Source organism: Anaerospora sp. (assembly GCF_032013335.1).
In the GTDB taxonomy this organism is placed as follows: Bacteria; Bacillota; Negativicutes; order Sporomusales; family DSM-15969; genus Anaerospora.
The window spans coordinates 382-54,136 of sequence record NZ_DALZUO010000023.1 but is presented as its reverse complement, the minus strand read 5'-3'; the positions used below and the strand labels follow the sequence as shown (position 1 = coordinate 54,136).

At 43.3% G+C, this 53,755-nt stretch carries 55 protein-coding genes; 49 read left to right on the top strand and 6 right to left on the bottom strand.

Features of this window, described 5'->3' with window-relative positions; genetic code table 11:
- Positions 1-594: 594 nt before the first annotated feature.
- Positions 595-1,908: a glutamate-1-semialdehyde 2,1-aminomutase gene (gene hemL / locus RTR76_RS16140; protein WP_312522521.1), complete on the top strand. Its 1,314-nt coding sequence runs from the start codon at positions 595-597 to the stop codon at positions 1,906-1,908.
- Positions 1,909-1,940: 32 nt separating this feature from the next.
- Positions 1,941-2,624, top strand: coding sequence for a Crp/Fnr family transcriptional regulator (locus tag RTR76_RS16135; protein ID WP_312522519.1), 684 nt, complete (start codon positions 1,941-1,943; stop codon positions 2,622-2,624).
- A 202-nt stretch (positions 2,625-2,826) separates the two neighbouring features.
- On the opposite strand, the gene pilM is transcribed toward RTR76_RS16135, so the two are convergent.
- Positions 2,827-4,971 carry a pilus assembly protein PilM gene (gene pilM / locus RTR76_RS16130; RefSeq protein WP_312522517.1) on the bottom strand — a complete coding sequence of 715 codons (2,145 nt, stop codon included), beginning with the start codon at positions 4,969-4,971 and terminating at the stop codon, positions 2,827-2,829.
- A 281-nt stretch (positions 4,972-5,252) separates the two neighbouring features.
- Between pilM and RTR76_RS16125 the strand changes: the two genes are divergently transcribed.
- The 4 genes from RTR76_RS16125 (at position 5,253) to RTR76_RS16110 (ending at position 8,786) form a co-directional block, all read left to right on the top strand.
- On the top strand, positions 5,253-5,468 hold the full coding sequence (locus tag RTR76_RS16125) for a hypothetical protein (protein ID WP_312522516.1): 216 nt from the start codon (positions 5,253-5,255) through the stop codon (positions 5,466-5,468).
- A 136-nt stretch (positions 5,469-5,604) separates the two neighbouring features.
- Positions 5,605-6,444, top strand: a complete 840-nt coding sequence (locus RTR76_RS16120) for a DegV family protein (RefSeq protein WP_312522512.1) — start codon at positions 5,605-5,607, stop codon at positions 6,442-6,444.
- 16 nt (positions 6,445-6,460) lie between these two features.
- A complete protein-coding gene (locus tag RTR76_RS16115) occupies positions 6,461-8,056 on the top strand; it encodes a DAK2 domain-containing protein (protein WP_312522510.1) in 1,596 nt (531 codons plus the stop codon).
- A gap of 70 nt (positions 8,057-8,126) precedes the next feature.
- A complete protein-coding gene (locus RTR76_RS16110) occupies positions 8,127-8,786 on the top strand; it encodes a cyclodeaminase/cyclohydrolase family protein (RefSeq protein ID WP_312522508.1) in 660 nt (219 codons plus the stop codon).
- Between the two features lie 37 nt (positions 8,787-8,823).
- Here RTR76_RS16110 and RTR76_RS16105 read toward each other — a convergent pair whose 3' ends face one another.
- On the bottom strand, positions 8,824-9,705 hold the full coding sequence (locus RTR76_RS16105; protein ID WP_312522507.1) for an SDR family oxidoreductase: 882 nt from the start codon (positions 9,703-9,705) through the stop codon (positions 8,824-8,826).
- An 84-nt stretch (positions 9,706-9,789) separates the two neighbouring features.
- Complete coding sequence (locus RTR76_RS16100) at positions 9,790-11,964, bottom strand: Tex family protein (RefSeq protein ID WP_312522589.1); 2,175 nt, start codon at positions 11,962-11,964, stop codon at positions 9,790-9,792.
- A 164-nt stretch (positions 11,965-12,128) separates the two neighbouring features.
- Here RTR76_RS16100 and RTR76_RS16095 point away from each other — a divergent pair, with 164 nt between their 5' ends.
- On the top strand, positions 12,129-12,485 hold the full coding sequence (locus RTR76_RS16095; protein WP_312522505.1) for a hypothetical protein: 357 nt from the start codon (positions 12,129-12,131) through the stop codon (positions 12,483-12,485).
- Positions 12,486-12,597: 112 nt separating this feature from the next.
- Here the strand turns inward: RTR76_RS16095 and RTR76_RS16090 are convergent, their stop codons facing one another.
- On the bottom strand, positions 12,598-13,617 hold the full coding sequence (locus RTR76_RS16090) for an HD domain-containing phosphohydrolase (RefSeq protein ID WP_312522503.1): 1,020 nt from the start codon (positions 13,615-13,617) through the stop codon (positions 12,598-12,600).
- A gap of 172 nt (positions 13,618-13,789) precedes the next feature.
- Here RTR76_RS16090 and RTR76_RS16085 point away from each other — a divergent pair, with 172 nt between their 5' ends.
- The 25 genes from RTR76_RS16085 to RTR76_RS15965 all read left to right on the top strand — a co-directional run bounded on the left by RTR76_RS16085 (position 13,790) and on the right by RTR76_RS15965 (position 37,353).
- Entirely contained in the window at positions 13,790-15,475 is a 1,686-nt protein-coding gene (locus RTR76_RS16085; RefSeq protein WP_312522578.1) for a sensor histidine kinase, read from the top strand.
- Complete coding sequence (locus tag RTR76_RS16080; RefSeq protein WP_312522502.1) at positions 15,468-16,226, top strand: LytTR family DNA-binding domain-containing protein; 759 nt, start codon at positions 15,468-15,470, stop codon at positions 16,224-16,226. The genes RTR76_RS16085 and RTR76_RS16080 overlap by 8 nt, the downstream gene beginning before the upstream one ends.
- Before the next feature lie 39 nt (positions 16,227-16,265).
- Positions 16,266-17,219 carry a UV DNA damage repair endonuclease UvsE gene (uvsE, locus tag RTR76_RS16075; protein WP_312522500.1) on the top strand — a complete coding sequence of 318 codons (954 nt, stop codon included), beginning with the start codon at positions 16,266-16,268 and terminating at the stop codon, positions 17,217-17,219.
- A gap of 158 nt (positions 17,220-17,377) precedes the next feature.
- Positions 17,378-19,168, top strand: a complete 1,791-nt coding sequence (locus RTR76_RS16070; RefSeq protein ID WP_312522562.1) for a carbon starvation protein A — start codon at positions 17,378-17,380, stop codon at positions 19,166-19,168.
- A gap of 133 nt (positions 19,169-19,301) precedes the next feature.
- Positions 19,302-19,499 carry a spore coat protein gene (locus RTR76_RS16065; protein WP_132082300.1) on the top strand — a complete coding sequence of 66 codons (198 nt, stop codon included), beginning with the start codon at positions 19,302-19,304 and terminating at the stop codon, positions 19,497-19,499.
- A gap of 13 nt (positions 19,500-19,512) precedes the next feature.
- Positions 19,513-19,848 (top strand): spore coat protein, encoded by a 336-nt coding sequence (locus tag RTR76_RS16060; RefSeq protein WP_312522498.1) that lies wholly within the window; start codon positions 19,513-19,515, stop codon positions 19,846-19,848.
- 152 nt (positions 19,849-20,000) lie between these two features.
- On the top strand, positions 20,001-20,426 hold the full coding sequence (locus RTR76_RS16055) for a Fur family transcriptional regulator (RefSeq protein WP_312522495.1): 426 nt from the start codon (positions 20,001-20,003) through the stop codon (positions 20,424-20,426).
- A 97-nt stretch (positions 20,427-20,523) separates the two neighbouring features.
- The gene (gene deoC / locus RTR76_RS16050; RefSeq protein WP_312522493.1) at positions 20,524-21,171 is read left to right on the top strand and encodes a deoxyribose-phosphate aldolase; all 648 of its coding nucleotides are present in this window, start codon (positions 20,524-20,526) and stop codon (positions 21,169-21,171) included.
- A 115-nt stretch (positions 21,172-21,286) separates the two neighbouring features.
- Positions 21,287-22,156: a peptidase MA family metallohydrolase gene (locus tag RTR76_RS16045; RefSeq protein ID WP_312522491.1), complete on the top strand. Its 870-nt coding sequence runs from the start codon at positions 21,287-21,289 to the stop codon at positions 22,154-22,156.
- Between the two features lie 197 nt (positions 22,157-22,353).
- Positions 22,354-23,700: a phosphomannomutase/phosphoglucomutase gene (locus RTR76_RS16040; protein WP_312522489.1), complete on the top strand. Its 1,347-nt coding sequence runs from the start codon at positions 22,354-22,356 to the stop codon at positions 23,698-23,700.
- Between the two features lie 74 nt (positions 23,701-23,774).
- Entirely contained in the window at positions 23,775-24,551 is a 777-nt protein-coding gene (locus RTR76_RS16035) for an MBL fold metallo-hydrolase (RefSeq protein WP_312522487.1), read from the top strand.
- Positions 24,552-24,570: 19 nt separating this feature from the next.
- Positions 24,571-25,686, top strand: coding sequence for a trypsin-like peptidase domain-containing protein (locus tag RTR76_RS16030; protein WP_312522561.1), 1,116 nt, complete (start codon positions 24,571-24,573; stop codon positions 25,684-25,686).
- Positions 25,686-26,165 (top strand): 23S rRNA (pseudouridine(1915)-N(3))-methyltransferase RlmH, encoded by a 480-nt coding sequence (rlmH, locus tag RTR76_RS16025; protein WP_312522485.1) that lies wholly within the window; start codon positions 25,686-25,688, stop codon positions 26,163-26,165. The genes RTR76_RS16030 and rlmH overlap by 1 nt, the downstream gene beginning before the upstream one ends.
- A 50-nt stretch (positions 26,166-26,215) precedes the next feature.
- A complete protein-coding gene (locus RTR76_RS16020) occupies positions 26,216-27,247 on the top strand; it encodes a DUF1016 N-terminal domain-containing protein (RefSeq protein WP_312522483.1) in 1,032 nt (343 codons plus the stop codon).
- Positions 27,248-27,448: 201 nt separating this feature from the next.
- Positions 27,449-27,976 (top strand): hypothetical protein, encoded by a 528-nt coding sequence (locus RTR76_RS16015; RefSeq protein WP_312522481.1) that lies wholly within the window; start codon positions 27,449-27,451, stop codon positions 27,974-27,976.
- A gap of 281 nt (positions 27,977-28,257) precedes the next feature.
- Complete coding sequence (locus tag RTR76_RS16010; RefSeq protein ID WP_312522479.1) at positions 28,258-28,644, top strand: hypothetical protein; 387 nt, start codon at positions 28,258-28,260, stop codon at positions 28,642-28,644.
- Positions 28,645-28,748: 104 nt separating this feature from the next.
- Entirely contained in the window at positions 28,749-30,440 is a 1,692-nt protein-coding gene (locus RTR76_RS16005; protein WP_312522477.1) for a DUF927 domain-containing protein, read from the top strand.
- Positions 30,441-30,675: 235 nt separating this feature from the next.
- Positions 30,676-31,179, top strand: a complete 504-nt coding sequence (locus RTR76_RS16000) for a hypothetical protein (RefSeq protein ID WP_312522475.1) — start codon at positions 30,676-30,678, stop codon at positions 31,177-31,179.
- Positions 31,180-31,244: 65 nt separating this feature from the next.
- Complete coding sequence (locus tag RTR76_RS15995; protein WP_312522473.1) at positions 31,245-32,318, top strand: hypothetical protein; 1,074 nt, start codon at positions 31,245-31,247, stop codon at positions 32,316-32,318.
- An 87-nt stretch (positions 32,319-32,405) separates the two neighbouring features.
- Positions 32,406-32,837 (top strand): hypothetical protein, encoded by a 432-nt coding sequence (locus RTR76_RS15990; RefSeq protein WP_312522472.1) that lies wholly within the window; start codon positions 32,406-32,408, stop codon positions 32,835-32,837.
- Complete coding sequence (gene radC, locus RTR76_RS15985; RefSeq protein WP_312522471.1) at positions 32,815-33,420, top strand: DNA repair protein RadC; 606 nt, start codon at positions 32,815-32,817, stop codon at positions 33,418-33,420. The genes RTR76_RS15990 and radC overlap by 23 nt, the downstream gene beginning before the upstream one ends.
- A complete protein-coding gene (locus RTR76_RS15980; protein WP_312522469.1) occupies positions 33,417-33,728 on the top strand; it encodes a DUF960 family protein in 312 nt (103 codons plus the stop codon). Before radC ends, RTR76_RS15980 begins: the two co-directional genes overlap by 4 nt.
- Before the next feature lie 137 nt (positions 33,729-33,865).
- Positions 33,866-34,048: a hypothetical protein gene (locus tag RTR76_RS15975; protein ID WP_312522468.1), complete on the top strand. Its 183-nt coding sequence runs from the start codon at positions 33,866-33,868 to the stop codon at positions 34,046-34,048.
- Positions 34,049-34,062: 14 nt separating this feature from the next.
- On the top strand, positions 34,063-35,610 hold the full coding sequence (locus RTR76_RS15970) for a recombinase family protein (protein ID WP_312522466.1): 1,548 nt from the start codon (positions 34,063-34,065) through the stop codon (positions 35,608-35,610).
- Positions 35,611-35,712: 102 nt separating this feature from the next.
- Entirely contained in the window at positions 35,713-37,353 is a 1,641-nt protein-coding gene (locus RTR76_RS15965; RefSeq protein WP_312522464.1) for a recombinase family protein, read from the top strand.
- A gap of 132 nt (positions 37,354-37,485) precedes the next feature.
- Here the strand turns inward: RTR76_RS15965 and RTR76_RS15960 are convergent, their stop codons facing one another.
- Positions 37,486-37,707 (bottom strand): helix-turn-helix transcriptional regulator, encoded by a 222-nt coding sequence (locus RTR76_RS15960; RefSeq protein WP_312522463.1) that lies wholly within the window; start codon positions 37,705-37,707, stop codon positions 37,486-37,488.
- Positions 37,708-37,922: 215 nt separating this feature from the next.
- On the opposite strand from RTR76_RS15960, the gene RTR76_RS15955 reads away from it, so the two are divergent.
- The 10 genes from RTR76_RS15955 to RTR76_RS15910 all read left to right on the top strand — a co-directional run bounded on the left by RTR76_RS15955 (position 37,923) and on the right by RTR76_RS15910 (position 44,090).
- Entirely contained in the window at positions 37,923-38,858 is a 936-nt protein-coding gene (locus RTR76_RS15955) for an inverse autotransporter beta domain-containing protein (protein ID WP_312522462.1), read from the top strand.
- Positions 38,859-38,882: 24 nt separating this feature from the next.
- Positions 38,883-39,572: a hypothetical protein gene (locus RTR76_RS15950; RefSeq protein WP_312522460.1), complete on the top strand. Its 690-nt coding sequence runs from the start codon at positions 38,883-38,885 to the stop codon at positions 39,570-39,572.
- Positions 39,573-39,652: 80 nt separating this feature from the next.
- Entirely contained in the window at positions 39,653-39,814 is a 162-nt protein-coding gene (locus RTR76_RS15945) for a hypothetical protein (protein WP_312522458.1), read from the top strand.
- A 36-nt stretch (positions 39,815-39,850) separates the two neighbouring features.
- On the top strand, positions 39,851-40,264 hold the full coding sequence (locus tag RTR76_RS15940) for a hypothetical protein (protein ID WP_312522456.1): 414 nt from the start codon (positions 39,851-39,853) through the stop codon (positions 40,262-40,264).
- Positions 40,265-40,378: 114 nt separating this feature from the next.
- Positions 40,379-40,753: a hypothetical protein gene (locus RTR76_RS15935; RefSeq protein ID WP_312522454.1), complete on the top strand. Its 375-nt coding sequence runs from the start codon at positions 40,379-40,381 to the stop codon at positions 40,751-40,753.
- A 5-nt stretch (positions 40,754-40,758) separates the two neighbouring features.
- Positions 40,759-41,157, top strand: a complete 399-nt coding sequence (locus RTR76_RS15930; protein ID WP_312522453.1) for a hypothetical protein — start codon at positions 40,759-40,761, stop codon at positions 41,155-41,157.
- Positions 41,158-41,183: 26 nt separating this feature from the next.
- A complete protein-coding gene (locus RTR76_RS15925) occupies positions 41,184-41,669 on the top strand; it encodes a DUF1643 domain-containing protein (RefSeq protein ID WP_312522452.1) in 486 nt (161 codons plus the stop codon).
- Between the two features lie 131 nt (positions 41,670-41,800).
- Positions 41,801-42,556, top strand: coding sequence for a Fic family protein (locus RTR76_RS15920; RefSeq protein WP_312522450.1), 756 nt, complete (start codon positions 41,801-41,803; stop codon positions 42,554-42,556).
- A gap of 114 nt (positions 42,557-42,670) precedes the next feature.
- Positions 42,671-42,874, top strand: coding sequence for a hypothetical protein (locus tag RTR76_RS15915; RefSeq protein WP_312522448.1), 204 nt, complete (start codon positions 42,671-42,673; stop codon positions 42,872-42,874).
- A 121-nt stretch (positions 42,875-42,995) separates the two neighbouring features.
- Positions 42,996-44,090, top strand: a complete 1,095-nt coding sequence (locus tag RTR76_RS15910; protein WP_312522446.1) for a DNA cytosine methyltransferase — start codon at positions 42,996-42,998, stop codon at positions 44,088-44,090.
- On the opposite strand, the gene RTR76_RS15905 is transcribed toward RTR76_RS15910, so the two are convergent.
- Complete coding sequence (locus RTR76_RS15905; protein WP_312522444.1) at positions 44,087-44,944, bottom strand: hypothetical protein; 858 nt, start codon at positions 44,942-44,944, stop codon at positions 44,087-44,089. The two genes, RTR76_RS15910 and RTR76_RS15905, sit on opposite strands and share 4 nt — an antisense overlap.
- A 170-nt stretch (positions 44,945-45,114) precedes the next feature.
- Here RTR76_RS15905 and RTR76_RS15900 point away from each other — a divergent pair, with 170 nt between their 5' ends.
- The 7 genes from RTR76_RS15900 to RTR76_RS15870 form a co-directional block, all read left to right on the top strand.
- The gene (locus tag RTR76_RS15900) at positions 45,115-45,498 is read left to right on the top strand and encodes a DNA mismatch endonuclease Vsr (RefSeq protein ID WP_312522442.1); all 384 of its coding nucleotides are present in this window, start codon (positions 45,115-45,117) and stop codon (positions 45,496-45,498) included.
- 135 nt (positions 45,499-45,633) lie between these two features.
- Positions 45,634-46,980, top strand: a complete 1,347-nt coding sequence (locus RTR76_RS15895; RefSeq protein ID WP_312522440.1) for a hypothetical protein — start codon at positions 45,634-45,636, stop codon at positions 46,978-46,980.
- 96 nt (positions 46,981-47,076) lie between these two features.
- Entirely contained in the window at positions 47,077-49,089 is a 2,013-nt protein-coding gene (locus RTR76_RS15890; protein WP_312522438.1) for an AAA family ATPase, read from the top strand.
- Positions 49,079-50,902, top strand: coding sequence for an ATP-dependent helicase (locus RTR76_RS15885; RefSeq protein ID WP_312522436.1), 1,824 nt, complete (start codon positions 49,079-49,081; stop codon positions 50,900-50,902). Before RTR76_RS15890 ends, RTR76_RS15885 begins: the two co-directional genes overlap by 11 nt.
- Positions 50,903-50,959: 57 nt before the next feature.
- On the top strand, positions 50,960-51,790 hold the full coding sequence (locus RTR76_RS15880) for a hypothetical protein (RefSeq protein WP_312522433.1): 831 nt from the start codon (positions 50,960-50,962) through the stop codon (positions 51,788-51,790).
- Positions 51,791-51,881: 91 nt separating this feature from the next.
- A complete protein-coding gene (locus RTR76_RS15875) occupies positions 51,882-53,159 on the top strand; it encodes an HNH endonuclease signature motif containing protein (protein ID WP_312522428.1) in 1,278 nt (425 codons plus the stop codon).
- Positions 53,160-53,261: 102 nt separating this feature from the next.
- Positions 53,262-53,755, top strand: a 494-nt coding sequence (locus tag RTR76_RS15870; protein ID WP_312522424.1) for a hypothetical protein, incomplete at its 3' end; no start/stop codon positions are given.

Below are 53,755 nucleotides of genomic sequence, written 5' to 3'. Positions count from 1 at the left end.
AGACACTGCTTTCTATGAAACGTGCTGGAACGGATATTATTATTACGTATCATGCCATGGACGCCGCCCGCTGGTTATCTGAGGGCGGCAGCCGATAAAGGCTCATCTGCGTTGTTGTCGCTGCGAGTCTCCGCTGCAACGTACTTCCAGTACGCCTCCGCTGCGATTCTCGCTCCGTCTAGCATCTGAACCTTTCTCGACTGCCTTGGCTTAGCGGCGGGCTGGAGCCTTCTCGGCGGCCTAAGCTTGGCGGCAAAAGGAGACGGAGGACCGGGCTTGTCACCATTGGTGGTGAATAGCTCCCCTGCGGGGTGCACAAGGCATGGTTGGGAGAGGCGCTCTGCCCCATTGTCATTGCGAGGAGCGCAGCGACGCGGCAATCTCATGTTTCGCCTCTAAGGCAGTTTAGACGGCTAATGAGAACGCGAGGATGGGGGGGCTTGTCGCCGTTGGTGGTGATAACTCCCCTTCGGGGTGCACAAGGAATGGTTGGGAGAGGCGCTCTGCCCTATTGTCATTGCGAGGAGCGTAGCGACGTGGCAATCTTATGTTTCGCCTTATTTGGTACTAAAGATACAAAGGGGGTACACATCTATGGCATTTACTTTGGAAAAATCGGCTCAGGCTTTTGCTGAGGCCAAAGAATATATTCCGGGCGGGGTGAACAGTCCTGTCCGCTCCTTCCGGGGCGTTGGCGGAACACCGCCGTTTATTGCTGCTGCTGCTGGCAGTAAGCTGTATGATATTGATGGCAATCAGTATATTGATTATGTCCAGTCCTGGGGGCCGATGATTATCGGTCATGCTCATCCTGCTGTTACCGAAGCGCTCAGGGAGGCTTTGGTGAGGGGGACCAGTTATGGGGCTCCGACAATTTTAGAGACTGAATTGGCTAAGTTGGTAAGGAAGGCTGTTCCGTCGATGGAATTGGTCCGGATGGTCAACTCCGGGACGGAGGCAACAATGAGCGTGCTCAGGCTGGCTCGTGCTTTTACCAAACGAAGCAAGATTATTAAATTCGCCGGTTGTTATCATGGTCATCATGACAGCCTGCTCGTAAAAGCGGGCTCAGGAGCAACCACGCTGGGCATTCCTGACAGTCCTGGGGTGCCTGACAGCATCGCAGGCAGTACGATCACGGTTAAGTATAATGATATACAGGACTTAGAGGCTGCCTTTGCAAGCGTGGGCGAAGACATTGCAGCGGTAATCATAGAGCCTGTGCCTGGCAATATGGGGATGGTTTTGCCTAGGGAAGGCTATCTCAAGCAGGTTAGAGAACTAACACAGAAATATGGAGCGCTGCTTATATTTGATGAGGTCATGTCCGGTTTTCGGGTGGCCTATGGCGGAGCCCAGTCCGTTTTTGGCATACAGCCTGATTTAACCTGTCTCGGTAAGGTTATTGGCGGTGGTCTGCCGGTGGGGGCCTATGGCGGACGTCAGGATATTATGGAATTGATTGCGCCGGCCGGACCAGTATATCAGGCGGGCACTCTCAGTGGTAATCCACTGGCTATGACCGCTGGGATAACCACTCTCACGATTTTATCCGAAAAAGCGGATACATATACTGAGCTTAGCAACAAAGTGGAGGCCTTATCTGCCGGGATTCGCGCTCAAGCAGAGAAGTTTGGCTTAACGTTGCAGTATCATCATATTGGCTCCATGTTCGGCATGTTTTTTTCGGATAAACCTGTGTATGATTACGATAGTGCCAAAGAATCCGATGTGGGTGCATTTAATATATTCTTCCATGCTATGCTGGAACAAGGGGTATATCTGGCTCCATCGCAGTTTGAGGCAGGATTTATGTCCACCGCTCACACTGAGGATGATATCATGCAAACGGTAGCGGCGAGTGCCTATGCTTTTGGCAAAGTCAGCGAATATTTGCAGTCAAAGTAAAACCATTAGTGCTGGTAAGCGGAGGGACAAAGATGGATGTTATTCAGCAGTTAAAGAGAATGCCTGTCTTTGCTGACTTGCCGGAGGCGCAGCTGAAAGACATCTATGCGATTACGACTGAGCGGAAATATCGCAAAGGCAGTGTCATCTTCCTGGAAGGGGAACAAGGTGAAGGCTTCCATTATCTTCAGTCAGGCAAGGTTAAAATTGTTAAAATGACAGATGATGGACGAGAGCATATTATCAATATATTGAGTCCTGGCGACTTATTTGCTGAAGTGCTGCTGTTCAACAACCGGGCTTATCCGGCTACAGCTATTGCCGTAGATGATTCTAAGGTAGGCGTTATTAAAAATAGCGATCTGGAGCGGCTGATTCTGGGGAATAACTTACTTGCCCTGCAATTAATTAAAGCCCTCAGCCAGCGACTGTTATTTGCGCAGCAGAAAATTAAAAACCTTGCACTTCATGACGTTACTGCCCGAACGGCGGAAACCTTGCTGCGGCTTGGGGCAAAGCATGGCCGTTCTCTCACGAATGGCCAGATTGAAATTACGCTGGATCTTTCCCGGCAGGATTTGGCCAGCTTGGTAGGAACAACGCGTGAAACGGTAACCCGTACATTAAGCTCGCTTAAAAAAGACCGGATGATTGATTTTGATATTCATAAAATTGTTATCCTGGAACCAGATAAGTTACAACGGTTATTTCAATAAAAAAGACGCCTTAAGGCGTCTTTTTTCAGGCCGTTGATAAAGCCCCATCTGCGTTGGGCAGGCCTGCGGGAGCTCACTCGTCGTACCTGCGCTGTACTGTCTTCGCTCGCTTCCTCGGCCTTTCTAGCATCTAGAGCTTTCTGAACGGCCTGAGAACGAAGTTTTAACAATTTTAAAAAAGACGCCTAACGGCGTCTTTTTTTCATCCTGCAGTATTGGCATTGCGGGCAGTGACAACTTCAATCCGGTCACCTTCGTTAACGGCCGCCGTATATTCAGTAGACCGGCCATTGAGCAAAATCGTGACCGGACCGGCAGACAGCAGCGGCTTATAATCAGCAGCAAGGAGGACGTCACTGATTAACGGGCTCCATTGACTGATCACATGATGTGCCAGCTTGCTGCCCGGTTGCGCAGGAGTATCCAGTGTTGCTGGTTTATCATTCATTGTAATAGTAAAACGGTGAACCGGGATATGGCAGGGCGAGCCATTGAAAAGTACGGTAATGCTGTCATCGCACCGCTGTTCTAGTCCCAGGACATCACCAATAGTCGGCAGCTGAGGTTTCACCGTAGTAATCATATCATTGTTCTTTATAAGTGAGGCAAGTGTGGCTGGTTCATTATTTACTGTGTAAACAGGGTAGATGCTGTAAGCGCGTTCGGCATTATTTACAGTATAATGCGATACGACTGGCTGAGGCTGGATTCCTGCACTAAGCAGCACATCTCCTAATATGGAGGGCAAGCGGCAGATAACAGTATCCCGGTCGGCAAGGGGCTGGCCAGTATCAGCGTGCTGACCATTAATTGTAATGATTGGAGCTATCTCTATCAAAGTGTCATTTATCAGTACTGTAATTGGGTCAGGTACCGATATTAGCTCACTCAATGCAGGTGCAGGCGTAATGCCGCTGCTGCCCTTGGTGACGGTTACCTGATCACCATCTGCCAGAGGATGGTCGAATTTGACTGGCTGTCCGTTGGTATGCAGTGTACCTGGCTGCCCTAAACTCCCAGGCAGGAAATGGGTTTCGCCGTTAACTGTCACTGTGATGCCCATGCCAGGACGGCCATGGAGAGTACGCACATCAATGCCTGCGGCTAAGAGTGAGTCAGCAACCGTCAGATTGCCAATATTAAAAAGCCGCAGCGGCTGTGCATTTACTTCTACATTGACAAAGTTGAGCGTTCTTCCACCGGCCAGATTTAGAATTCCCAGTGGAGTGACCAGGTCAGGTGTGCATAGGGAAGCAGGGATGTTTTTAATTCCTTCTATGGTGTCGGGGCGTCTGATGCCAACGCGTCCCGCGGGAATATCCAGGGCCTGAGCCAGTGCTTCCGGCAGCATGGGAGTGAGTGCGCCACCACCAACCAGGAGGACAGCCTGCGGAGTGGATGTATTTAAGGCCAAAACCTGTGAAGCAATTAATTGGGCCAATTCTGCTACCTGCATGCGAATACCGTCTAATATTTCACTTGAGGCTACTTTGTGGGTCATTCCCAATACATCAGTGAAAGATATCTTCTTGTTTTTGCCGCATAATTGGCGCTTTACTGTTTCGGCAACATTGAAGTCTAGAACATAGCGTTGTGAAATTGCTTCCGTGATTTCGTCACCGGCATAAGGCACCATACCGAAGCCAATGACTGTTCCGTCCCGGGTAATGGCAACATCGGAAGTGCCAGCACCTACATCGACCAGTACAAGGTTAAGGTGACGCATAGTAGGAGGAATCAATACATTGATAGCTGCAATGGGTTCCAGCGTCAGCGTATCCATTTCCAGGCCGGCAGCGGACAGCGCTGACTGGAGAGAGTCAATTACTTGCCTGGGTAAAAAGGTGGCAATGACTTCAATTGCTGCAGTTTTACCTCGCTGACCTACCAGGCTCTTCAATTGTATATCGTCTAGTGCAAAATGAACGACACTATAGCCTACACAGTAGTAGTTAGCGGGATGGAGAATGTTGGCAGAGGTGGCTAACTGCTGCTGGGCTGCTTGGATGGCTGTTAGCTCGAGTGCTCTCTCATCATTAGGAGTGAGGATACCGCGATTATATACATCCATATCGGCGGTGGCGCTTATCGTATGCAGAGCCCGGCCTGCAGCGGCAACGGCTACTTTATGTAACGGGCCTGTTTTTTTCTCCAGTCGTTCTTTTACTGCTTTGAGGATTCCGGCTACTTCTGTGACATCATGAATTTGACCATCAAGCATCGCTCTTGTATGGTGCTCCTGACGTTCAAAGGCAACAAGCTCAATTTGTAATTCGCCCGGGGTTCCTACTAATCCTACGACACTTCGTGTGCCAATATCTAAGGCAAAAAGGTGTTGTTGTTTCATAATGGCTCCTTTTTGACGCATATGCTGTGTTGTACTTTCTCGCTCTTTACGGTAATTTCCTCTTTCTTTGGCTTGATGTGAGCCCATTACAGGCAAATTCGTTAATTTTCCAGGTCAAATAGCAGCGGATACGGCATATACATAGAAATAGACTGTAAATTATAACCAGGTAATAATTATATTGAAGATTTGCATAACATGGTATATACTATATAAAACTGAATAAATATAGTATTAAATACTAGGACTAGATAACAAATTACTTTGAGGAGGAGTTTCCAATGAATAATCAAGTATGGTGTGAACACCTTGACAAGGCTTCAAAATATACGCTTATTAAGTATTATGTAGGTGAACGAGAGGTTGTACTTCGGGTACAAACCTGGTTTTGTTCGGAATGCGGCATTCATGGTTCACAAACGGAGATAATCAATGAGCAACCCAAACTCAAACAGCTGTTTAACTTTGACAGGCGGCTGGCTGCTTCTACACTTTAATAATCTATAAATTTTGATAAAACAAGCAGCCGTGATAATTCCGGCTGTTTTCTCTTTCCCAGGGGAAGCCTATATTTAACTTCCGAAATCTGCTACAATACTATTGACTATTATTTATTATGGGGGAGTTATTACTGTGTCACAAGTTCATGTTATCCTTGATAGTACTGCTAATGTACCACAGAAATTGCTGGAAAAATGGCCTAATCTTCATGTGGTTCCCCTTACGGTATTATTGAATAACAGGCAAATAAATGAGAATGAATTGTCTACTGCAGATTTGTTTACACTGATACAAGAAACTGGAGAGCATCCTAAAACTTCGCAGCCCGCTCCGGGGGAGTTTGTTACACTCTTTTCGGGGTTAAAAGAAAAGGGCGATTCAGCTATTGTGATTACGCTTTCCGGCAGTTTAAGTGGTACTGTGCAAAGTGCCCGAATGGCTGTCCAGATGGTTGAAAGTAAAAATATATTTGTAATTGACTCGGGTACGACGGCAATTGGCATGGTTCAAATGGCAGAACAGGCTCTGGAAATGGCGGCAGAAGGACAGGAAGCCAGCGTGATTGCTGCTTATATTGAAAAGATGGCTGCTGCTACACATACGTTGATCGTCCCCGGCACCTTAGAATATCTCCATAAAGGAGGACGTATTGGAGGAGCTGCTTCTCTTTTTGGTACTATTTTACAAATACGGCCCATCCTCTATTTGGAGAATGGACGGTTAACAGTACTGGATAAGGTACGAACCCGCATGAAAGCGATTAGCCGTATGGCGGATGAATTAAAGAGGTTCTCCGGGTTTACGTATATCAGTGTCGTTAGTATTGAGGCAAGAGAAGAAGCTCTTATATTGCAGCAGCAAATTCAGCAGCTCTATCCACATATACCTGTGCTGATTGGTGAGGGCGGATCAGTCTTAGCCAGTCACTTGGGGCCTGGTTTACTAGGGCTTATTTTTCAGGAAAAGCAATAAGGATGGTGCACGTAAAATGGTAGAAATGGTAACAGGCAAAGACTATCGCCGTATGATTGCCGGAGCATATAAAGCTTTTATGCGCGAGCATCAATATATTAACAGCTTAAATGTTTTTCCGGTGCCTGATGGCGATACGGGGACCAATATGCTGCTGACATTGGGAGCTGTTGCCCGGTCAGTTGCCGAAGCGCCGGAAGCGGGGATCGGTCCTCTTGCAAAACGAGCTGCCGATAGTGCTATAATGGGCGCGCGAGGCAATTCAGGAGTAATTTTGTCCCAGATATTTAGAGGAATTGCCAGAGGGCTAGCTGGTAAAGAACAAGCTACTTCCAGCGAAGTCGGTAAAGCGTTTCAATATGGAGTGTTATATGCTTATCGGGCGGTCTCCCGTCCTGTAGAAGGAACCATATTATCTGTTGCTAAAGGAATTGCCAAAGGGGCTCGAAGGACAGTGCGGGAAACACTTCCTTTTTCCGATATTTTGAAAGAGGCAGTTGCGGCTGGACGGGACGCTTTGAACAAAACTCCCGAGCAGCTGCCAATTTTAAAACAGGCAGGAGTAGTTGATGCCGGTGGTCAGGGACTGCTTGTTTTTCTTGCTGGCTGCCTCGAGGGACTGGAAGGAGTAGGCAGCGGCCCGGAAGCTGACTGGGACCGTACTCTGACGCTGACAATGCCTGGAGTGGAAGAGTTTGATATTGCTCATCCCTATTGTACGGAGTTCATTGTAAAAAACTGTTCCCTTGCTCGTGATGAAGCGCGGCGCTTACTAATGCCGCAAGGAGACTCTCTCGTTCTGGCTGAGGGCGATAATGTCTTAAAGGTACATATCCATAGTGCTCATCCAGGAGCTGTTCTGGAGATGGCACTTACCTGGGGCACGCTGCATGATATTAAGATCGATAATATGGCAGATCAACATCGCCAAGTCGTTATTCCCACACCTGCTAAACAACCCCTGGCTGTCATCACTGTTGCTGATGGGGAAGGCTTCGCTGCAATGATGAAAAAAATGGGTGCTCAGATGGTTATTGCCGGCGGGCAGACAATGAATCCTCCGGTCGAAGACTTTATGAGTGCTGTCCATCAGGGGCAGGCTGAACGTTATATCATTCTTCCCAATAACAAAAACATTATCTTAGCTGCCAATCAAGCTAAAAAATTGTTGGGTGATCGCGTAGAAGTGGTGCCTACTGTTAACATTCCCCAGGGATTAGCAGCATTACTGGCTTTTGATTCCAATAAAGCAATCGGTGATAATGTCTCAGCTATGACTTCCCGGATTGAAACGGTACGGGCAGCAGGAGTGACGGTTGCCGTCCGTGACAGCCTGGTAGACGGTCAGCTGGTACCGGCAGGCCGCTTTATAGGAGTCGTAAATAGCCAGGTACTGACTGACGGAGCTGATTTGCAGACTGCTTTGTTTAAGCTGGCCGAAAAGCTTCGCATTACTGAGGCCGAGGTTGTCAGCCTCTATTATGGCAGCGAATTAGCTGTTGGCGAGGCCGAAAAGCTGGCCGCGCTCCTGCAGGAGAAATATAACGGGGTGGAAGTAGAACTGTATGCCGGAGGACAGTCACTGTACCCGCTCCTTATTAGCATTGAATAATGAGGACTTTGTTATATGATGAGAGATTCTTTTTAAGATAAAATTAGCAAATTAGTCGGAGGGATTGGATATGCTTGCCGCTTTGTCTATCAATGAATATGCAGAACAGTTGGCCTCAAAGTCATCAACACCTGGTGGGGGCAGCGCTGCAGCACTGACCGGTTTGCTAGGTGCCAGCTTGATTGAAATGAGTGTTAACTTAACGCTTGGCCGCCCGCAATATGCTGAGCATGAAGATGTACTGAGGGAGAGAATTCAGCAATTAGCGCAAGTACATATGCGCTTGCAGGAATTGATTGATCGCGATGCGGTGGCCTTCGGCGAGGTAATGGCAGCGTACCGAATGCCGAAAAACTCAGAGAATGAAAAAGCTGACAGAGACGAAGGAATTCAACTGGCACTCAAGCAGGCAGCCGAGATTCCGCTTGAAATTGCCCGGTGCTCCCTCGAGGCGCTGGAGATCGGCAAGGTGTTGCTTGGCCGGATAAATCTCCAGGTCATTAGTGATTTAGCAGTGGGTGCGCAAAACAGCTATGCCGCTGTAATGGGAGCGTTGCTGAATACATCGATCAATTTGCCTCTGCTAACTGACAAAATACTTGCCAATGCATTAAAGGGCCAATTGGTGCTTGTTAAAGCAGCTGCTGATGAATTGCTGAACGAGATACAGGCTTATATTTACAGCAATGATCCTTTTACAGTGATGCAGGCAGAATCAATAGACAAGTAATGTAAAAGTCCGTATCTCCCAGGAGATACGGACTTTTTTAACCATTTATAATTGTCCCGCCGTTTATGTGTATGATCTGGCCTGTCATATAGGAAGAGTCATTAGAAGCCAGAAATACGTAGGCAGGCGCAACTTCAGCCGGTTGGCCAGCCCGCTGCATTGGCGTATCAACGCCAAATTGGGCTACATGAGCTTCATTGAAAGAAGACGGAATAAGTGGTGTCCAAATAGGACCGGGTGCAACTCCATTGACCCGGATGCCTTGTGAGACCAGCGCTTGCGACAATGAGCGGGTAAAGGCTACAATGGCGCCCTTAGTGGCAGAATAATCGATTAACTGGTCATTGCCTTTATAGGCTGTTACAGAAGTAGTATTAATAATGGTGCTGCCATTTTTCAAATAGGGCAGAGCTGCCTTAGCCAGAAAAAAGCAAGAGTACATGTTAGTCCGGAAAGTACGGTCTAATTGTTCTTCGGTTATATCTTCCAGGCGGGTTTGTACATGTTGTTCGGCAGCATTGTTAACCAATATATCAAGACTGCCGAATTGCTTGACCGTGCGCTCGACTGTCTCCCGGCAAAAGTCTTCATAACCGATGTCGCCGCTAATCGTCAGGCAGTGCCGTCCTGTGGATTCAATGAGTTGCTTGGTATACTGGGCATCGCTGTCTTCATTGAGGTAAACAATGGCAATGTCTGCACCCTCCAGGGCAAAAGCTAATGCCACTGCCCGTCCAATACCACTGTCGCCGCCACTGATCAGCGCAATTTTACCGCGCAATTTGCCGGAGGCTTGATAGCTTTCTTTGATTACCCAGGGCGGTGGATTCATTTCCGTTTCTAAGCCGGGCTGTGACGGTTGGTGCTGTGGCGGAAAGCCAAGATTGCGGGTAAGTAAGAAACTTTCTTCTGTGGGCATGAGATAGCTCCTTTCCAACAACATGTTGTTAGGATACCCGTAAGAGAAAAAAGAAATCAGCCTGACTTTGTCAGGCTGATTTTACTATTGTTTAGGTACTTGTTTCAAGCTGAGACCGATGCGGCCTCGTTCTTCATCTACAGATATTACCAATACATCGATAATATCGCCTACAGAAACAATATCCAAGGGGTGGCGGAAAGGTTTGCCGGAGAGCTCCGAACGGTGAATCAAGCCGTTAATTTTAATGCCAATATCCACAAATACACCAAAATCAATGACATTATGGACGGTGCCCCGTACTACTGTGCCGGGCTTAATATCCGAAAGTTTAACTACATTCTTGCGAGTCAACGGTGCCGGCAGATCTTCACGGGGGTCGCGACCGGGCTTGACTAGTGCCGCTAAAATATCCCGGACAGTAGGTTCACCGGCATTTGCTTCCGCGGCCAGCCTTGTGACATCAACTTGCTGAACATGTTGCTGGATACTTTTTAATTGTTCTTTATTGCTTAAACTGGTTACGGAAAAACCTAGTTTTTCAAGTAAGCTTTGAGCAAGCGTATAAGACTCAGGATGAACGGGCGTATTATCAAGAGGATTATCACTGGACTGAAGGCGTAGGAAGCCGGCGCACTGCGTGTATGCTGCCGGACCAAGCCGTGGTACCTTTAACAGCTGTTTGCGATTTTTAAAAGAGCCGTTTTCATCACGAAAAGCAACGATGTTTTTAGCAACAGCAGCATTAATGCCTGCAACGTGCTGCAAAAGTGCAGGTGAAGCTGTATTAAGCTCTACACCTACATGGTTAACGGCTGATTCTACGACAGTGGAAAGTGTGCTGGTCAGTTCCTTTTGGTTTACGTCATGCTGGTATTGACCAACACCAATTGATTTAGGATCTATTTTTACTAATTCGGCAAGTGGGTCCTGGACACGGCGGGCAATAGAAACCGCGCCCCGGATAGACACATCCAGGTCAGGCAACTCGTCTTTCGCTAGTTTAGAAGCCGAATAGACTGAGGCACCGGCTTCATTTGTTATTACATAATGAACGGGCAGTTTATGTGTATTAATAAGCTGGGCAGTAAATTCCTCGGTTTCATAGGAAGCTGTTCCATTACCAATGGCTACGAGAGTAACACCATGCTTTTGAATGGCAGCTAAAGCGGCATCAGCAGCTTTTTGTTTTTGTGCCTCACTCATGGTGAAAAACAGCGTGTTTGTTTCCAGTACAGTTCCGGTAGGGCTGACAACAGCCATTTTACAGCCGGTGCGATATCCTGGATCGAGGCCCATAACCGTATGTCCTGCCAGGGGCTGCTGCAAGAGCAGCTGGCGAAGGTTAAGACCAAAAACGCGAATGGCCTGCTTCTCAGCATTTTCGGTTAGTTGATTGCGTATTTCCCGCTCCAAAGCAGGAAGAAGAAGACGTTTGTAGCCATCGGTAACTGCGGAGCGAATCAGGTCGGAAAAAATCGAACTTTTTGTGATAAAAAGACGGACAATCCGGTCAATATTGTCTTCGTGGGAGGTAACAAGATGAACCTTGAGAAGGTCTTTTGTTTCCCCGCGATTTACGGCCAAAATCCTGTGTGACGGCATACGGTTGACAGGCTCATGGTAATCCTTATAGTTCAAGACTTCTTTAGCCTGACTTTCATCTACCGCAAATTCGGTTGCTATTTCGGAGCTGCTCCACAGGTGCCTGCGTAACAGGGCCCGTATATCGGCTTGTTCGCTTACCGTTTCGGCAATAATATCGGCAGCTCCGGCCAAGGCATCTTCAGGTGTGGCAATTTCTTTTTCTGCGTTGACAAAAGGTGTTGCCGCGTCTTGGGGGGAGCCTGTTTGGAGTTGTTGTGCCATTATAATATCAGCCAATGGCTGCAACCCCTTTTCTCTGGCAATTTGAGCGCGAGTCCGCTTTTTTGGCCGATACGGTAAATATAAGTCTTCCAGTTCCTGTAGTTTGGTACAGGCAGTAATTACAGCAGCCAGTTCAGGAGTGAGTTTACCCTGCTCCTCAATCGTGCTAAGAATTTCTTCCTGGCGTTTCACGAGATTACGTAAGTAGCTAAGCCGCTCCTGGACGGTTCGAATTTGCTCTTCGTCCAGTTCTCCTGTTGCTTCTTTACGATAACGGGCAATAAAAGGCACGGTATTACTATCATCGAGCAAACTAACAGTTGCTTCTACTTGAAAGAGTTTGACGCCCATCTCCCGGGCAATTGCTGAGGTAATATCATTTAACAGCATATTTCCACCATCTTTATTCATTTTTTACTCATTATATCATTATGCAGGACGAGCCGCAAAAACGAAAGGAAGTACCACTACAGAGAAATTTCAAAATATAGCATAAATTGGATAGGCGCCCAATATATAACAGTATAATTAATTTTGTGGAGGTGATCTTACGTATGCAATGGCAAGCTATTTTATCAAATGCAACAAATTATTTTGTCGTTGCTAAACCATTCTTAGCAGCAATTGTCCTCCTTGCGTCATTAGTTTTGGTCGGAGACAAAGGCAGCAAATTCTCACTTAACCGCAATAGTCCTTGCTTAGCTGCGCTCTGTATCTTTGCTTTCGCCATTGGCACCGGACTAACCACTTGGTTTTTCTTATTGGCCCCGCTGCTTGTATTAACAGGGCTAAACCTCACACTGACCTATCCAATGATTACGATGTATGGTGCTTTCTGGCTGCTAATGGGAGTCCTGATCTCGGCAAAAAAACTGATCTATGATGCTAACAGGCGTCAGCACCAAGGGTAACTTACCACAATACTAAGTAAAGCGCTTGCCGCTTAAGGCCAAGCGCTTTTTATATGGAAAAGAACGGCCTAAAAAGCTGTTCTCCTCGTAATAGAGGCAGAACAGCTTGCAATTATTCTTTAATTACCTTGACGATCGTAATATTAGGCTTTAGTACAAGATCTACATCCGTATAGCTAGTATCATCAAAAATACGCACAATCGGCCGAAGTGGATAGTGTGCACTGTTTTTGACAACGTAGCCAGTCTTATGCGTATTGAGCTCGACTAAACTGCCTACCGGGAATACGGCTACACTGTGGAAAAACGCCCGTAATGAATTAAGATCAAACTGCGTATTGCCTGCAGCCATCATAGTCTCTACAATTTCCTGCCGCGATGCATGTGTAAAAGTAGCATTATTCATGGCAGTATCGTAATAATTGGCAATAGCAACCAGGCGTGATAAGGGATGGAGATTTTTTCCTGACAGGCCTAAGGGATAACCGGAGCCGTCGTAACGTTCATGATGCTCGGCAGCTATGCGGGCAACGGTAGGATTGACATAGGCCTTAAGCAGCAGTTCACGGCTAAACAGCGGGTGAAAGCGCATGGGTTCAGGAACTGACAAACTCTGTTGGGGAAGAGCTATTTTACCAATATCATGAAATAATGCTCCTAAAGCCAAGTCTTTTAAAAGAGGCAAGGGCATTTTTAAATAGAGCCCGGTAACCAAAGACAGCAAGCATACATTAATACCATGCTGAATTTCATCATCACTCGGCTGCCGTACTTTAACATTCATAATATAAGGCAATCGTTTACCTGTTTCGGTAATGACCTTATCGACGGTTTGCTTCATCTGCTCTAATTGAGTAATGCGCACATGTTGATTAGTTAAATCAGCTGCTTTCATTGTAAAAATAGAACGAAATTTCTGAGCAAGCTCGTCGCGCAGTTCAGGAGAAAGTGCTGGCTGGCTCAATAATTCGGCAATCGGATCAGCGACATGTATTGCTGTAATGCCTAACTGTTTTAAGCGATTTATGTAAGCGGCGGTCAGGGTTATGCCGCTTTCCAGCAATAAATTGCCCCGCTCGTCCATAATATCTGTAGTCAAGACCATCCCAGGCTGAACGTAGGAAAGTTGCATGAGAACCACCTCTAGATTACTATATCATTTTCATTATAAAGCTACATAAGCAGGAACGCAATTCGTTGAAAGTCCTAACACCCAAAAAAACGAATAGGACTTAGGTCCTATTCGTTTGTATCACAGCAGAAAAGGTGGTATCGTATAGCTAGAAGAGGTGAGGAATTTGCAGATGTCACTCCTTGTGGAATTATTAGAGCGAATGAGCGTCATGGCCACACTGGCGTTTGTACTATCCCATACGACCGCCTTTCGGCGTCTGGTGGATTATGAAGCCCGGCACCGGGAGCGGCTGCTGTTAACGGTTATTTTCGGATTTATCGGTATTGTTGGTACCTATGCCGGTATTCCAGTCAATGATGCATTAGCAAACTCCAGAGTAGTAGGTGTTATGGCAGCCGGGCTTATTGGCGGACCGCTGATGGGAGGCGTCGCGGGATTAATCGCCGGGGGACATCGCTATCTGCTAGGCGGCTTCACTGCTTTTTCCTGTGCTCTAGCCAATGTATGCGAAGGCATACTTGCCGGCATATTTTATCGCTATTACCCAAGTCGCCCAATTCCCTGGTGGGTAGCACTTACGGCCGGTATTGTCGGTGAAAGCATGCAAATGATGATTATCCTGGCAACTGCCCGGCCTTACGAGCAGGCACTTTTGTTAGTGAATGAAATTGGCATACCAATGATTGTCGTTAATTCTATTGGATTGTCCTTATTTATGCTTATTATTAAGACGGCAAAGGATGCCCAGGAGAGTGTTGGGGCTGAAAAATCCCGTAAGGCGTTGGATATTGCCACAAAGACATTGCCCTTTCTTAGAAGGGGACTGACAAACGACTCTGCTTATGAAACCGCCAGGATCATTTATGCGTCCGGCGGTTATGATGCGGTTGCTGTTACGGATAGTGAACATGTTCTGGCTTTTATTGGTGCCGAAGCACAGCACCATAAGCCTGGTAAATCGAGCCTTACAAAGGCAACACGCCATGTATTGGAATCAGGACAAATGTTTATTGCCCAAAACAGTACGGAAATAGGCTGTTATTGCGAGCATTGCCGGTTATCCAGCACTGTTGTAGTGCCGCTCAAGCAGGCGGGAAGGGTTATCGGCACATTAAAGTTGTATTATACCCGTGGGAATATGGTGGGGGATGCGGATATTGTATTTGCTGACGGTGTAGCGCATTTATTTTCCACTCAATTGGAGCTTACCGAAATTGACCGCCAGGCTAAGTTGGCGGCAAGAGCGGAATTGAAGGCACTCCAGGCGCAGATAAACCCTCATTTTCTCTTTAATACGCTTAATACGATCACGTCTTTAATACGGACGAAACCGGATCTTGCCCGCGAGTTGCTCATTAAGCTGGGAGCAATGTTCCGGTTTTCCCTGCACAAGACGGGCAATAATATTCCCATCGGGGAAGAATTGGCTCAAGTGGAAGCATATCTTACGATAGAGCAGGCACGCTACGGGGAAAAACTGTTGATCCGCGAAGCAGTACAGGAGGCGGCCATGCAATATCTCATACCATCGCTAACCATACAGCCTTTAGTGGAAAATGCAATAAAACATGGCTTGCAGCCCAAGGAAGATGGTGGTGAGATTATCCTGAAGGTGCAAGAAGAAGCTGATAACGTACTCATCACTATCAGCGACAATGGCGTCGGTATGGATTTAACTAAGCGCCATCCGCTTTGTCAGCCTCAGGGAGAAAGCATTGGCCTGATAAATGTGCATGAGCGCTTATGTGGGCAATATGGCCAGGGACTGGAAATTTCCAGCCAGCCAGGTTTGGGGACAACGGTAACGATCCGACTGCCGAAACGAATGCTTGATGAGGTGGAAGAATATGCTTAAAGCATTGCTTGTTGATGATGAGACTCCAGCAAGGGATGAGTTGAAATATTTACTGTCTGAATATCAAAACATTGAGGTGGTCGGTGAGGCGGACAGTGGTCCGACGGCAATTAGCCTGGCTGCACAAATGAAACCGGATGTCATTTTCCTGGATGTACAAATGCGGGGAATGACTGGTCTGGAAACAGCAGTGGTACTGCGGGCTATCTTGCCGAAAACGCTGATTATTTTTGCTACTGCCTATGATGAATATGCGGTCAAAGCATTTGAAGTAGGGGCGGTTGATTATGTACTGAAACCCTTTGAGGGACCTCGTGTTGTAGGGGCGCTTGAACGTTTGCGCAAATATCTGCCCGATGAGTGGAGCGCCGCAGCAAGCCGCATTGATGAAACACTGACAAAAAGTAAAATCAACGTACATAAGCTGCCGGTAAATAAGCAAGGGAAAATCATGCTTATTGCCTATGATGATGTTATCTATGCCTATGTGCAGGCTGGCGGGGTATCAGTAGTAACTGTTAATGGTACGTTCTGTTATGATGGTACGTTGACGGAACTCCAGGAACGGGTAAAAATGACCAGTCTTTTTCGTGTTCACAAAAGTTATGTTGTGAATATGGACAAGGTTCAAGAAGTAGTACCGTGGTTTAAGGGCACATACTGGCTCAAGGTAGAAGGTGCTCCTAGTATTGAAATCCCGGTAAGTAAAGGTCAGATCAAGGAAATTAAGGATATATTAGGCCTCAAATAGGGAAGGCTAGCACTATAAATGATAAAATGAGGAAAACAAATGCAAATACGGTTTGGTTATGTAGCAATGGCTTTAAATATTATGGAAGGGTCTCCTAATAAAACGGTAACAGTCACCAATCTGCTGAAAATTGCAGCATCTGCTGACCGTGTTAATCGATTAAGGCGGCTTACCCGGGAAAACCTGGCTAATCAATTACGAGTATTAAAATATAATGCGGCTCATGATATTCATGTTTTCCGCTTTACATCAAAGCTTATCCCGCTCGCCACTCACCCGGAAGCAGCTGGCTGGGATTATACTAGTGAATTTGCCGATGAGCTTAAAGAAATCGGCGATTTTGCACGTAAGCATGATATGCGGGTAAGCGCGCATCCCGACCATTTCACACTGCTTAACAGTCCTGATGAAAAGGTTATTGCTGCGAGCATTGAGGATCTTGCTTATCATGCCCGGATTTTCGATGCAATGGGCTTTGGCAATGAAGCTAAGCTGGTTGTTCATGTAGGTGGTGCCTATAAAAGCAAAGACAAAGCCCTTGATCGATTTTGCGATACGTTTCAGCTGCTGCAGGCAAATATTAAGGACAGGCTGATCATTGAAAATGATGATAAATCCTATACTGCGCGGGATGTTTTAACACTCTGTCAAAGGATTGCAGCACCAATGGTACTGGATGTCCATCACCACTATTGCTGTAATGAGGGAGACGAATTGGCAGGACTATGGCCTGATATAGCTGCCACCTGGCAGGGCGGTACCCCTAAAATTCATATGTCCAGCTCGAAAGAGGGGCCTAATGTGCGGGCCCATGCAGATTATATTAATGCCGATGAATTTATGGCATTTGTACACCTGGCTAAAGATCTAAATCAAGATTTTGATGTTATGCTGGAAGCCAAGCAAAAAGACCAGGCAGTACATCAGTTGATGAGGGATTTAGAAGCAACCGGAGAAGTAGAGGTGGTAGACGAGGCCACTATTGCCTATTAGGTTAGGCTCTTTTTATTTCTGTTGAGCGACGGTTTTAGACTGTTAGCCTTTCATTTTGCTCCATTCATCTGATTTAACTATCAAGTGCAATTTTTTTCTTTTATTATTAGAGTTGCTGAAAAGCAATTAATAATAAGGGAGGAAGTAAGCAAATGGTTATGAATGGAATTTATTTAGTTATTATTGCTGCACTTTTTCTTACATTAGCGTATCGCTATTATGGAGCGTTCATGGCTGCTAAAGTATTAGCCCTGGACCCCAACCGTCCTACACCTGCCGTCCTAAAGAATGACGGACGTGATTATGTACCAACAAATAAGTGGGTGACCTTTGGCCATCATTTCGCTGCTATAGCAGGGGCTGGACCGCTGGTTGGCCCGGTGCTTGCCGCTCAATTCGGATACCTTCCAGGTACGCTGTGGCTGTTAATTGGCGCTGTAGCAGCCGGTGCAGTTCATGACATGATTATTTTATTTGCGTCTGTTCGGCACGATGGCATGTCAGTTGCTGAAATTGCTAAAAAAGAAATCAGCAAAGCCTCCGGCCTTGCTACCAGTATTGCCGTGCTCTTCATTTTGATCATTACCATGGCAGGTCTTGGTATTGCGGTAGTAAATGCACTTTATGACAGCCCCTGGGGTACCTTTACTGTTGCCGCTACCATTCCCATTGCTATCTTTGTCGGTCTTTACCTTCGTTATATCCGTCCTGGACGGATCGGTGAAGGATCTTTTATCGGTGTAACCTTAGTTCTTGCTGCCGTATTTGTTGGTCCATGGGTCCAACAATCCGCTTTGGCACCGTACTTTACTTTTACGCGCGGACAGATTTCAATTATGATGGCTATTTATGGATTCGTAGCAGCTGCTTTGCCTGTATGGCTGCTGCTGGCGCCTCGTGATTACTTGAGCACATATATGAAAATAGGCACGATACTGGCCCTGGCGGTGGGGATTGTTATTGTTAGACCGGAAATTCATATGCCTGCTCTCACGCCGTTTATTTATGGCGGCGGCCCGATTATTCCCGGACCGGTATGGCCCTTTATGTTTATTACTATTGCCTGTGGAGCGATTTCCGGATTCCATGCGCTCATCGGTACAGGAACAACACCAAAGATGTTAGCAAATGAAGCAGAAATTCGGGTTGTCGGCTTTGGCGGTATGCTTGTTGAGTCCTTTGTCGCTCTTATGGCCCTTATTGCTGCAACTAGTCTGATTCCTGCCGATTACTTTGCAATTAATACGACACCGGCTGTTTTCAATACGCTCGGTATGCAGGTTCAGGAATTGCCTGTTCTTTCCCAAATGGTAGGTGAGAACGTAGCTGGCCGACCTGGCGGCGCGGTTTCACTTGCAGTCGGTATGGCTCATATTTTTGCACAAATTCCCGGCATGAGCGGATTGATGTCCTTTTGGTATCATTTTGCCATCATGTTCGAGGCCCTCTTCATTCTCACTACAATTGATGCCGGTACCCGCGTCGGACGTTATCTTGTACAAGAGTTAGGCGGCATGATGTATGCTCCTTTAAAAAATGTGCACTGGACACCTGGTATTATTTTTGCCAGCGCAGCTGTATCTTTAGCCTGGGGATACCTGCTCTACGGCGGATCGATTTCGACCATTTGGCCGCTGTTTGGAGTTGCCAATCAATTGCTTGCCAGCATGGCTTTAGCAATCGGAACAACCGTGCTTTATCGGATGGGCAAAGGCAGATATGCCTGGACGACCATTACGCCTATGTGTTTCCTAGCAGTTACTACTGTTGCTGCAGGTTATATGAATATTACCACTAACTATTTACCGAAAAATAATTATCTGCTGGCCGGAGCCAGTGCTATTATGATTGTTTTGGTTGTTTTCGTTATCAGCGATGCGGTCCGCACCTGGATCGCCATTAGAGCTGAACAGCAAGCAAAGCAGGAATCATTGCCGATTGGCAAATAAAAATTGCTGCCGAAAGGACCACCCGCTGCAAAGGGTGGTCCTTTCCCATTATTTGGATTGTTAAATTTAGGAATAGATTTCTATCAGGCGTGCATGCTATTGCTGTAGTGAATTCGAAAGGGGGGAATGACTCATGTTAACATCCAAAGAGCTTATGCAATTAGAAGATTTTCTTGATGGTCATCAAACCAGTGTGAAAACCTTCAATCATTTCGCCAGTGAAATGAAAGACCAGCAGGGTAAACAAATGTTGCAGCAGTTGGCGCAAAAACACCAGCAGCATGTACAAATGGTTAGTAAGCATTTAAATGCAGGACAATCTTTACAATAAAGGAGGGGTACTAATGGCACAGCAAGGACAACAACAGGGACAGCAGCAACAAGGCCAGGGCCAAATGCAGGGCCAGGGTATGCAAATTGCTGATCGTGATTTATTGCAAGTTTGTTTGAATGAAACCAAACATTGTGCATCTTCGCTTAATACTTATATCCAGGAAGCCAGCAGCGAACAACTTCGCCGCGATTATATGACAGTACTGGGTGATGTTTATAGCCAACAGAAACAAATTTTTGACTATATGCAGCAACAAGGCTACTATAATGTAAAGAATGCTAATCCGCAGGATATTGCTCAAGCAAAATCGAAATTCAGTCAAAATCAGCAACAATCCATGCAGTAATCATCTTCCACAATACCAGCCTCGTCAGCAGTGACGAGGCTGGTATTTTTATTGCCTCTTGACAATAGTTCTCGTAGAGATGTAAGATTAAGACATAATTATCCGAAAATAATTGTTAATTGGATTTAATTATTTGTAAAGTAGGTGTGTTTATGGAATTCTGTGTAACAACTATGTTACGGGATAAAGGCTTCAAAGTTACTCCCCAGCGGTTGGCGATATATGAGGTTTTGTCAAAAACAAAGTCTCATCCAAGTGCTGAAATGATTTTTACTCAGCTTCAGCCGCTTTATCCTACAATGAGCTTGGCAACAGTGTACAAAACTATTGATATCTTGCATGAAATTGGTTTAGTACAGATCTTAAATGTGGGAGAGGACAGCTTCCGCTATGATGCTGAAACTGTCAGCCATCCTCATGTACGCTGCCTGGAATGTAATCGTGTGGATGATTTATTTGGCGTAGATTCTACTTCGTTTATCGACAAGGTTTCCGATACTTCGGAATACCGTATAACCGGTCAGCAATTCTACTTCTTCGGCGTTTGTCCCGAATGCCAGAAAAAGAAAGCAAACTAAATCTGCAAATAAGCCCGGCGTATGCCGGGCTTTTCTTTTTAGTAGGAATATTGCCAGAAATGGCGAAATAATTCTTTATATAGGGGAGGGCTGGAAGATGGAACTAGTTTCTTATATCGACCATACACTGTTAAAGGCGGAAGCACAAGTCGATGATATTGTACGGCTTTGCGAGGAAGCTGCCGAACATCACTTTGCTGCAGTATGCGTGAATCCCTGTTATGTTGCCTTAGCTGCACATTTGCTGCAGGGGACCGGTGTGAGAACCGCTACGGTCGTAGGCTTTCCATTAGGAGCCACACCATCGACTGTAAAGGCTTATGAAACACAGGTAGCAATTGCCGATAAAGCCGATGAGATTGATATGGTAATGAATATAGGTGCTGCTAAAAGCGGTCAGTGGCAAGCGGTAATCGACGACATAAAGGCAGTAGTCGCGGCAGCAGAGGGCAATATTGTCAAAGTAATCATTGAAACTGGGTTATTGGCGGACAAAGAGAAACGGCAGGCCTGTCAGGCCATATTGGCAGCAGGCGCACATTATGTAAAGACGTCAACCGGTTTTGGTCCCGGAGGAGCGACCGTAGCAGATATCCTGCTATTTAAGGAAGAAGTAGGCGACAAAGCAGGGATAAAAGCCTCAGGCGGTGTACGGACGCTGGAGCAGGCAGAGGCATTGATTGCCGCAGGCGCAACACGCATCGGCACAAGTGCCGGTGTAAGTCTATCTAGTTTACATAAATAACCGGTAGGCATGGGCTTATAGCTATGGTATAATATTCACCTATACAGAATGCGGCTAATTAAGCCGCTAAATTAAGTAAATTTTTTGATTGTTTCTAGAGAGAGGAGGGGGTACAATGCGCAGCATCGTACAGAACCCAAGATTTATTATTTCGCTGCTCATTTTGGTTGTGCTGCTTGTCATGCTCGTGCCGGTACGGGCGCCGCGGATGTGGCTGTACCCCCTGGCTCGTGATATTGCGCAAGCCAAAATGAATTATGAAGCCAGACACATGGCATCTTTCGAAACTGCTCATTTTATCATCAAGTATACACCTCATGACGCCGATACGGTAGCGATGGTAGCTCAGGCTGCCGAAGCAGCCTATTCACCTGTTGAAGCCGCTTTTGGGGCTGCACCGGAGCAAAAGACATTGCTTTTGGTGTACCCGGACCGTAAAGAGATGAACAAGGTTTTTGGCTGGTCTGGTGACCAAAGTGCGATGGGGGTTTACTGGGGTGGTGTCATCCAGTTGTTGTCGCCTCATGCCTGGCTGAAAGCTGGGGATTCAACAGAAGAATTTATTCGCTCAGGTCCTATGGTGCATGAGTTTACGCATCTGGTATTTGACCATATGACAAATGGCAATTACACCCGTTGGTTCACTGAAGGTCTGGCTCAGTATATGGAATATAAGACAAATGGCTACGAGTGGCTGTCGAACAGCAACAAACAGCCTGAAAAATTTTATACGCAAGCAGAACTAGACGGAGATTTTGATAATCTTCCTGATCAGTCTTTGGCCTATCGCTCTTCGCTTGCAGCCATCCGGTATATTGCTGAGACGTATGGTGATGAGAAACTCAACCAGATTGTACAAGAGTTGAAAGCGGGCAAGAAGCCTGAGAAAGCGATTGCGGTTGCATTAGATATGGACTATAGCAGCTTTGAACGGGAGTGGCATAATTGGTCTGCCGTTCACATGAACACTAACAATCACAAATAACGGAATCTCTTTCCAGGTACGTTTGTTTACACGCGGAACCACTGTTAACAGTAACAGTGGTTTTTCCTATATATAGGAGATTTCTATTGCCGGGAAATATTGTTCCGCTTATTAGTATACGGTACTGTTGCTTGTATCATTTTCCCCGATCGTGCTACAATAACGATGATACTAGATGTGACTAAAGGAGATTGACGATGAGCATATTTCATGCCTGTGATATACGAGGAATTGCCGGAAAAGATTTAAACGGGATTATGGCCCGCCGTATTGCCTTAGCCGTAGGCGCTAAACTGACGGGGCAGCGGGTAGTTGTGGGCGGAGACATCCGGCTGTCAACGCCGGAACTGCAGCGAATCATGATTGATACGTTAGTGGAATCAGGTTGTGAAGTAATTGATATCGGCACTGTGGCAACGCCAGTCTTCTACTATGCGATTAAGGCAATGGAGGCCGTAGGTGGCGTAATGGTTACCGCTTCGCACAACCCGGGTGCCTATAATGGCTTTAAATTGGTGTTTGGTGATCAGCCTGTTACGGAAGAAGATATTAAAGAAATTGCTCGTATGGTCGAAAATGATGAACGTGTGCAAGGACAAGGGCGGATAATCGAAAAGGCAGTTATTAGCGACTATATTAAGGATACTACTGCCAAGGCGCGTTCCAGCAACCTGAAAGTGGTAGTAGATGCCGGAAATGGAGCTACTTCAGGCATTGCTCCGGCGCTTTTTAGAGCGGCCGGTTATGAAGTGATTGAACTCTTTTGCGATGCCGATGGACATTTTCCTAATCGCCCTCCCAATCCGGCTTTAGCCGAGAATCTAACAGCCCTTGGTGAGAAAGTACGTCAAACCGGTGCCCAGCTAGGGGTAGCTTTTGATGGTGATGGTGACAGAGCAGGTTTTGTAGATGAAAATGGCAGAGCTATTGATAATGATGACATTATTGTGCTCTTAGGGCAATATTATTTGGAAGGCCAGCAAGGCACGATAATCTATGATGCGAAATGTTCAATGGTGGTACCGGAGGAAATTGTAAAGGCAGGTGGGAGGGCAGTAATGGCCCGGGCCGGTCATACGTTCAGCAAAGCGGCTTTTCTAAGGGAACAGGCATTGTTTGCTGGAGAAATCAGCGGACACTTTTTCTTTCGCGAGCTAGGGTATGATGATGGCATGTTTGCGGCTCTGAAAGTGTGTGAGTTTGTTGATGAACATGGTTCTTTGGCGGCTTTGGCTGATGCAATTCCGAACTATCTGCTGACACCTGATATTCGTGTTCCCTATAAAGGCAATGACAAAGAAGCGATATTGGCTGAGACAGCCCAAAAGCTTGCTGCCTATCAACCCAATCTGATTGATGGGGTACGCATTGAATTTGCTGATGGCTGGGGCATGATTCGCTCTTCTGTTACGGAGCCGCTGTTCACGCTGCGGTTTGAAGCCAAGACCGATGAGCGGCTGAAGGAGATTATTACCATTCTGCTACAGGCCTTACCAGAAGGCGTTCGGGAGGCGGTCTTACTGAAATTACCTGCTGGAAAATAGCAGAGTAAGAGGATTTTGGCTCATTTGAGGCGAATTAATTTACAGTTAATACGCAAGAAGAAGGTGCCAAAATAGTGAAGGTACATGTTTTAGCCAGCGGTAGTGCTGGTAACTCTATTTTCCTAAAAGACGAACATACAAGTATTTTGATAGATGCCGGCATCAGTGCCAGGAGAATAAAAAATTCACTCGCGGCAATCGGTACAGCCATTGAAGATATTGATGGTATTTTTATTACCCATGAACACAGCGACCACATTAAAGGACTGCCGACGCTGCTGAAAAAATACCGTCTGCCTGTTTATACCCGCCCGGCAACCTGGGATGCTATGCCGTTTAAAGAGCCGCTGCCTGCAGCCTGTTATCGCGGCTTGCCGGAGAGCATTGATCTGGGATCAGTGAAAATAGAGCCGTTTTCTATTTCTCACGATGCTGCAGACCCAGTAGGGTTTAACTTCTTTTGCCGGGATAATAAGTGCAGCGTCGCTACCGACCTAGGGTTTGTAACGGATAAAGTAAAACAAGCATTGGCTTTATCGGATATTCTGGTACTTGAATCCAATCACGATACGGATATGCTCGAGCAAGGGGCATACCCGTGGCCGCTAAAAAAACGGATTATGAGCAACCGGGGGCATCTTTCTAATATTGATGCGGCCTGGACGATTGCACGGCTGCCCCGCAAAGCACATACCCATGTTTTTTTAGCTCATATGAGTAAGGAAAACAATCGCCCGGAACTAGCCCGTGAAACTGTGGGCAATATCTTAAGTTCCCAAGGATTGCGGTTAGGAATGGATGTTTCGCTTCATCTTACTTTTCCTGATCAAACAGCTAGTATAGCTGAATGACGCTGAGGAGGTTGAAATGATGTCTAGACGAATTACCCCTATTTTAGTAATTGCTCTTATTGGTGCCGTTATTGGCGGCAGTCTGGTATATAGCTGGGGCGGTAAATTTTATGCTAAGCCTACTCCCCAGATGCCAAATTTGGCTCAACAGGTACCCGGGCTTAAAACGCCAACAGCCCAGGCCAGTATATCTGATGCCCGTAATACGCCTATAGTCCGGGCAGCTCAAGCGGTAGGTCCCTCTGTTGTAGGGATCACCAACAAGGCTTATGCCCGTGATTTTTATAACCGTAAGGTTCTTGTTGAACAGGGAACCGGCTCGGGAGTCATTTTTGATGCGAATGGGTACATTGCCACAAATAACCATGTAGTAGAAAATGCACAGGAGCTTGTGGTTTCGCTTGCTGACGGGCGTACTGTTCCCGGGAAAGTGCTTGGCACAGACCCAGCGACTGATTTGGCAGTGGTGAAGGTAGAGCTTACCGGGCTGCCCGCCGCACAATTCGGGGACTCGGACACAGTCATGGTTGGGGAGCCGGCTATTGCGATTGGCAACCCGCTGGGGCTTGAATTTAAAGGCAGTGTTACGGCTGGTGTTATCAGCGCTCTTAACCGGTCACTGGAAATCGGGGAACGCCGTTTCAAGCTGATTCAGACGGATGCGGCAATCAACCCCGGCAACTCCGGCGGTGCCCTGGTGAATGCCGATGGTGTTGTCATCGGGATTAACAGTGCCAAAATTTCAGTTGCAGGGGTTGAAGGAATCGGCTTTTCTATTCCGATCAATTCAGCTCGTCCTATTCTGCAATCCTTAATTGAAAAAGGCCGTGTAGTCCGGGCCTATCTTGGTGTAGGCGCCCTTGATAAAAATGCTGCCGCTAAATACGGCTATGATCTTAATATTGACAAAGGTGTGTATATCGCGAAAGCCTCTAAGAACGGACCTGCAGGAAAAGCGGGAATCCGTGAAGGTGATATTGTGTTGAAAGTTGCCGGTCAGGAGACTAACAGCGTAGCAGACCTGCGCTCCGTGCTGGATGCCCAGCCTGTAGGCAGTCAGGTTGAGGTTCAGTTTAGCCGCAACGGCCAAGTCCAAACCATTTCCGTACTTTTAGAAGAGATGCCTGCTGAATAATGAGGATATCGATTGTAACGGCCGGTAAAATAAAAGAAAAGTATTTAACGGCAGGAATAGCGGAATTTGTAAAGCGTCTCGGTCCCTATTGCCGGCTGGAAATCATTGAAATAGACGAAGAACGGATGCCAGAAAACCCGTCAGATGCTGAAAAAACAAAAGCGCTCGCTAAGGAAGGCGAGCGCCTGTTAAAGGCGGTACGGGATTCAAGCTATCTCATGGTGCTGGACGTAATCGGCAAACCGCTTTCCTCGGAAGAATTGTCCGCTAAGTTTGATAAGCTTGGCCTGGAAGGGCAGAGCGATATTACCTTCATTATCGGCGGCGCTTTTGGCTTATCCGATGAAGTCCGCAAAGCTGCGAAAGAACGCCTGTCCTTTAGTAAACTAACCTTTACCCATCAAATGATACGCCTGCTGCTGGTAGAGCAGATTTACCGGGCTTTCCGGATTAGCCGGGGAGAGCCGTATCACTGGTAACGGCGAAAAATAGCCTCAATCCTTCGTAATAAGAGGATTGGGGCTTTTTTTTGAAGGGTTTATTAAAGATTGTTAGAAAATTGTATGTGCATAATATATTTAAAATAATGGGGATTGAAGGTATGACTGAAACAGATTTTTTTGTAGACAAGCTATATAGTGAAATTATTAAGATATTGTCAACAGGCCCCAAAACTCTTCGAAGTAATTGGGAAGTTGGTAGAATACTAACGAAAATTGATGAATTACAAGCTGGAGCAGCTTATAAAGCACTTATCTTGAAGAAGCTTGCGATTAAATTAAATAGTACGTTAAAAAAGGGCTACGGTGAAATTAACTTAAAGTCTATGAAAACTTTTTACAAAAACTTTTTAGACTTTGAAGAAGTTTGTCCTCAATTGACTTGGACTCATTATTATATATTAGGTAGAATTGGTAATGAATTTAAAAGGAAAAAGTTACTTCTTGAATGCATTGAGAATAATCGTAACTCTCGGTGGCTTAGAAATCAATTAAAATTCAACACAGATAGTGCTGTTGATAGTCCTACTAGTACTTTAATTCAAATATTTTTGAAGGTAAATCAAACTTTTTTATCTAAAGAGGTCGACTCCATTATACTGAATCTATCGGAAAGGTCTTTGTGTGCTCAGATGATGATGTATCTTAGACACGAACTGGATATATCAATTTTTAGGGAGTATCATGTTGATGTAGAATACAATAGAAATGATAGTAAAATTAAGACCATCATTGATAACGATATGAAAGTTATAGCTATAACTTGCGATCTCATAGTACATAGTCGAGGTCAAATAATAGCACAAGATAATCTGCTTGCTGTTGAGATGAAGAAGTCTACGGCTAAGAAGGAAGAAAAAGATAAAGATAGAAATCGCCTTATTGCATTAACAAAAGATAGTTATGATGATGTTTGGTCATTTGATGGTGTTACATTGCCTGAGCATGTATGTGGGTATTTATTAGGAGTATATTATGAAATAAATGTACCCAGTAGGAGCGTTTTGCTTGAATTTTATAGAAAAGGCAAACTTGATTTTGAGCAAAAGGTTACGTTTTAAACAAGGTAAATAGAAAATCTGATTTGCTTTTCTTATTTCGATAAAATTGAATGAAAAACGCGATTATGGTAGTATTAATGATGCTTGTTAATTTAAGAGGAGTCGTTTATCATTATTTATGATTTAGAAGATTGGTTAAGTAATATACCTGTTGTTGATACAACTCGCGGCGAAAATGAAGAAGAGGATGAAGAATAAATAATGGAATTAAATACGTTTAACTTATCGGAATTAACACGGGAGATGGCGGCTAAGTATCATTATGATGCGAATACGATCTATGGGTGGTTTAAAACCCTAATGGAGCGACTTGGTATTGATCATAATGAATTGAAAAATGAGAAAGAAGAAATTTGGTTTTATGAAGCAGAACGTCCGTTGCTGCAAGGGCTCTTGCTCGAGATGGGGGACGGTGAATATTTAAGAAAACTGTTTTCAACTAAGAAAAAAATAAGCTTTTCAGCATTAGATAAACAGGCAATTGATTTTCGCAATCGCATGTTGACTTTATGTGATGATGTGCAAGATGAAGAGCTAAAGGAGAAATGGCAATCAATAGTGGATGCCTTAAGCCAAATCCAAATACGCGAGTTAATGCAGCAATTTGCAGAGAAAATGTCGGATATAGCCAAACAATTAGGAACTACTGAGAAGTATCAGGAACATATTGAATTGTTGCAAGATCTTAATAACGCCTTAATACAATGGGAAGAGAAACATATAAAATAAGATACTTAAAAGATAGTGAGAGACTGGGATTCCAGTCTCTCTTTTTTTTTGTTAGATCAAGTAAAATTGATTTGTCAATTGGAATTTTTTCGCCAATCTAATAAATTTACCGAGTAGCGTCAACTTGTCATAATAACAATGTAAGCGCAAGACAGTTCCTTGAAAACTTCATACAGAGACGAACAAAGACAGTGAGCGTGCCAGTAGTTTACAGCGAAGCATACGACGACCGGTTTGACGTTCGGAAGTCAGTTATATTTCAGAGAATGGGAGGAAGAGCAATGAGAAAAAGAAATGATGAATCAGCTTTAAAACAATTGTCGAGGGAGGGGGCTAACATGGGTGAATTTCTAAGTATAATACCTGCCGATCAATTTATTGATTTTGATGACCATGGAGAAAATTTGCGTAGAAATTCGCAAATAGGTAGAGATCTAAATCTGATTGTATATAAGGCTTTTAATATGAAAGGTCGGGATGTTGAAACGACTATGGAAGTTATTAAGGCAATACAAGAATACAAGATTCTTGTTGATTGGGTACAGAATGATCTTGAAAACATTATTGAGGATTTATCAGACCTTATTGAACATACAACGGAATATAGTGACGAAGAGTATATTTTGCAAGCAAAAGTTAGATCAGATGTACTCTGGGATTACTTATAAAATTATGTGGCAGGATGTACTATTAACTACTTATTTCAAAATTGTTTCTCCAAAGTTAGAGTTTAGATACCTTACTGTGCTGAAATTAATTAAGGTGGCTAAAGATGAGTAAAAACAAAGTAATACCGTTTATAAAGAAAAATGCTCCTGCAAATGAGGGTTTGCAAGGAGCTACTAAAGAAAATTTCAATCCATATTATCCTTATTTTATCAAAAATCAGTGCCTATATAAAGTACCGGATAAATCTGGCGGTGATCCGATCTCTATCAGCAGGGCTGTACAAATTGTTGAGATTAGGCAGAATGTTGACACGAAGGAGGTTTCCCTGGTACTCGAATACGAGTACCAGGGGAATATTGCCCGCAAAGAAATCACTAGAGATATACTGACCAGAGCAAAAGTAATGCAGCTTATGGCCTATGGGGTAGATGTTGCCGACCATAATGTGAAGGATGTATTAAAATTTCTAAACATTCAAGAACGTACGATTGCGATTACGCGCACGCATAATCAAACCGGCTTTCTCTTTGAGGGAGATAAACTGGTGTTTAAGCACGCTACGGCTATTGGTGAGAAGTCGGTCTATAACGGCGATTTCAAGCTGCAGCCAAAGGGATCGTTTGATCAGTGGCTGGCGATCATTGAAGAGCAGGTATTAGGACATATTCCCTTGGAGTTCGCTCTTATTTTAGGGCTTGCGGCTCCGGTAGCTTCTTTAGTAGGTAAGGAGACGGGCCTGGAAGTATTGGTAGTTCACCTTTACGGAAACTCCAGCCAGGGAAAAACGACCGGGCTTCGTCTGGCGGTATCTCCCTTTGGATTGCCTCATATCAGTGACGGCGGGCTTATCAGAACCTGGAACTGCACATTAAATGCACTCTTAGGTGCTTTAAGAAACAATCACGGTATTCCGCTGGCTTTTGACGAAGCATCCATGACGGATGCAAACTTTAGTAAGTTAATCTACATGGTAACAAGCGGGCAGGACAAAGAACGCCTGAATAAGGACAGTCAGCGTGAGAAAGCGGCTCAATGGTCGGGCTTGTATTTGTCCAGCGGTGAGCATGCTCTTACCGCAAAAACTTTGCAGAATATCGGTATTCCAATGCGCCTGATGGAAGTCGGAAATATTGAATGGACGAAATCGGCAGAGCACGCCGATGCAATTAAGGAGGGCCTGCTTAGCCATTATGGCTTTGCGGGGCCGAAATTCGTAGAGTGGTTACTGGATCAAGGCGTTGGTGTGGTAATGAGTCGCTGGAAGAAATGGAAACAGCAATTTTTGGAGGGGATGCAGGAGCCTGATCAGTTTGCGAGCCGGATCGCGGATAGAATGGGAATTTTACTGGCGACAGCGGAAATGGCCGGACAGGCGTTAAGTCTCGAATTTAACATTGAGGGAATGAAGACGTTCCTGCTGAAGCACGCAAAGGAAGCAGGCGGTAATCGCGACCTCGGGGCGAAAGCGTACGAATACTTTATGAATACGGTAGTTCAGATGGAAAAAAACTTCTCAACCGACTTATGTGAGGTAAAACAGCAAAATGAACATTGGGGCAAGATTACCCATGATGCGAATCGCAATTGGGATGAAATCTACATTTTGCCGAATAAGTTCCGGGAAATAATCAAAGCTGGCGGTTTTGAAGATACGAGCATCATTTTGAAAATCTGGAAAGACCGTAACCTGCTAAATTATGAAAAGAACAAGCTGACCAGGAAAAAGGTGCTCGTCAAAGGGCACTCACAAGACGTGTATGTTATTAAAGCCGTAAACAATATAGCATCCGATTAGCAGTGCTACCTCTTTAACCTGCTAGCTACCAAGCCAAAAGGGTGTTGGAAAGGCTATGAACCAATATAGCTTTTTGAAAAGCTCACCCTTTTCACCAATTAAATTTTGTAAATCGAAAAAAATAAGTAATATTGGGAACTTAAAAAATGCAGCATTTTAGTATTAGGGTAGAGAGTGAAATGGGTGAAAACCGTATTTCCAGTTAGCAAATTAAGAATAATGGGGGAGAACAATCATGGATATGAATCAATATGACCTAGAAAGCTTACAGGAAACACAGCACGAAGCAGAGTTTGAGGAAAATGAGCAATATTCAACGGAAGATGATATAGATCTGTATATATGGGATGCACCAAAACGTGGACCACGTTTGCCGGAGGGCGAACACTCAGCTAAAGTTGGTAAAGTATCGGCGGAACGGATGCAAGGCGCTTATGGGGAATGGATCAAGATTACAATTCCGTTTCTTATCTTCAGTGAGGAATTTATGGATAACATTGCGGTGTGCTTCAGGGCAAGTAAAAATCTGAGACCTGATGGAAGAATGTATCCAATCGTTAAGGGAATCCTGGGGGCGGAACCGGAATCAGGCTTTGATTTTAAGCGTCTTGAAGGCAAAGTAGTTAAGGTTGTGCTTGAACATGAGGCGGATCAATATGGAGATATATGGGAGAATGTAGTCTCGGTTAAAAAAGTTCCAACTGAAAGAAAAAGACCGATGCCGGTAAGAATGGGGTAGTTGTAGTTAGCCCTAAAGTGAGCAACTCAAGTATTATATTTTACTATATTTGGAGGAGATTCATAATGAGAAACGGCATGTTGGAACATATGGATAAAAACAAAGCAAATAAGCAAGTAGTACGTGACTTCATTATTGAAATACTGGGAAATGAAACTAAAGAGTTAGCCGACTTTAGAATGGCTACCCTCGAAGGGACAGAGTGGTCGTATAAGAACTTAGGAAATCTTGTGAAAAGTGCAGTTCGGAGAAATCACGAGGATGTGCAAAACATCGTGCTCTACCATGGCTCTGGCTCACAAGCGTGCCAAGATCACAGCGGTAACATGCCTTTTGGTTTCAGTAAATTCATTAAGGTGGACTGCTATGATATGTCATATTTTACTCTTGGCATTCGCTATCGGGATATTCCTGGTAGTGCTACAGAGCACGCAAGACAAAAGGCTTTACAATTAGCAAATAGCTTGTCGTTAAAACCCACCGCTATTGTGGACAGTGGCGTTAGTATCCAGCTATATTGGAAACTTGATCGCAGTTACCCGCTTTCTCGTGAATACGGCAGTGGAGATAAAATCAGATTCGCTGGCAGTGCGTTATTTTGTTCGCAGTACGAGGCCCTTTGGAGCGTCATTAATACACTGGCTCATGAAATAGGATTGACACTCGAATACTCGGCCACTACTATTTCCTGGAGGGACGGTCAAGGGGTATGTGAAGTTAATATGTATTCCTTATTACCCGGCTGCGTTTATTATTATTTGAACGAGCAGTTGCGGCTCGAAGAGTTTATGGTGGAGGTAATCGAGCTTAACGAACGTCGTTATCGGTATGAAGACATCATGGACTGGCTGAATGATTGGAACAAAGAAAATCTGCAGGTGCTAGCATCAGCAGAGACATTAGACGAGTTAAGAGAACTGTGCGTTCGGGAATATATCGAAAACAGGATATCTCATAATACGATGATTGACTTACTGCCAAGAGCATGGCAGATTCCTTATGTGAGAATCGGGAATGAGGTAAGTCAATATACGGAAGAGGCTCTAGAGTGGGTGCGGCAGGAGAATGCGGGAGATATTGTAGATGATATTGAAAGTGATGAATGGGTATTGGAAATAGAACTGAAGGAAGCGCAATAAACGGAATTTCAAACATATATTATTCCCTTGTATACTGAGGGCTGGCCAGCATTTCGCCGCCAGCCCCGATCAAGGGAGAGTGAAATTATGTTCATCATCAAAACCATGGCCGACGTCAGACGGCTAAAAATCGCAGGCCGCATCAGTCACGAGCTTGCCGCTCATTTTGCCCGCAAAATGAATCGACTCAAGGGAAATCTGGCTCCTGAATTGGACCTGGAAGACTTTAGTCTGGAGATGCATGGCGTATTTGGCATATTGGAAGAGTCCGATCAGAATCTTACTGCTATAGGGTTACCTGAGCCATTAGCGCTTATCATGCCTGAATGGGTGAGCCGGTTGGAGGTAGCAGGCGAAATTTACTATGTTCTTTATCTCATGGCAGACAATGATTTTATTGATCAGGTCTATTTACCGGATGTAATTATGCCTGACAAAATTCGTCTTTGGCTGTCTGATCAGCCTGTCGAAGCAGAAAGCGGAGAGGGGGAAGCTGATGATGCCGTCCACCCTTTCTAATGTAGCTGATGAGGAACTGCTTGAAGTCATTTTACCTAAGCAAGCCGTTAGGGAACTCATGAGCGAGTACGGCAGTGTTCAGCATGTGTTGTTACAAACCTCAGTGCAGGAACTAGCCAGAGTAAGGGGGATTGGCCCGGTGAAAGCGCGTCAGTTGCAGTATCTGTGCGAGTTGGCCAAACGGCTGTACAAGGTGCATGCCAAACTGCCGCCCGTTATTCGCACACCACAGGACGTATTTGATCGTGCTGTGGATATGCAGCATCTGCTGGTAGAACATTTCCGGGTTCTATATCTCAATACTAAAAACGGAGTCATCGCCGAAGAAACAATATCGCAAGGCACGATAAGTGCGGCGCTGGTCGATCCCCGTGAAGTGTTCCGCCGGGGCGTTCGTCTCTCAGCGGCTACCGTCATTCTTCTTCATAACCATCCAAGCGGCGATCCCACTCCCAGCCCGGAGGATATCGCCTTAACGCAAAAACTGGTTGAGGGTGGAAAGGTCCTGGATATCCGGGTAATAGATCATGTCATTATCGGCGTAGGCCGGTATGTCAGCTTGAAAGAAAAGGGGCTGATATGATGTTTTCAACCGAGCATCGCCATGTAACGCAAGGTGTGATGGCACATGTCGCCTCCGACCTGCAAGTACTGCTTTGGCAACTGATTGACCTGCGAAAAGCAGAAGGCGGGGAATTGGATTACCTGCAAGTCTTTAGTCTGATCTATGACTGCAAATTGGGACGCGCCCTGCAAAGAATTACCCATACTCAGGAAGTGCCACCATACAGCAAGAGTTGCCTGTATACCGTTTCTCAGCCGGTCTGCCGAACTGTTTGGGTCATCGACAGCGGCGAATATGCCACTATGCTGCTGCCAGATGAGTACTAAAGGGAGGTAACGGGATGATTCCTTGGATAGACATTATCGTAATTGTCTTAAAAGCGATATTAGACAGAAACAAAAATTAAATAACATAATCCTTTCTTCGGCTAGGAGAAGGTTAGTAGATGAGGAGGCTTTTTATAATGGCGGAAGCGGAAAGCGTAGAATACTCTTATGAAATGGTCGTTAACATTGTAGCAGAAATGATTGTAAACTACATGGAAAACACTCCTGAAGAGCCGGAATTTGAATATGAAACTCCCGTTACTTATCAGATAGCCGCTGAAAACATAAGCAGCGAGTATCCAATCGGAATGACTGTCTGAGAAAGGAGTTTCTTATGCAAGCACGTCTTGGAGTTGTCCTCTATGTAAGAGTCAGCAGCGAAGAGCAGGTAGACGGCTATAGTTTGGATGCACAGGAAGCCGTGCTCAGACAAGATGCTGCACGACGCAATATTCCGGTTGTTAAAGTATATAAGGACCCTGGAGAATCGGGAGTCCGCGAAGATCGCAAAGGTCTGAATGAGCTCCTGCGCGATGCCAGGCGAGGTTTGTTTAGCGAAGTACTGGTGTGGACGGTGAGCCGTGTCAGCCGCAAGCTGCGCTATTTGCTCCAAGTGCTGGCGGAATTAAAGGAGTTAGGCATTGCCTTTCGCAGTCTGAATGAGCAATTTGACCTGACGACGCCCATGGGACAGTTTGCTATGACTATGATGGGCGCGGTGGCTCAGATGCAGCGGGAATCGTGGATGGAATCATCCCGGATCGGCATGAAGCAGAGGGTGCGGAGCGGGCGCTGGGGCGGCGGCATGATGCTGGGCTATCGTATGGTGCCTGACGAAAATGATCCGAAACGGGGCGGCAAGTTGGAGATAATCCCCGCAGAGGCGGAGCTTGTCAAAGAAATATTTACGTTATATGCTGACGGCTTGGGGTATAAAGCCATTGTCAACCGTCTAAACCAGGCCAGTAAGCGAGGCAAATGCGGCAAAATGTTTGCTATAGCCTCCGTGCAAGGCATAGTTAACAATGCTATTTATATCGGTAAGGTTCATTTTGGTCCGGACTATTACGAAGGAGTGCACGAACCTATCATTAGTCAGGACTTATGGGACAATGTACAGCAACGGTTAGCGCAGCAGAAAAAACAGAGTAAAAGCGTTTTCTATGAATATCTGTTGTCCGGTGTACTGCGCTGCCCGGTCTGTGGCAGCGGCATGCTGCCGACTCATGTCAAAGGTAAACGCAAAGACGGCAGCTTTCGGATGAACTATTACTATTCCTGCGGTCAATACCTGAACAAAGGAAAAAGTGCCTGTACCTCCCGGAGCGTTCGTGCCGATATCGCCGAACAGGCCGTACTGGATTGGCTGTTTGCCTTTTTGACCAAGCCCTTTTGGATTAAGAAAGTTATCGAAGCCATTCGGCAGCGCTATGACCGTACTGTAAAGCCTAGGGAGGATAAGAGGCAAGAAGCGGAAGCATGCGTGGCTGCTATTGCAAAAAAACAAAGTGAATTGCTGCAAAGCTATGAAAACGATAAGCTGAGCCGTGAGATCTTTTTACAGAAAATGCAGCGTCTGAAGTTGGAAAAGGAGACCTGGCAGGAGCAGTTGAACCAGAACGACTCAATGGATAAGCAGCCAACCGAAGCTTGCTGGGGTGAGGCGGAGCTTACTCTTGCCTTCCGGTCTTTCCGAGCCATTTTGCAGGAATCTGATGTGGCTACCAAGCGGCAGCTTATTCGGACGCTCATTGCTAAAGTACACGTAGGGAAAGACAGAGCTTCATTTAGCATGGAGTGGAAATTGCCTTTTGAGAGCCTAAATATCGCTGAGGTACCGGCAGTAATCAGCCAGCCGTTACGCTTGCAACATAAAAGATAAGAGGGGCAGGGGGGTTATCGCCCTTGCTGCCCGGATTGTATAGAAAGAAGCTGGTTTACTAGAGCGCATGCGATCAAACAATGGAGAGAGGAGAAGAGGAATATGCAGCATGATAGCACACTATCGGTAATCAAAGTTGCCATATATGTCAGGGTATCGACCGAAGAACAGGCTGAACACGGATACTCTATTGATGCTCAGCTCAATACGCTGCGGGACTACTGCAGGCTGTACAACAAGGAAGTTTTCCATGAGTATGTTGATCGGGGAATCAGCGGCAAAGAAATGACCCGGCGGGAGCAGCTACAGCGGCTGCTCAAGGATGCGGAACAAGGCCTGTTTCAGGAAGTCATCGTATGGAAATTTAACCGCATGTCCAGAAAAAATAAGGATTTGCTGGAAATCGTGGATTGGTTGGAAAAGCATAACGTACACTTTCGATCTTTTTCCGAAAACTTTGATACGTCTACGCCTATGGGGCGCTTCGCTCTGCAAATGATGGGGGCCGTTGGTGAACTGGAGCGTAATACTATTGTGGAAAACGTAAAATTAGGGATGAAGCAACGGGCTAGGGAAGGCTTTTTTAATGGTGGAAGCTGCCTGGGGTACGAAAGCGTCAAGCCCACCGAAACAGATCGGAATACCCTGCGAATCGTACCGGCAGAAGCGCCGACAGTTCGGAAAATCTTTAGCTTGTATGCCGCAGGCAAAGGCTTACGTTCCATAGCCAATCAACTAAACCGGGAAGGTCATAGAACTAATAAAGGCAATACCTTTGGCAGTGATTCCATCCGCCAAATCATTACCAATCCGATTTATATCGGACATATTCGCTATAACCGCTTCGAAGACTGGAGCGAAAAGCGGCGTAAGGGAAAAACCTCGGAGGCAATTATTGTTGAAGGTAAGCATGAGGCGATCATTGACCAGGGATTGTGGGACAAGGTACAAAGGCTATTTCAGCAAAAATCCAAGGTTAGCCCCCGGCAGCAGCAGAGTGAAAATTTGCTTACCGGCTTGATCCGTTGTCCTGAATGTAACACTCCCATGGTGGCCTCCCGTACCGTCAATTATCTAAAGGATGGGACTAAAGTTACGAGAAGATACTATTCCTGCGGTCAGTTCAGAAGTAAAGGCAGCTCCGTTTGTCATGCCAATTCCGTTAAAGCCGAGGAAGCGGAAAACTACGTGTTGAAGCGTGTTAAGCGGGTATTAAATCATCCTCAATTGCTAGCCGATATTACCAAGGCAGCGAATGATAAACTGATAAACAATCAGGAGAGCCTCCGTCTGGAGTTACCTGCTATCGTTGCAAAGCTGGAGCAATTGGCGGATAAAAAACGCAAGATTTTGGATGTGTACGAACTGGAGGACCTGGATAGAGAGACACTAGGCAAACGGCTCAGGGAAATCACGGCAGAAGAACATTCACTTAGCCTGAGAAAATCAGAAATTGAAGCCGGGCTGAGACAAGAGGTAAGGGAAGTTCCTGAAACCCTGTTGCGCAGCTTGCTGATGCGTTTTGATCTTTTGCTGGAGCAAGCGCCGGTCGAACAGAAAAAAATGCTGCTGCTGATGGCTGTTAAAGAGATTACCTTAACAGAGAAAAAGAAAATTGATAAGATCATCCTCAGATTTGAGTCAGACATAGGCAACGATTATCTGGAACAGGTCCCATTCGCCATTACAAAGGCGAATGGGGCTTTTTCTATTCATCGGAAGCGGTTACTGCTGGCCATATGAAAAACCGCGTTACCAAGGCGGTAAACGCGGTTAAGGGCATGACAAACCAGACAGACATATTGACACTGTTTGAATACTATAGTATTCTATCGGTAGCGTATTGTCATATTTTGCATAATGCTGCGAAAAAAGCTAGTCTTGATTTTGCTCTAATTCGGTCATCAACTGGACTAATGTGATGCCAAGCTCATTCGATATTTTGGCCATTACCCCAAGGGAGGGACTTTTGAGGCCCCGTTCCAGTTGGCTGATATAGGTGCGGTGCAGACCGACGTTGGCGGCAAACTCTTCCTGACTTAAGCCCTTTTCCATTCTTAACTTCTTCAATATTTGTCCAAAAATTTTATCAATCATATTCACACTATATGATTGATGGAGAGCATTGGTCTACAGACTATAGTATTCAAAAAATATTCAAAAGGATGCAAATACATATAGGATTTTGTCTTACTGTTGTGAATTGGGGTTAAAGAAAGTGATGCTGGGAAAAGCAGTGCAACTTACGCCTGCAGCTTCCTTTCAATCAACAAGGCAAGGCCTTGGATTACGAACAATATGGAGGAGGACTTATGAAAAAAGCACTACCCGTATTACTAGCAGCAGTGACACTTCTGGCTTCGCCTGTCTATGCCCAGGAGGTCAGTACCAAGGATGCGGCGGTTACGCTGGGCAATACGCTGGTATCCGAACAAATTCAGGAGTGGACCAAGGGGGAGAATGCACCTGACTGGCTGAAGCGAACCGACATCCAAATTCAGCTTGAAACCAGTCTGAAACCGCAGTATTCCATTGAGACCGTACAACCACTGTTTGAAACAGACAGAAGGACCGATTTCCTGCAATTTCGTCTGGGCAATGACCACAGCGCGGGAACCGTGGTCAACATTGGCTTCGGTCAGCGTTTTCTATCACTGTCCAAGCAAAGCATGACCGGTGTCAATCTCTTCTATGACCATGGCTTTAAGCATGGACATGCCCGTGTCGGCGGCGGTCTGGAGTATTTTGAAGGTCGCAACGAGTACAGGGCCAATATTTATCATGCCGTATCAGGAGAAAAAGAAGTCGATAAGGTCAACCATATTTTTGAGAAAGCGTTAAGCGGCTACGATGTGGAAGTAGGAACAACGTTGCCCAATGCTCCGTGGATGCGCTTGTATTTGCAAGGTTTTGTCTGGGATTACAAGCATTCCAATGATGCCAAAGGCTACAAGGTAGCTACTGAGATACAGGTCACACCGCGTGTGGGATTGGAGCTGGGCTATTGGGATGATAACAAGGGCAGTGGTGAGCAATATGCTAAGGTCATGTATACGTTAGGCAATAAGGCGGATGCCTTGTACGAAAAAGGCAAGCCTGTTTTCCGTCGCACTGAAACGGCTATGGTAGAAAACAAGCGCCTCGACAAGGTACGCCGCGAGAATGATATCCGGGTGGAACGCTACAGCAAAGAAGCGGATGCCAGTGTTCCCGGCGGTACAGTCATTATTTCATTTGGCAGAGATTAATTAGAAGAGCGGAGGTCGTAAAGAATGAATAAAAAGATAGTATGCCTGGTAGCGCTGCTGCTACTGACGCTAGGCGCTAACGTAGCCTTTGCGGCAGGCTATACCGAGGTTCAGGGTTATCAGTTTGATCTAAAGGAAATATCACTGTACAATGCCGATGCCAATCAGTGGGTAACTGTCTTTAGTGGCAGTCAGTCGGTTACGTTAGGTTCCAAAGGGGCTTCACAGGATTTGGCCACGCTGAATCTTTCGCAGGGATTGCTACCGGGCCAATACACCAAAGCCAGATTTACGACAGGTAATACGTATAGGGCCAAAGGAATTGTCAATGACGGAACCAATACTTACTATAGCTTGAGTACGGCAGGCACTAATCCGCAATTTTCTAAAGCTGTTTCTACGGCAGGTTGGGCACAGGCTACTTACACAGCCGCTGATTTAAACGGTAATCTGGAAGCAGGGTTTCATGTCAGCTACACCGATGTATCGGGCGGCTTGCAGTGCGAGGTAGACCTTACTGGGGAAGGTATGGGCTTTACGATCAGCGGCAATGCAGGCAAGCGTATCGGCTTTGCCTTTGACGTGGACCATGTCTGGTATGGCGGCAGCTTGCACAATATCGACATTGATACCGGGTCGGAACCATTTGTGCGAGTCGATGCCGACACGTTGAGCGCACCTTTCTATGATCCGCCTGAACTAACGATTAAATAATGAAGAGCTAGGTAACGGGGGTAAATACGCCTCCGTTGCTTTGTAATAAGATTAATTTTAATATTGGGGGAGAGGGTAGTATGCACTCATTTGGAAAATCACTATTTAAATGGATTGTCGGAGGAATGATCATCGGATTTTTGTACGGAATTACCCATCATGGCGTAAGTACCATTAATGCAACGATTGGTGCCGGGATTTTTGCCTTTATTGCTCGCTGGTTTTTGACAATGTTCTTTTAAAGAAGTATTCAAATACAACCTAGGGAGCGTGTTAGCATGAGAAAAATAGGAATAGTAGTATTGATTGGCATTCTGCTTGTTCTTCAATCCATAGCGGTATTCGCCGAGCCGTCCGTCAGTGAATGGACATATTCAAATGAGCAGCAGGGTAGCGGATTTTCTTTGATCCTCTGGCGTGAGGGCAATAAAGTGTGGGGTAAACATACCGGCTGGGCCAGAAATGGAGGCCGTATTGATGACTCCCGAGATAGAATCTCTATTGAAGGGGCAACTGAGGATAAGCCGAACGAGTATATTGTCCGCTGGCAAAGCAGCTATAGTAATGCACAGGGCTGGGCTTACCTGATCGTCACTGATGATGGTACCCTGCTGTGGCAAGTGTTCAAAGTGCAGGAAAACGGCGAGCGGTACATACCAGCCAAGGCAGTATTGCAGTCGGTAACGGATTAGGCGGCATGCAATAGAATAGCAGTACAAAAGGAAGACCTATCAGCCGATATATGAAGCTGATAGGTCTTTTCTGCAAAGTTTTACTTGCGTATTCCGGAGAAAGGGGTATAAGGAGTGCTGAAAATAGCTCATTTGAAAGAGGTTCAAGGTCTGACTTTACCGGCGGAAGTTGTTGCGGTCATAAGAGAAGCCGTTACCATATTGGATGCTGAGTATGGAGAAAACCGAGAGGCTGATTATGATCTTGGAGGCTATGTACTAGTCATTGAGGCAGTGGGAGAACTGGAGCAACTACAAAAGTTTCGTATTGATATAGAGGCTAATATTCCCGAATATGTGGACGTTATGGCGTGCAGAGATGGTCAGGTCTTTATCAGCAGTCTGATTTTGCTAAATAGTGATTTCAGTGTTGTTGTGATTATGTCAATGAAATTTCTGTTGAATACTGGATGGGAGTTAAAAGCCGGGGGCTTGATGGAGAAGGAGTGACACCAATGGGAAAAAGTAAAGAAAAATTGCGTATACGGATTATTAAGGCTTTATCGCCGGACTTCTGGTATGTCAAGAAGATCGGCCAAGAGTTTCAAGTGCTGTCGGAGAAAAAGGATTCCTACCGGGTAAACGTAGGTGATCCTGCAGCCCACTATGTAGCCAAGCGGGATTGTGAGATCGTCAATACGGAGCAGCGTACTTATTTTGGCGATATGGATAGCGTTCCTGATGATGAGTGGATTGACGCTGCTATGGAAGGCAATGATGAATATTTACTGCAGTATGCTGTAATAGGTGAAACCATCTATTACCGTCTCCTTGGTGACAATGACGATGTAGTTGAACATGGAACTATTTCAAAGACTGCCCTTGACAGGCTTGTCCGATCTGAGATTGATTAAGGTATTTCCTAATAGGAGGCTATTGTATGATAACAGATAAGAGCGTAGTTAAAACGGAAGCGGTATTTTCTGACGATAGACAGCACAGATATTTGCTGCGTAAGGAATGGGACAAAAATAAGAAAAAAGCAATGGTTCTGATGGTTAGCCCCAGCTATGCCGACGGGATTCTGGTTGACCCTACGACGATGTATGTGCTGAATAATTTGTACCGTATGGATTTTGGCACGGCGGAGATCGTCAATATATTTTCGGCTATAGACGGTAGAAAAAGCATGAAGAATGAAATCGAACAGGACAATCTGGAGCAGATTCTAGCTTCGGCAGCACGAGTGGATGTCATCGTCATTGCATGGGGCAAAGCGGGAGATACCAGCAAGGCGGTTCAGAAACGACAGGAGTATTTTCTGGAGAAGCTAGGCGAGTTTGCGGACAAAATGCAGATGATTGGCTTTCATCCTTTAGCTCCGCGAATGCGCTTGAGGTGGAAGTTGGAGAAATTCATTCCTTGATGCGAGCGCTCGTCTAGACGTGGAATTTATTTGCTGATATTAGTGACCAAGCTTGAGATAGCCAATGATAGTAAATTGGCAAGGGTGGTTAAAGAATGAAGAGCTAATTTATATGATAGATAGTTCTCTGTTTGGAGGAGATTATTATAGAATATTTAGTGGATTATCATGAAATATTAAAACAAATAGATGAGAAAAAAGACATATTGGATAGTAAAAGTCCTTTTCCTCGTTATACACTGAAAAGTTTACGAGAGAAGCTGCTGGTGGAGTGGACGTATCATTCAAATGCAATTGAGGGCAACAATCTTACTCTGGTTGAGACTAAAGTAGTACTGGAAGGAATAGCCGTTAGTGGGAAAACCATTCATGAACACTTAGAAGTAATCAATCATAGAGAAGCCATTGGTTATATTGAGAAAATCATCGAAAAGCAGGAAACTTTATCCGAATGGCAGATAGAGAATATTCGTGCCATAATTTTCAAAGGTAAGTTTCCCAAGAATAACAGTTCTTACCGAACCCTTGCCATCGATGTAGCGTCTATACTGTCTGTATCGAGTCCTGTGCAGGTGGCTAACTTGCTGAAGTGGTATAAGGGAGAAGCGCAGAGGTTGCATGCTATCGAAAGAGCAGCCGTTCTTCATAAACGGTTTGTTGAAGTCTATCCTCTTGAAGAAGGCAATGGGCGTATAGCGAGACTGCTATTGAATTTCGAGCTTATGAAACATGGATACGTACCGATTGTTATTAAAAAAGAACAACAGGAAGAATATTATGATAAATTGAATTATTTGCGCATACTAAAAGATGACAGCGCTTTCATTTTATTTATTGCGCGTATTGTGAATCAGGCCTTAGATCTTTATATACGTTATATCAAATAAAACAAAAGATGCTTAGAATGGATAAATTGTAATTTAATACTAGGTATATCTATAAACGTACGAGTTATTCTATGAGTAAAGGCATCCAAATATTATTAAAGGAAGCGATGAGCAATGAAATACATTAATGGTCTTATTATAGTGCTAAGCTTTTGCTTTTTATTGGGAATTGCTTCGAACAGCGAAGAGACATATCCGGCATCTATGGATTATGCGGAAGCTGTCGCTGCATTTGAGATTCGACATGAAACTGTGCCGGGACCTATTCATCATTCACTCTTCAAATACATTGATGAAATAAAAAAGAAAGCCATATAGCTAGTGGAAACCTCCTTTCGCCTAGACGAAAGGAGGTTTTTTTACAGGAGTTTTGTTGATTAATGACGAATAAAATCATAGAGTATTTTGTGAGATCTTTAAATAGACGGAGTGAATCGTTTTGAAGAAATATACATGTATTGAGTCTTTTTGTGGTGCTGGGGGACTTGGCCTAGGATTACATAAAGCAGGATTTGAAATACGAGCAGCTTTTGATCTGGATGAATATGCTGTTGAAACATACCGTAAAAATCTGTCTGGCAAATGTTTTTCCGCTAATGTTTTGGATTTGACGGGATCAGAGTTAATGAAAATATCGGGTTTGAAAAAAGGAGAGCTTGATTTGTTCGCTGGAGGTCCTCCGTGCCAGGGATTCTCCAAACAACGGCGAGGCGCACATTTGTTTCAAGATCCGCGAAACAGGCTGGCGTTAGAATTCTCGCGTTTGGTAAGAGAATTATTGCCAAAGTTCTTTTTATTGGAGAATGTGGCTATTTTCGGACAAAAACGTGGAATAGAATTGGTTGAAGCAGTTAGACAAGAGTTGAAGGATTATGAACTTTATCCTCATATTTATAATTCCGCTGACTACGGATTGCCGCAAACCCGTCAACGATTCATAATGGTTGGCAAACATAATTCCATAAAAAGCAGTTTCGAAATTCCTCAGGCTACTGTAAAAAAGTGGAGAACCGTAGGTGAGTTTTTGAAGGGATTGCCTGAACCGCCAGCTGATTATTCAGTACATCCTGAATATGCAAATCATCAGAGAGCTCGCGTTTCTGAAATTAACATTAAACGTTTCTCATTTGTGCCGCAAGGCGGAGGATGGAGAGATATTCCCGAGGAATTCAGACTTCAATGTCATAAAAACGTTGATACGGGAAAGGGAGGATGGCCGGACGTATACGGACGATTAATGTGGGATGGTCAGGCACCAACTATTACGGGCGGATTTGATAGTTTTACACGAGGTCGTTATGGTCACCCGCTACAGGATCGATCTTTAACACCTAGAGAAGCTGCGCGGTTGCAAGGATTCCCTGATGAATTTGTGTTTTTGGGTAATAGGCAGCAGGTGAGATATCAAATCGGTAACGCCGTGCCTCCGCTACTGGCAAAGGCTATTGGGCGACAAATTATGCTGTCTTTGGATAAGGCCGAGGCGGAGTCTAAAGGCGTAAGGGGCAACTCAAGGGAAGCAATCGCGCTTTAGTCTCTGCTTAAGAGGGTCTTATTTTGGTATTCTAAAAAGAACTCGCCGAAAGAATATACGGGTATAGGCGGAAATACATTGCGCAAATCGCGATATTTGGAAGGTAAATCCAGATAGTAAATGCGCTTCATTTGTGCAATAAACATTTGATATATTTGCCACTGCTCGGGAAGACAAATTTCCACCACTTCAAGAGAATTTTGGTCCACCTTAGTTTCAGAAAGAGAAACCAGTATACCAAGGAAGCGACCTGTACCGTAAACTCCATCAAGGACGCGTTGATGAGCCCAGACTTGAATCACTCTTTCTCGCGTTGATGTTTTAACCGGTAAATGAATTTTTGGCTGATTCGTTCCTAAGTCAAATATGTAGTCGGTTGGGAGTGAAGTGCTCATATCCAAATTTAGTACATCGACTTGTTTGCGTGGATTTATGCCGAGCATTTTTGATACCCAATTGCAAACGAAATATTCGAAGAATGTTCCAGGAGTTTTTTGATCGCCGGTTTTGGTTAAATCAATAACGGAACAAAATCCTACGGCCATCGAGTATAACGCACTGGTTATTTCCTCGGCAGTAATATTCGTGAAATTTTTAGAAGAAATGGATTGGATAACACTTTCGATTGGCTGCATATTAGCCGTAAATAATGCCTTGTTTACGGCTCTTGATTTTTTTGTTCCGCTATCGAATGAGAAATACTCTTTATTCGGAACTTTGGAAATAAGCGGAGTTTGCTTATAATTTCCCAAATAGTCTAACACTTTGCTGTGAAGATTGACAAGCTCTTCTGAAATTATCGAAGCATTGGCATCGGACTTTAGCATTTTCCCAATATTTTTATAGGCATTCACAATATTGTTGATGAAAAACACTCCTTAAATTTGATTTATGCCTTGATTTTACTGCGTTTTAAAGGTTGAGTCAAATGATTTTCTGTTATTTATTGCGAATATGAGTGATTTTATTCCGGAAAAAAAGAGCAAGGATGAAGCTAATATCAGAAGTATTTGAGGGGATCTGAGTGGATATTTTCTCAAGTGAAAAGCGCAGCCAAGTAATGGCTAAAGTTCGAAGTAAGAATACTGTTCCCGAACGTATTGTTCGTTCAATGTTACACGAAATGGGGTATCGTTTCCGATTGCATCGTAATGACCTGCCGGGAAGAGCGGATATTGTTCTTCCTAAGTACAAGACGGTTATATTTGTTCATGGATGTTTCTGGCATATGCATCCAGGTTGTAAAAAGGCTGCTATTCCTGAAATAAATCATGATATGTGGCAGAAAAAATTAGAAAGAAACGTAGCTCGTGATGTGGAGAATCAAAGAGAGCTAATAAAGCTTGGTTGGCATGTTCGCGTGATTTGGGAATGCGAAGTGAGAAAAAAGAAAATGATTTACATATGAAGTTAAAAGAATGGTTGTTTCAAAAGTAATATACTTTAGCTTAAGGAACTATTTTGTTGTTTTTTTAATACCAAGTTGCACTCATTCATATGATGAACTTATTGTTAATTACAAAATAGGAAGGAGGTTGCGTTAATGAGACTTTTAGATAATGGGTTAGATTCTTTTAGAAAAAGTATACTTATGATACAAAAAATTGACAAAGTAGATTCAGATGCATATGAGTTTCATATGAAAGATATCGTCCTTAGCTTGCAACATTCGATAGAAACTTTATTTAAGTACTTATTGACAACAGTTCATGAATATTTCATATATGAAGATTTAAGTCAATATTGCAAAAACTTAATCGAAAATAAAATCGGAAACAGGGGTAAACAAGTAGCTCCTCATACAATAATGTTTTTAGAAGTTTTAAATCGTGTAATTATATTGAAGAAGTTAGAAATCTCAAAAAGTCAGTACGATAGTATAGTTGGGTTGAATAATCTTCGAAATGCAATTACTCATCATGAATTTGATTTTACTGATCGTCAAGCGGAGCACTTCATAGCTAAGATACTTCCTTTCTTTTTTGATGTTTTTGAGAGAAATATACCTGAGTTTAAGAGTTTTTGTTTTCAAAATAATATTCAATCTACAGTTAAAGATTTTAGTAGAAATAACGAAGTTTGGGCTTTAGATATGTGTACATCGTATATTATTGCAATCAAAAATTCTAAAGAATCAATTGATTACTATAATAGAAATCCTATTGAAAAAGGTACTATTTTAAAAGAACTATATACGAATAAGAATAAAATATTTGAGATGGAAGATTGTCCAGTTTGTGGTAATAAAACATTTGTGAGATATGGAACAACTATCATTTATTTAGAAGAAAAAAACTATTTTGGGCGATGTAATTATTGTAGTTTTGATCAAACAAAAGAAATGGCCATGTTTATAGGATTATATTTTGGAACACACAATGATTTTATAAAAGAATTTGAAGCCTTTCTTGTCAAAATAGTAAGTGAAATCTTTGAGTTCGACTCAGAAGAGTTAAAGAAACATATAAAGCAAATACGCAAAAATTATGCTCAAATAGAAGATTATGTTCATCACGCAATTAATACGCTTTTTATTTCGGAAATAGAAAATTTATTGCATCATAAAGCGGGAATGTATTTTGAAAATAAAATCGGATGTGATTCAGCATGTGGAGATGAGATGGTAAGCACCCCCGGTAATATTTATTATGTAGAATATCATATTGACGATTTAAGTGATTATGATTGGGAAGTTCAAGAGTTTGTTAGCAAATATAAATCAATATTCTCGATTAAAGAGGATATTATTTGTTGGGAATATTTTTTTAAAGAGGAATATTGGTTTGTATTTCCTTTTATGGATATAAATTTAGATGAGAATGTAAATGGTGAGTGTGAAATGATTGTAACCTATCATTTAGAAAAAAATGATTTTGGATTTGTTGAGTGACGTTTTTAGAGTTAAATTACTAAAATTCAATTTGTGTCCGCTAAAATAATGGAGAGTTTGAAAATCTAATTTCAGATAAATCAGGAGGCGCTGTTTATGAAAAGCCCGTACATTTCCAAAGTATCTATAAAAAATTATAGGAATTTTAAGAATGCTGAGGTGGACTTAGCTCATAAACAAGTAATAATCGGAGAAAACAATATTGGCAAAACTAACTTTCTTCGAGCAATACAACTTATATTGGACCCTCGTTTATCTGAATACGATAGAATGTTAAATGAAACCGACTTTTTTGACGGTTTAAAAGACCCGATGAAAAATGGAGAAGAAATACAAATTTCACTTGAGATTCAGGGGTTTAAGCATAATACAAATTTGTTGGCGCAACTAAGTGATGCGTCAATAAAAGATGACCCGGCAACTCTAAAAATTACATATAAGTTTTACCCTATAAAAAATGATGATGGTTCAATAAAAGAGTATACATATAAAATATACAAGGGGAATAAAGAGGATCTGGATTTTACATATCACGATAGAAAATACTTAAATGTTAAGGTTATTAATGCCCTGCGTGATGTAGAAAGTGAATTGAAATCTGCAAGAAAATCACCAATAACCCGATTACTTGAACAATACAAAATAGATAAAGATGAGATAACTCAAATAGCCGAGACATTAAAAAGCAACTCGGCTGAACTGTTAGAGTTAGATGAACTTATGGATTTAGAGGTAAATATAAATCGTAGCTTTTCTAAATTGATTGGTTTACAACCTGATCCCAGTTTATCGCTAGAAACAATAGATATTGACCCGAACCGGTTGTTAAATGCTTTAAAAGTGATGATTGGAGCCAAAAAAAGGCCAATATCAGAATCTAGTCTGGGTCTAAATAATATTTTGTATATTTCTTTGATTCTTCTAGCATTAGAGGATAAAACAATTCCTACATATCTAAAAAAAGCGGAGTTTGATGGATTGGTTGCTAAAGAGGATAAGAAAATACTTCGAAATTCGTATGCTACTAATGAAAAAGGTAACTATACATTGCGAGCAAACTTATCTGTTGCAAGACTTGGGGAACTTTATGCCTATATGGATAAAAATAATCCTATAGACCAGGGATTTACGATTTTAGCTATTGAAGAGCCAGAGGCCCATATACACCCTAGTTTACAGAGGATAATTTATAAAGAAATTATTAATGATAGTTCTGCTTCGGTTTTGTTAACTACTCATTCAACTCATATCGCCTCGGTCGCTCCAATTAACTCTATTGTCCATCTTTCAAGGAATGTTGATGGCTCCACTCTTCTGCGATCTTCTGCAAAACTTCAGATTGCAGAAGAGGAACTTGTTGACCTTGAACGATATATAGATGCCAGTCGTGGCGAAATTTACTTCGGCAAGGGAGTTATCTTGGTGGAAGGAATTGCGGAAGACTACCTGGTACCACAATTTGCGGAGATTATGGAATTGCCGCTGGACGAGTATGGAATAGTGATTTGTAATATTAATTCTACAAACTTTAAACCCTACGCTAATCTACTAGAACAATTAGGAATTCCTTTCGTCATAATTACGGACGGTGACATTTATGAAAAGAATGTTGTTGATGGAGGAAAGATCGAGACTAAGTTTCATGTTTATTATGAAGACATGCAGAAGCATGGCAATTACGGATTTTTAGGGCATGACAACATCTGTAATTTAATGACTGAGTTAAAGTGGATTGACGAGGATGAGATACCAGAAAGTTTTGCGAAACAGGATGAGTTGTTTCAGAAAAATGGTTGCTTCGTTGGAATTCATACTTTAGAAGTTGATATTATGGATACTTGTTATGAAGATACAGAAGCAGAACAAGTTATTTGCGATGTATATGATGCTTTAACCCCCGGGGGAACCAAACAAAAAGCCAATTTTAAAGCTGAATTAGAGAATGCAGAGTATTGGAAATGCCTAAAAAAAATTGAAGGAAAAGGTATTGGTAAGGGGCGTTTTTCTCAGAGATTAGCCAGTAGCTGTACTGAATCACACATACCGGGCTATGTAGAAAAGGCTATCAAAAATATATGCCAGAAAGTGAATGAGAGCTGTGGCGCTTAAAGATAAACTTGAGCAGATAAAAAAAGATAAAGAACAGTTCCAAGCATATATGTCCAATAACAATACGGTTGTGCTAGCTGGTCCGGGAAGTGGAAAAACGACAGTTTTGACCATGAAAATTATGAAACTCTTAAGGGATGAAATAGTATCTCCAAGAGGATTGGCTTGCGTAACTTTTAGTAGAGAAGCTGCTAGAGAATTCAAAGACCGTTTGTTCGAATTTGGGTATACTTCTAGGCAAAATGTATTTTTAGGGACGATGCATTCTTTTTGCATAGCTGAGGTAATTGAAACTTTTGCTCCCATATTTCCTAAATACAACATACCCTTGCCCATAAATATTATTTCTGAGTCCGCTAAGAAAAAACTTTTTCTCAAAGTCCTTGACGACTTAGATCAAGACCCGGAATATATTAAAGTTACTCATATGGATAAGGAACGCAGATTAGATATTCCAGGCAGTAGTCAGGTCCAAATAGAGGTTTTCGATATCGCAAGGCAAGTCGGACGTGAATACGAAAATCGTCTTCATGGCCAAGGTTTTATTGATTATGAAGATATAGTTAAATATGCAACCGTATTAATTCAAAATGAGGGTTATGTACGAAGATGTATTGAGGCAAGATTTCCGTGGATTTTAATAGATGAGTATCAAGATTTGGGTAGGCCACTACATGAAATTATTCTAACGCTTGCGGCTAATACGAAAATTAAGTTTTTTTCGGTTGGCGACCCTGACCAATCTATTTTTGGTTTTCATGGAGCATATCCAGAATATCTTGTTGAGCTTACTGAACAGCCTGGGTTTTCAAAGGTTACGCTTAAAACAAATTATAGAAGTAACCAAGAGATTATCTATGCGTCCGAACTAGCTTTGAGGGAAAAGAGAAACTATATTGCGGGAACACGACCAGGAGAGATGGCTGAATTCGATTTTATTACTTGCCAGAATGAAATGGACGACCAATACCAGTCCCTCCTAGACTATGTGCTACCTAAATATAAAGACCGAGGAATTCCACTAGAAGAAATAGCTATTATTGTAGGTACTAATGATGATGTTTCTGAACTAACCAGACAACTGGAAACCCATGGCATGTCCGTATATGTATCTAAACATCCTTTTGAACGGTCAGATGTTGTTCGCTGGTTAGAAAGCTGTGCACGCTGGGTTTTAAATCAAGCTGAAATCTATTTCGTTGATTTAGCTCGTTTTTGGTGTATCTTAGTACAGCGTCATATTACGAACCAATATTATGATGAAACTGATAGATGCGAGAAGATACGTCTGTATAGGATATTAAATGAAAGTAGGGTATTCACACACTCGTCATATCACTGGCTACAATATGTCATTAGCCAATTAGAAATAGAAGAGTTACTAAATAGCTCTACAAGGTATCCAGACGAAATTGAAAATTTACGGAATTTAGTAAGCACATCACAGGAACCGGCATTTGCTCAATTCGATTTGGCAAAACTAACTCATCTTGGTAAACCGAAAAATCAATTAACAGTGTCGACTCGTCATAGCATAAAGGGATTAGAGTTCGAGGCTGTGATTATACTCGGATTAGAAGATGAGCGGTTTCCATCTTTTAGAGCTACGAAGAATGATAAGGTAATGCAGGAGGAGAGAAGACTCTTCTTTGTTTGTGTTAGTCGTGCGAAAAGCACATGTTGCCTTGTCCATTCAAAAGTCGTTACTATTAATACGAAGAGAGGGCCTTGGACAAAGCCGTTTAGGAAGTCAAGATTTATCGAAGAAATATATAAAGAATTTGGTAATCCTGACAATACGATTGAGTTTTAAAGTACCTAGCTACTATTGCAAAGTGGCTCTTTAAGGAAAAGCCTGGGGGTAAAGAGGATGCATGGCATTGAGGAATATATTGCACGCAGAAAAAAAGAGGATAAACTTAATGAGTTTGACGTTGATGCACGCATGGAAAACATGAGGATTTGCGTTAACTATGTCTTTGAATACTTTAATAACTACTTGAATATTACGGAAGCTGAAGAGAAGACGGTGCTTAAAGATGAAAAGTTGGATAAATACCGCAAGCAATTACATGATTATGAACCAGAAGTAAGAGAGTGGTTAGTAAGTATTTATTCTGAGCATGGGAAGCATATGAATCGTAATATTGGCAGCATATTAAAGCAAGAGGAATTCTTTTTGTTGTACAGCTCAGATAGCGAGTTTAGGAGTACGTCCTACGAATGTTATTCTGGGCTGATAAAAAAGTTTCCGTTTCTCAAGGACCAAACAGAAATGCTTTTCTTATTCATTAAAGACTATCATAGGGTGCAGAGTAAGCGCGTTTTTGGGTTGGAATCTTTATTCATTACAGATGAAATTGATAATTGGATTAAGGATACATGGGCAAAGTATCAAGTTAATGTTTTTGCATTTGCGTGTGATTGGGCTGATTACTTCTATAATAATGAGAATCTTTGGCCATCAACTCATAGAAAGAAAAGTCAATATTCTTGGCGAAAGTACGATTATGATATTAGACAAAAGAGCAATCTTTTTAATTTAGACTCATTATATCGTAAGATGCCCAAGAAGCCGTTTACTAAGGGGAGAAAGCAAGAATTTGAGATGCTAATGATGTATTTTTGGTTGCATAGTTTAGAAGGGGACGAAGGGAATTATTGGGACGAATATCTCAATAGCATATTAAGTGGACAGTGATTAGTCATGTCATTGCCTTGAGTGTTGAATAAGAGAAAAGGCCCTGGGATAAGAAAACAATATTACTATATATTGTTTTAGGAGGAAAAGAATGAAGATTGAAATTATTTTATCTAAAAAAGAAGACAAATATTGTAATTCTGTAGATACGTTTAATAATCTTTTCCTGATAAATGCTGATATTAATATCCATAAAACTAATGGAACGTTCATGTATAATAAATCAGAAGTACAGTATTTATGTACCACTGAAGTAATAAATAATGGAAGTGAACGACTATTTTACATAAAACTAGATTCAGGTGAAAAAAACGAAGAAGAGTCTCTTGATAATTTAAGAGAAATCTCAAGAATAATTAGGCATCAGATAAAAGAATTAAACATTGAGTTTGTAGAGAATGTAATATGGGATGAGGTGTCACAGCACTACTGTAGACAGGGGTATCCTATCATAAATGAGATAGAAAACTTGATGAGAAAACTAATATATCTTTTTATTATTAGAAATGTGGGTAGTACATGGCTGAATAAATCATCACCCGAAGAATTTAAAAATAAATTGCAAAATAATATTCAAAGGAATAAAGTGCAAAAAATAGAGGAAAACATTTTATATGAAGCTGATTTTATACAACTTTCACAACTTCTATTTACACCATATAGTACGATTAGCATTAATGACTTTTATAATAAGATAGAAAAAGATAGTGATATAGAAAAAATTAGGGAATATTTGCCAAAATCGAACTGGCAAAGATATTTTAAATCGCATATTCCATACGATAAATTAGATGAAGATTGGGGTAAGCTCTATACATTGAGGAACAAAATTGCACATAATAAATTGGTGAATAAAGGTGACTGGGGAATTCTACAGAATCTTTCCCATAAGATTAGAAATATTCTACTCGAAGCTATCAGTAAAGTTCAAACAATAATTGTTCCCAAAGATGAGATAAAACATGTAGTTAGCTTGGTTGAAAATACTGTTAGAGGGAGAAGATTTATATTAAAAACGGTCAAAAAATACTTAGAACTAGGTAATCCAGAAAGAAGATGCTTTATATGTGATGAATTTATTGAAGGTGTAAGCACCGTTGACCATATAATACCAAGGCGGGTAATAGGTGAAGAAGGAAACAGTCTATGGAATTTGGCAGAGGTTCATCAACAATGTAATTTTTTAAAAGCTGGGAATATGCCATCCGAAGAGTTGATTGATAAATTAATTATTAGAAACGAAAACCTAATTAAGATATTAGAAGCCGAAGGTATTAGTGATGAAGAATTTGTGGATTTTAAAGAATTTGTAAGTAGTGGTGGAGTACAGAGAGTATGGGATCAACATAGAGGATTAGTCAATAATTGAATTGTAGAAAAAACTTTTTGTCGCTTTAATCTGATATGGACAAGATACTTTGATTTGTCACTAAAGAGGATGTGGAAAATTTGAAGCAATTGAGGTGAAAAAATGTCTGATTATCCAGAAATAGAAAAATGGTTAGACAGGCTTAAAGAGGAACAAGAGGACGAAGATAGACGCCGCCGAGAAGAAGAAGAAGAAGAAGATAGACGACAAGAGGACGAAGATAGACGCCGTCGAGAAGAAGAAGAAGAAGAAGAAGAAGATAGACGACAAGAGGAAGAAAGACGCCGTCGAGACGACGAAGACGACGAAGAAGAAGCTAGACGTCAAGAAAAAGATAGACGCCGTCAATACGAGGAAGATGAATTAGATGAATTAGAAGATAGATGCCCAAAAGAAGTGATGAAAAGGAGAAAGAAAAAGAGAGGCTTCGCTCAGAAGAAGAGAAAAATAGATGACCACCTAACTCCCGTATCGACTATTGTTAAAGATGATACTCCCATAGTGATTATTAATGAAGACGATACTCCCATAGTGACTATTGATGAAGACGATACTCCCATAGTGACTATTGATGAAGACGATACTCCCATAGTGAC

Excerpts from the sequence above, each read along its gene's own strand:
- hemL (WP_312522521.1), top strand. The coding sequence starts at position 595 with ATGGCATTTACTTTGGAAAAATCGGCTCAGGCTTTTGCTGAGGCCAAA.
- RTR76_RS16135 (WP_312522519.1), top strand. The coding sequence starts at position 1,941 with ATGGATGTTATTCAGCAGTTAAAGAGAATGCCTGTCTTTGCTGACTTG.
- pilM (WP_312522517.1), bottom strand. The coding sequence starts at position 4,971 with ATGAAACAACAACACCTTTTTGCCTTAGATATTGGCACACGAAGTGTC.
- RTR76_RS16125 (WP_312522516.1), top strand. The coding sequence starts at position 5,253 with ATGAATAATCAAGTATGGTGTGAACACCTTGACAAGGCTTCAAAATAT.
- RTR76_RS16115 (WP_312522510.1), top strand. The coding sequence starts at position 6,461 with ATGGTAGAAATGGTAACAGGCAAAGACTATCGCCGTATGATTGCCGGA.
- RTR76_RS16110 (WP_312522508.1), top strand. The coding sequence starts at position 8,127 with ATGCTTGCCGCTTTGTCTATCAATGAATATGCAGAACAGTTGGCCTCA.
- RTR76_RS16105 (WP_312522507.1), bottom strand. The coding sequence starts at position 9,705 with ATGCCCACAGAAGAAAGTTTCTTACTTACCCGCAATCTTGGCTTTCCG.
- RTR76_RS16100 (WP_312522589.1), bottom strand. The coding sequence starts at position 11,964 with ATGCTGTTAAATGATATTACCTCAGCAATTGCCCGGGAGATGGGCGTC.
- RTR76_RS16095 (WP_312522505.1), top strand. The coding sequence starts at position 12,129 with ATGCAATGGCAAGCTATTTTATCAAATGCAACAAATTATTTTGTCGTT.
- RTR76_RS16090 (WP_312522503.1), bottom strand. The coding sequence starts at position 13,617 with ATGCAACTTTCCTACGTTCAGCCTGGGATGGTCTTGACTACAGATATT.
- RTR76_RS16085 (WP_312522578.1), top strand. The coding sequence starts at position 13,790 with ATGTCACTCCTTGTGGAATTATTAGAGCGAATGAGCGTCATGGCCACA.
- RTR76_RS16080 (WP_312522502.1), top strand. The coding sequence starts at position 15,468 with ATGCTTAAAGCATTGCTTGTTGATGATGAGACTCCAGCAAGGGATGAG.
- uvsE (WP_312522500.1), top strand. The coding sequence starts at position 16,266 with ATGCAAATACGGTTTGGTTATGTAGCAATGGCTTTAAATATTATGGAA.
- RTR76_RS16070 (WP_312522562.1), top strand. The coding sequence starts at position 17,378 with ATGAATGGAATTTATTTAGTTATTATTGCTGCACTTTTTCTTACATTA.
- RTR76_RS16065 (WP_132082300.1), top strand. The coding sequence starts at position 19,302 with ATGTTAACATCCAAAGAGCTTATGCAATTAGAAGATTTTCTTGATGGT.
- RTR76_RS16060 (WP_312522498.1), top strand. The coding sequence starts at position 19,513 with ATGGCACAGCAAGGACAACAACAGGGACAGCAGCAACAAGGCCAGGGC.
- RTR76_RS16055 (WP_312522495.1), top strand. The coding sequence starts at position 20,001 with ATGGAATTCTGTGTAACAACTATGTTACGGGATAAAGGCTTCAAAGTT.
- deoC (WP_312522493.1), top strand. The coding sequence starts at position 20,524 with ATGGAACTAGTTTCTTATATCGACCATACACTGTTAAAGGCGGAAGCA.
- RTR76_RS16045 (WP_312522491.1), top strand. The coding sequence starts at position 21,287 with ATGCGCAGCATCGTACAGAACCCAAGATTTATTATTTCGCTGCTCATT.
- RTR76_RS16040 (WP_312522489.1), top strand. The coding sequence starts at position 22,354 with ATGAGCATATTTCATGCCTGTGATATACGAGGAATTGCCGGAAAAGAT.
- RTR76_RS16030 (WP_312522561.1), top strand. The coding sequence starts at position 24,571 with ATGTCTAGACGAATTACCCCTATTTTAGTAATTGCTCTTATTGGTGCC.
- rlmH (WP_312522485.1), top strand. The coding sequence starts at position 25,686 with ATGAGGATATCGATTGTAACGGCCGGTAAAATAAAAGAAAAGTATTTA.
- RTR76_RS16015 (WP_312522481.1), top strand. The coding sequence starts at position 27,449 with ATGGAATTAAATACGTTTAACTTATCGGAATTAACACGGGAGATGGCG.
- RTR76_RS16010 (WP_312522479.1), top strand. The coding sequence starts at position 28,258 with ATGAGAAAAAGAAATGATGAATCAGCTTTAAAACAATTGTCGAGGGAG.
- RTR76_RS16005 (WP_312522477.1), top strand. The coding sequence starts at position 28,749 with ATGAGTAAAAACAAAGTAATACCGTTTATAAAGAAAAATGCTCCTGCA.
- RTR76_RS16000 (WP_312522475.1), top strand. The coding sequence starts at position 30,676 with ATGGATATGAATCAATATGACCTAGAAAGCTTACAGGAAACACAGCAC.
- RTR76_RS15995 (WP_312522473.1), top strand. The coding sequence starts at position 31,245 with ATGAGAAACGGCATGTTGGAACATATGGATAAAAACAAAGCAAATAAG.
- RTR76_RS15990 (WP_312522472.1), top strand. The coding sequence starts at position 32,406 with ATGTTCATCATCAAAACCATGGCCGACGTCAGACGGCTAAAAATCGCA.
- radC (WP_312522471.1), top strand. The coding sequence starts at position 32,815 with ATGATGCCGTCCACCCTTTCTAATGTAGCTGATGAGGAACTGCTTGAA.
- RTR76_RS15980 (WP_312522469.1), top strand. The coding sequence starts at position 33,417 with ATGATGTTTTCAACCGAGCATCGCCATGTAACGCAAGGTGTGATGGCA.
- RTR76_RS15975 (WP_312522468.1), top strand. The coding sequence starts at position 33,866 with ATGGCGGAAGCGGAAAGCGTAGAATACTCTTATGAAATGGTCGTTAAC.
- RTR76_RS15970 (WP_312522466.1), top strand. The coding sequence starts at position 34,063 with ATGCAAGCACGTCTTGGAGTTGTCCTCTATGTAAGAGTCAGCAGCGAA.
- RTR76_RS15965 (WP_312522464.1), top strand. The coding sequence starts at position 35,713 with ATGCAGCATGATAGCACACTATCGGTAATCAAAGTTGCCATATATGTC.
- RTR76_RS15960 (WP_312522463.1), bottom strand. The coding sequence starts at position 37,707 with ATGATTGATAAAATTTTTGGACAAATATTGAAGAAGTTAAGAATGGAA.
- RTR76_RS15955 (WP_312522462.1), top strand. The coding sequence starts at position 37,923 with ATGAAAAAAGCACTACCCGTATTACTAGCAGCAGTGACACTTCTGGCT.
- RTR76_RS15950 (WP_312522460.1), top strand. The coding sequence starts at position 38,883 with ATGAATAAAAAGATAGTATGCCTGGTAGCGCTGCTGCTACTGACGCTA.
- RTR76_RS15945 (WP_312522458.1), top strand. The coding sequence starts at position 39,653 with ATGCACTCATTTGGAAAATCACTATTTAAATGGATTGTCGGAGGAATG.
- RTR76_RS15940 (WP_312522456.1), top strand. The coding sequence starts at position 39,851 with ATGAGAAAAATAGGAATAGTAGTATTGATTGGCATTCTGCTTGTTCTT.
- RTR76_RS15930 (WP_312522453.1), top strand. The coding sequence starts at position 40,759 with ATGGGAAAAAGTAAAGAAAAATTGCGTATACGGATTATTAAGGCTTTA.
- RTR76_RS15925 (WP_312522452.1), top strand. The coding sequence starts at position 41,184 with ATGATAACAGATAAGAGCGTAGTTAAAACGGAAGCGGTATTTTCTGAC.
- RTR76_RS15915 (WP_312522448.1), top strand. The coding sequence starts at position 42,671 with ATGAAATACATTAATGGTCTTATTATAGTGCTAAGCTTTTGCTTTTTA.
- RTR76_RS15895 (WP_312522440.1), top strand. The coding sequence starts at position 45,634 with ATGAGACTTTTAGATAATGGGTTAGATTCTTTTAGAAAAAGTATACTT.
- RTR76_RS15890 (WP_312522438.1), top strand. The coding sequence starts at position 47,077 with ATGAAAAGCCCGTACATTTCCAAAGTATCTATAAAAAATTATAGGAAT.
- RTR76_RS15880 (WP_312522433.1), top strand. The coding sequence starts at position 50,960 with ATGCATGGCATTGAGGAATATATTGCACGCAGAAAAAAAGAGGATAAA.
- RTR76_RS15875 (WP_312522428.1), top strand. The coding sequence starts at position 51,882 with ATGAAGATTGAAATTATTTTATCTAAAAAAGAAGACAAATATTGTAAT.